This window comes from Anabaena sp. UHCC 0187 (assembly GCF_009712035.1).
GTDB lineage: Bacteria > Cyanobacteriota > Cyanobacteriia > Cyanobacteriales > Nostocaceae > Dolichospermum.
The window spans coordinates 1-54,146 of the sequence record NZ_VILB01000028.1 but is presented as its reverse complement, the minus strand read 5'-3'; the positions used below and the strand labels follow the sequence as shown (position 1 = coordinate 54,146).

The window sequence follows — 54,146 nt, the reverse complement described above, 5'->3', positions numbered from 1 at the left end:
GGGTAACAAAACTACCAGCAATCTTTAATTGTTTGATTTGTTCAGTTATTGGTTTACCATATTGCTGATAAAATTTACTTCCCAAAATACTAACATCAACAGATTTATGATTATCTACTTTGCTTAAATCAGTTAATATATTATTGATAGCTTGCTCTAAATCTGTGGGAGAATTAATAGTAGATAAGACTTTTGATGTCGTGGTTTGGGGTTGTGAATTTTCTTGATTATTTTCTACATTGGGTTGATGCTGTTCAAAGATTGTGACATACAATTCAGATTTTTCGTCAACTTGATGAACTACAAACTCAGATGGATAGTTAATAAATACGTCTCTAGCTTGTTTCCCAGGAAAGTGATGAGCAATAATTTGACTAATAGTTAATTGATGTTTGGTTTTAAATAGTTTAGACAGGATTGAAAGTTTCAGCCAATAACTTGCAGTTTGTTTTTGCTGTAATTTAATTAAAATCTTAATTTGGGCAATAAACTGCTCTATAGATGGTATTTCTGGCAGAGGTTTGAGGGAATAATCAATAGTTTCGCTGGTTAAACTATTGAATAATTTGATATTTTCCCCTTGCTGACTAACTTGATAAACTAATATGCCATTTTGTTGTAATATATTACATAAGTTGGTCATTACTTTATCGGAGGAACAAACAAAAACTTCTTTAACATTGGGATAGCGTTCATGAATAGAAGAACCCACCGCAATCATTTTACCATCAGCATTATCTCTACCAGCGGGAACATGAATTAAATCATAACCACGTTGATGTAATTCAACATCTAATTTTCCCCGATTTGACCAATTTGCAAAGGCAATTTTGACTTGCAGAGGACAATGACAAGTTGTAGTTAAAAACTTTTCTGTATTAGGATTAAGTTGCAGATTTTCTGCATCTAAAAGCAAAATGGCTATACCCAGAGATTGTCTTTGAAGTAAATGTGTAGTATTTAAATCAGGATTTTCTGGATTTAGCTGGTGAATAGAGGAAATTAAATCTGATAGTATTTGTGAATCAAAAGCTGCGGGAACAAGCACTGCTTTGAGTGATGATTGCAGTTTTTGTAATAATTCATCCCAGGTTTGGGTTTGACTGAGTATGTCTCTAAATTTTGTACTTAAAGCGGATTTATTTGTAGATATTTGCCAGTTAATAGTTCGATATTTTGCAATCAATAATTCTGGTTGCTGTTGTTGAATAGCAATTATTGATTGACAAATATGAACACAGATTTTTTGTAATAAGGCAGAATCATGATAGGACATAGCTTACATGGTACAGTAGAGCATCCTGGAAATGAAGTCTGAAGTCTAAAAATTTACTTGTCATAACTTAGCCTTCAGGTAACTTCTATAACTTTAACTGTTACCTTACCTTGTGCCAACTGATTCACTAAATTTTCTCCTATAGTTAATTCTGATACAGAACGAGGCATTACACCATTTTCTGTTATCACTCCGGCACAAGCACGCTGTAATAGGAAAGGGCGGTGTCAGGAAGTTGATTTACAGCAGGTTGCGTAGTTAGGAGGTACAAAATCTACATTGCAACCTATAAACCAAGCCAGTTTTACTTCTGACTCGGTGACTCCTGCTGTAAGTGTCATGAATCAAAGGGGGACCATACAGGGAATTCTGTGCAATTATTTAATATTTCCAATTCTTCTGGGGAAAGTTCTGATGAATAATCATGTATTGGGAGAACTTTCTGTTGATTATCTTCAACATTCTTAACAGTTTCTGATTCTAAGTTATTGACATCTAAATTTTGGGTAAATTGCTGAATATACTCCTGAAGATGTTCTACTACTTGTTTTTGAGTATTTAACGGTAAAGTTTCCATCAATGAAATTAATGCTTTGATATGAGGTAACATCTTGTTAATCTTTGTTTTGTAAAAAACTTGTTGCTTACTCTAATTCTTTCATTGTTTTGATCACTTCCACTAATTTCTGCATATGTCCTAACTCATGGGTAGCCATTACAGATATTCTAATCCGGCTGGTACTAACTGTGGGGGGACGAATGGCTGGGGCAAAAATTCCTGATGTTCGCAAATGCTTTCCTGCTGTTAATGCGGCAGCAGCATTAGGTAATTGAAAACATAATATCGGAGATTCTGTCGGTAATAACTTTAAGTTAGGTAAATTATCTTGAATTAATTGTTTTAAATAATTGACATTTTGCCAGAGTTGCGATCGCCTTTGGGGTTCTTGTTGAATTATCTTAATAGCTGCTAAGGCTGCTGCTGTGTCTGCGGGGGAAAGAGCAGTGGTATAAATCCAACTAGGGGCGCGATTCCGTAAAAAGTCAATGAGGGAGCTACTGCCTGACACATACCCGCCTAAACTCCCCAAAGCTTTACTTAATGTGCCAATTTGAATTAATTCCCTACCTGTACACCCGAAATGTTCCACACACCCAGCCCCAGTTTTCCCCATAACTCCCGTAGCATGAGCTTCATCTAGGAGGAGCATACTACTAAATTCTTCAGCTAAATCTAGGAGTTGGGGTAATGGACATAAATCACCATCCATGCTAAAGACGCTATCGGTAATGATCAAGCAGCGGCGAAAATTTTTCCTGTGTTCTCGTAACTTTTCTTGCAGTACTGCAGTACCACCGTGCGGATATTCCATTACAGTTGCACCGCTGAGAATCGCTCCCTTTTTTAAGCTGGAATGGTTATATTCATCGGAGAAAATTAAGTCTCTTTTGCCAACTATGGCAGCAATTGTCCCTAAATTTGCTAAATAACCAGAACTAAATACTAATGCGTCTTCGGTTTGCTTAGTAGATGCTATGCCCTGTTCTAATTCTCTATGTATTTCTCGATGCCCACTGAGTAATCTAGAACCTGTGCTACCAGTGCCGAACTGTTGAATAGCAGTAATGGCGGCTGTTTGTAAGCGTTCATCTCCTGCTAGTCCTAAGTAATCATTACTGGCAAAATTAATAACCTCTTGCCCAGATAATACCACAGTTGCACCGGGTCGGCTGTGAATCGTTTGCACGGAACGATACCAGTCAGCCCGATGAATAGTGGAAAGAGATTCATTTATCCAAGCATAGGGATTATTATTCATGGTGAATTATTAACACTCTACTTCACTACTGCTAAGATAAGCGATCGCTTGTCTAATCCAATCTTCCACATAGGCATTTTTGGGTAAACCAATATTTTCGCTAACTGTGTGCAAAGCGTGACTGACTTCATGGGCAGTATATCCCAAAGCAAATAGAGTCATTTGCACTTCTTCTAAAATTCCGGGTGCAGGTCCACCTGTAGCCACGAAGAAGCCCGCTGATTTGCGCCATTCGATTAGTTTGCTCTTTAGTTCTAAACAAATGCGTTCAGCGGTTTTCTTGCCCACTCCAGGGGCTTGAATGAGCATTTGGATGTTAGCAGCGACGATAGCTTGGACTAACTCTGGTAATTCCATTGTATCCAAGAGCGCGATCGCTAAGGCAGCACCAATACCGCTAACACTGAGCAAATGACGAAATAAATCCCGTTCGGAAGGAGAAGAAAAACCGTAAAGCATAGGTATTTCTTCCCGAATCTGGTAATGGGTAAAGATTTGGATCACATCCCCAGTTGATGTTAACTGGTTGGACAAACGTTGGGGAATTTGCAAATCATAACCTGTGCCATTGACTTCTAAGGTCAAGATGACGCGATTAGGAGTAATGGTTTGGACACCGGCGACGATACCTTTAAGATAGCTAATCATTCTAAGAACCCGAAATATTTTAAACCTTCCATAATCCCAGCAGCACAACGGTTTTGGGACAGGTAACGGTAGTCCGCAGGATTCTGCTGATACCATTGCAGTAACTCTGGACGAGCATTCCCCACAATGATTCCCCGTTCCTTACCGACAGCGAATAAAGCAATATCATTACCCGAATCGCCACAAACAACAGTCTGCTCGGCTGCAAATTTCCACTTCTGTCGTAAAAACTGCATTGCTTGACCTTTATCGCTGGTATGGGGTAAAATGTCAAGGTCAATTTCACTACTATAGATTAACTTTACATTTAGTTGAGTTTTTTGCAACTCAGCTTCAAGTTGTGGTAGGATTCCGGACGATTCTCCCTTTAGGAAAAAACTGACTTTAAAAGGACGTTGTTCCGTATCTGGTTGTAATACTAATTCGGGGAATTGCTCAGTAATAGATAAGATTTTTTGACTATCCCATCCTTGAGAAAGAATATTTGACCATTCTGGGTCAGGATTGTTGCTACCATCTAAATAGATTTCCGTCCCCACAGAGGCAACGAGAGCATCTGGTGTGAAGAGATTTTTTTCCTGTTGGAGTTGGTGGTAAAGAACAGGCGATCGCCCTGTAGAGTAAACTATCTTTGTCCCATATTGTTGACGATGACTTTGCAAGCGATCGCTCAATGACGATAATCCCTGATCATCACCGACGAAGGTATGATCTAAATCAGTTACGAATAAAAACTTAGTCACAGTCAACTCCTGTTGTGAGGTTAATTCACAAAAAGTGTATGCTGTTTTGGCAGTTAGTGGACAATTCCTAATTTTAAAACAAGCCCTGGCGATTAGAAATTATGGCTATACTAGGAAATTCATGACCCGACAACCCCACGACCAATTGGCCAAGGAATATCTAGAGGAATTATTAGCACCTCTAGGAGAAGTCAAAACCAGCAAAGATGTAAAAAGCGAAGTTCAGGAAATAGATGTTTGGTTTGTTCCGACTACAACATCTGCAAATTCGGAATTAGGATTATTAGGAAAAATGGCAGCTACAAGCTGTCTGTTTGAACCTTACCGTAATGCACCTAATGAGGTGGAAATTAGAAGTTGTTTGTTAAAATTGTATAGTGTTCAGGGTGATTTATTGCGAGAAGCGAAACGAGAAAAATGTTCTATTTCTGAAGCAAAATTACCCCTTCTATGGATTTTAACACCTACTTGTTCTGAAAGAATCCTGGAAGGGTTTGGAGCAAAAACAAAGGAGGGATGGGAAAAAGGAGTTTATTTTCTACCCGAATATCAGAAAACCGCCATTGTTGCTGTTAACCAATTACCCATAACAGAGGATACACTATGGTTAAGAGTAATGGGAAGAGGTAAAACTCAAACGGAAGCTATTACCGAAGTGGTAAAACTTTCGGAAAATAATCATAAATGGGAAAGACTGGTAGAAATTTTCGCATCTTGGCGGAAGAATTTAGAATTAAATAGTAATGTCAGTGATGAAGAGGTAAGAGAGTTAATTATGAGTTTATCACCAGCATATCTTAAACAACGGGAAGAATGGAAGCAAGAGGGACTTGAAGAAGGAAGACAGGAAGGACAACAAAACGGACAGCGTTTGATGGTAGAGAGTTTGTTAGCGGTGCGTTTTGGTAATTTAGATGAGGAGTTATCTACTATTGTGACTCCAATTATGGAACTTTCTCTCACAGAAAGAAATCAGTTATTACTTAATCTTTCTCGTGAGGAATTGTTAGCTAGGTTTAAGGTTGATTAGACATTTTCTAAAAAAGGAGGCATTTTAGGAAATGTCTCTTTAAATCCGAGCATTTGGGCGCATATTGCTCAATATGGTGCAATTGGTGGTTCATTTGAAGCTGCACGTAAAATCCTCATTCTGTGAAGAATCATTTCTATAACTGCTGACTTGATCATTAATAGAGATAACTTATTAATTTTGATACTGTGGATTCCTCAAGATTAGAATATGTTTGTCAATACCAAAATAAATCTCTCCCATTTACCTGCTTTCACTAAGTCGAAGATATATAAAAATATTGCCCCTGTGGTATTCGGTTTGATATTATCAGGATTAATGCCAGGTGTTGCCGGTGCAGAGACAGTGATGGAAAAAGTAGCCCGAACAGGAGTATTAACCGCTGGTACAAGTAAAGATGCTTTGCCCTTTGCCTACGCTGACAGTCAAGGAAAATTGACTGGTTATTCTGTGGATATGTTGACTTTAATCCAGCAGCAATTAGAGAAAGAATTAGGCAAAAAAATTCAACTTAAATTAGTTGCAGTTACCCCAGCAGCAAGGATTCCCAAGATCATTAATGGACAAGTTGATATTGTCTGTGATGCTAGTAGTTTTACCTGGGAACGAGATAAAAAAGTTGATTTTTCCATTAGCTATGGTGTCACAGGTACTCAAATCCTAATTAAGAAGGATAGCAATTTAGGTTCACCAGAATCTCTGATTAACAAGCGTGTAGGTGTGTTAGCTGGAACTACCAACGAACAAGCAATCAAGCAAATACAACCCCAAGCCAAGCTTGTATATTTGAAAACTAGACCAGAAGGATTTGCGGCTTTGGAACAGGGGAAAATTGACGCTTTTGCATCCGACAGCATTCTTTTAGAAGGATGGTTACAAACAGCCAAAAAACCAGATAGTTTTGCAATTGTACCTCCTCGTCCCTATTCACGAGAAGGAATTGCTTGCATGGTTCCTGAGAATAACTCTAAATTCCTCAATTCAGTGAATTATTCCCTCGTCAAATTTATGCAAGGATTTGTGAACAATAACCCCAAATATGTGGCAATTTTTGACCGTTGGTTTGGTTTTCAAGGTGCTGTATATCTAAATCAGGATTTACGTGATTTAGAAGTGGAAACAATGCAATTGATGATCGAGTTTCACGAACCGATTCCTCAGAAAGATTTGTAAACTGTTTAAATCTCCAAATATAAAAATGTGCCAGAAACATCAGTATGGAAAAACCAGACCAGGATTCTAGCACATTTTTAATTAATTTAATAGATGGGAGCGGGGGGGCTCGAACCCCCACGACCGTTTAAGGTCAACGGATTTTAAGTCCGTAGCGTCTACCATTCCGCCACGCTCCCGTAAGGTTATTTACTGTTTTTGAGGCAGTATTCACCCGCTTGTCTGTTATACCACTAATTGCTTTTTTTTGGCAAGTAGATTTTAAAATTTTATTTGCTAAGGCTAATATTTGACATTTAGCACCCAAACAAAATCTTAGGTTAGCTACTTAGCTCACCCTTAATGGCTGGGAACTATTATATCATAAGTTTCGATTTTTGGGCAATTGGTTTTTGGGACTTCTAAGAAATAAATTATCTAGATTAACGAACCGCAGAGGCGCAGAGGACACGGAGGAATAAGGGTTTGAGAGATATTTCGCGTCAGTTCTCATAATTACTGATTTCCTCAACTCAGCCATTCAGCCTATGATAAGAAGTGAATGCACCAAATATAGTTCAAATTGCGGTAAGGAATATGGTTGTAGCACTTCTGTATCTGAGTTTGGCTGGCGCTTATTTGCTGGTAATACCCATTGCTGTCTTTTTCTATTTGAGTTTAAGATGGTACACCTGTGGTTCTGTGGAACGGGTGTTTATGTACTTTTTGGTGTTCTTTTTCTTTCCGGGGTTGCTAGTTCTCTCCCCGTTTGTGAATTTGAACCCCCGTCCGCGAAAAATTGCTTAAATTTAAGATTGGTAGGTCATTATTCTCATGCGACGTATTGACGCGATTGGTATTGGTTTCGGTGTTTTTGTCGCCGGTGGCTTGGCTTATGTGGGTTTGCAGTTGGTGGGTTTAGATGGTCAGAATGCTGGTATCTGGAGTCAAGTTTTCTTGATTGCTGGTTTAATTGGCTGGTTATGTACCTATCTTTTCCGCGCGATGGGGAATAAAATGACCTACCATCAACAACGGGAGGCTTATGAAACGGCTTTTTTGCAAAAGCGGCTTGATGAACTCTCTCCTGAAGAATTAGCCAAACTGCAAGCGAAGATTGAACAGGAAAAAGAATCTCAGGTTTAGGGTTATGATTGTTCAGTTGTCAGTTGTTTGTTGACTACTAACTACTGACCACTGACTACTGACCACTGACTACTGACTAGGCGAAATGACTGCTATTTCTCGTTGCTTTGAAAATTTGAGACGGAATCAAGAGTGCGCTTTGATTCCTTTTATTACGGCTGGTGATCCAGATTTAGAAACTACGGCTAAGGCTTTGCAGGTTCTCGATCATGCTGGGGCTGATATTATTGAGTTGGGTGTACCCTATTCTGATCCTTTGGCTGATGGCCCAGTGATTCAGGCTGCGGCTACTCGCGCTTTGGCACGGGGGACTACTTTAGAGCAGGTGTTAGAGATGCTCAAAGGGATTAGTCCGAGTTTGCGATCGCCGATTATTTTATTTACCTATTACAATCCGATTTTACATCGGGGCGTTGATAAGTTTTTGGGGCAAATTAAAGATGCTGGGGTAGCTGGTTTAGTTGTGCCTGATTTGCCTTTGGAAGAGTCAGCAGGGCTCATTAAACCAGCGGCGGAGATGGGAATAGATTTAACCTTATTGGTAGCTCCTACGAGTTCTCCTGAAAGAATAGAAGCGATCGCTCGCGCTTCCCAAGGATTTATTTATTTGGTCAGTGTTACTGGTGTCACGGGAATGCGAACCGAAATGCAAACGCGAGTTGGTGATTTACTCCAACAAATTCGCAATGTGACAGATAAACCCATCGGTGTGGGGTTTGGAATTTCTGACCCTGAACAAGCGCGACAAGTGAAAGCATGGGGCGCGGACGCAGCAATTGTGGGTAGTGCCATTGTGAAACGACTGGCAGAAGGTACACCAGAGCAGGGATTAGATGCGATCGCCGAATTTTGCCAAAGTCTCAAGACAGCCATCAAAAATCCCTCTTAAGCAAAGAGAGAAATTGGCAAACAGTGTATTTTTTTGTGATGTTCTAGTGGACAATTTGACTGTGATCGTCTTAAATAATAACAGCATATCTTAGGATAGACAAAAAACTAACTGATACACTGTTTTATCTTGACTCTTAATATAATATCGAAGTAGGCAAAAAATTATGCGTGTGAGAGTGCGTCAGTCACAACTGAGTTACTGTTCTGTAGGATTTGAGGGGTAACAGCAATGAGCGAAAGTATGGCATTTATTGGCGGAGTCGCGGTGGCAGGGTTAGCGGCTTTAGTCTTACTCAAAGGAACAAATACTCCTATATCATCAAACTTTGCTATTAGCCCCCAAATGCCAGGAACAGTCATGGCACCCCAGGTGATGCAGTATCCTCCTAATTACGGTCAACCTGTGTATTCTAATCAGCCCCCAACTGCTCCCAATTCTGATCAGCGTCTAGAAATGGAAAAGCTGAAAATGAATATGCAGCTAGAGAAGTTGAAAGCTGATAATGAACAACTCAAGTTACAAAACCAACAATTCCAGGTACAAGCTCAAAGCTTTACCCAACGGGAGTGGCAATTAGCACAACAAGCTAATCAACAAAAAATGGCGACATCATTACAACAACCTGAACAAAATAATTGGTGGTCTTCACCCATGCTTTGGGCTGTGGGTGGTGCTACGTTGACTATTGGTGGGGGTGTTGTGGTGGCTGGTGTTCTTTCTTTGTTTGCACCAAAACAGCGGGCTACTCGGACTGTGCAGGTGATTCATCCCTACAATGGACAAGCACCATCTTTAAATCCGGTGCGTCGGGCTGAATTTTTACCCTCTTCTCGCATGGATTCTAGAAGGGTGGAAACGGCAGAATACGACGAAATGCACTAAGTTGTTGTGATTATATGGTTTTTCTCGTTCCCATACTCTGTGTGGGAATGAATTCTAGAATATTAGAGGCAAAGCCTCTGTGATAGCATTCCCAGTCAGAGACTGGGAACTAGATATTACTCTGGTTATCCAGATTGTCGTCCTGATTATATCCAAGCCATGCAAGATGTTTTTCGCTTGGGGACAAAACAAGGACGTGAGGGACAAGTTATTCAAATTGTTTCCCCGTTAATTAATTTGAAGAAGACGGAAATTATCCAATTGGGTAATGAATTAGGAGTTCCGTGGCATCTTACTTGGTCTTGCTATGCTGGTGGTGAGTCAGCTTGCGGTGTCTGTGATTCTTGTCGGTTGCGGTTAGCGGCTTTTGCTGAATTGGGGTTAGAAGATCCTGTTCCTTATTATGTTGACCTCTCCCCCAACCCCTCTCCTGCAAGGAGAGGGGAGTAAATCTTGCTCCCCCTTCCCTGGTAGGGAAGGGGGCTGGTGGGTTAGGTCTTTTCACAACAAGTTTGATAAATTCGCATCAAAACTTGCTCAATTTTCTCTGTTATTTCTTCATTTTTAAATCTCAATAAACGCAAGCTTCTTGCTGATAAAATTTTATCTCTTTCTGCATCATATTCAATTTGTTGTTCGTGAATTTTTCCATCTACTTCTATGACTAAACTAGCAGCATGACAATAAAAATCTACTATAAAACCATCTATAATTTGTTGACGGCGAAAATGTAACCTATGCAAGCGGTTGGCGCGAAGATGTTCCCAAAGAATTTTTTCTGCTGGTGTCATTTGGCGACGCATTTCTTTGGCGCGTTCGAGTTTTACGGGTTCTATTTTTTGTCCAATGACAATGTTACGAAGTCCGTCTTTTTTCGGTGGTTGGTTGTTCATTTGTGGGGTGTGTTTTTATATCGTGTTTGACCTCTCCCCCAGCCCCTCTCCTACAAGGAGAGGGGAGCAAGATTTCTCCCCCTTCCCTTGCAGGGAAGGGGGTTGGGGGGTTAGGTCGGTTTGGGATGTTGGAGGGATGCGATCGCATTTTTAAGAACCAAATTCACTTGCATTCAAATATGCTCTGCCTGTTTGTGACGCATTTCTTTTTAGGCGATCAATTACATCTCCAAAACTCATGATCCCTGTTAAACACAAGTATAAATGTCCATGATCAAAAAGAAGTAATGGTGTTTTATTACCGGAAGCTGCGTTTATGGCTACAGATGAATACCCAGATATAGATACCATGATTCCCATTGTATTATCTGCTTTGGTCTCTACCTTCCCACGGAAAATATCAATATCAGGTGCGCCAGCTTGTGGTCTCGTAAATTTTAACTCAACAAGATAAGTCGTATCTTTCACTGTAATTGAGCCATCAATTTGTCTACCATCTTGAACATAAGGTTTCCTATGAATGATCTCGCAAAATCTCATAAGGTCGTAAAACCAATCTTGAAATTTATATCCTGCTCCTTGCGTTCCAAGCTCCTTACTGAGATTATTTAGCCCTTCATTAAGCTTTTCCAGGCTTTGTTGTGACTCTGCAATCTTTTTTTGGTATTCTCTCAAAAGTTTCTGAGACTCCTCTTGAGATATCTCTTTTTCGATTTGTTCCTTTTGCTCTCTATAAAAAGCCTTCAATCGCTCAACAGCAGTATAAGCATCTTGGATCATGTTGCTACTGTCTTCCCAGCCTTTGAGGTCTGGGAAAGTTGTCTGCTCCATTAAGTAATAAGCTATTTTTACAACAACTTGCTGACCAGCATCGGATTCATGAAGTTTTGGAAAAAGACGAGATAAAAAATCTCTTTTTGTTTCATCTCCATGCCATGTTGCCAATAATGATTCAGAAACACCACATTGTTGCAAGAAACTCCTTAAAGCTGGTTTCCGCCAGAATGACTTTAAAGCTGCATCTGAAATTAGTTGTGTGAAGTGTGGAGTAAGTCTTATTTGCATCTTGTTAAGGGTAGGAGAGATAAAGAATTGTTCTTGATAACACCATATTTTAAAACACTATACCAAAATTTACTAAACCACTAAATTGCAATCTAAGTTAATTCTGGCACTAAATTGTTACTATACCTCAAAACCAACAATTTAATAACATTAACAACATACTTTTTACATCTTCTAAAGATACAGAAAGACTATCTTATTCTTCTTCTTTAGCATCTCTCAAATCTCTTCAATCTTCCAAATCTTCCAACCATTCTTTAATCTTTAAAAACTCCTCATAAGGTAAAACAGCAAATTGCTTTTGACCATTTTTAGTTAAAAATTCAGGATGTAATTCTATCATGTTTTAACCTCTTTCTATTCATAAGATTTTCTCCACTAATCATCTGCTAAAGTTTCCAACTCATCAGAAATCAAATTTTGCCAATCTTCATCACAATGGGAATGTAAATGAATTGAAGCTACCAGTAATTCTGAAAGTATTTTACCCTTTTGGCGATCGCTTAATTCAGAAAGTTGTAACTGATTAACCAAAGAAATCACATTTTGGCATTCTTCCTGTAATTCCATTAGTAACTGATTAAGAGTTGAGTTTTCACTGCTAATTTTGAATTTTGCGAGTGTCATTAGTTTTTCCCCAATCTTTTTAACGCTTGTTTTATCCCTTGTTCAAAAGCTTTGATTTCCTTTTCCCAATGATTAATCAAACCTGGATCTGGAAAATCCTTCTCTAATTCTAGCCTGATTTTTTCGTTGTGTTCAGCAATACGAGATTCCAAAGATGATATTGCTTTCTTAAAATGACTCTTCCCCATAAAATATAAATGATAACATTCAGGTGAGTCATCAAGACTCACCCCAATTACATTATACCAAAGCTGCCTGTTCCTCCTTACTAATCACCCTTCCCTCATTCTCAAAACCAGCAATTTGATCAAAGTTCAAATAGCGATACAAATCATCAGCAAAAGGATGAATTCTTTCTGCCACAATATCCAAATATTCCTGAACATTAGGAAGCCTTCCCAACAACGCACAAACTGCTGCTAATTCCGCCGAACCTAAATACACTTGAGCGCCCTTCCCCATGCGATTATTGAAGTTACGAGTCGAGGTAGAAAACACAGTTGTATTATCATCAACTCGCGCCTGATTTCCCATACACAAACTGCATCCTGGAATCTCAGTTCTCGCCTTTGCAGCTACGAAAACATCATAAACACCTTCCGCCTTTAATTGGTGTTCATCCATGCGGGTTGGAGGCGCAATCCACAACCGAGCTTTTACCTCACCAGCACCTTCCAAAACCTTCGCAGTTGCTCGATAATGTCCGATATTTGTCATACAAGAACCGACAAATACTTCTTGTACAGGATCATTAGCAACTTCCGATAATAACTTAACATTATCTGGGTCATTGGGAGCAGCAACAATTGGTTCTTTGATTTGGCTTAAATCAATTTCAATTATTTCTGCATATTCCGCATCAGCGTCAGCAGATAATAACACTGGATTGTCTAACCATTCTTGCATTTTTGCTACACGACGCATGATAGTTCTGGCATCACTATAACCTCGTGCTACCATATTAGTTAAAAGCGCAATATTAGAACGTAAATATTCCGCAATTGTTTCTTCACTTAACTTAATTGTGCAACCAGCACAAGAACGTTCTGCGGAAGCGTCGGTTAATTCAAAAGCTTGTTCAACTTTCAAATTTGGTAAACCTTCAATTTCCAAAATCTTGCCAGAGAAAACATTTTTCTTGTTCTGCTTCTCGACAGTTAACAAACCTTTTTGCATAGCCACATAAGGAATTGCATTCACAATATCTCTCAATGTAATTCCTGGTTGCAATTCTCCTGTAAATCTGACCAAAACTGATTCTGGCATATCTAAAGGCATCACACCTAATGCACCAGCAAAGGCTACTAACCCAGAACCAGCAGGAAAGGATATTCCTAACGGGAAGCGAGTATGGGAATCTCCCCCTGTTCCCACTGTGTCGGGTAACAACATTCGGTTTAACCAGGAGTGAATGATACCATCCCCAGGACGCAATGCCACGCCACCACGGGAGGAGATAAAGTCGGGTAATTCTTGGTGGGTTTTAATATCCACAGGTTTGGGATATGCGGCTGTGTGACAGAAACTTTGCATTACTAAGTCTGCACTGAAACCGAGACAAGCGAGTTCTTTCAATTCGTCTCTTGTCATTGGGCCTGTAGTGTCCTGAGAACCCACTGTAGTCATGATTGGTTCGCAAGATGTTCCCGGACGTACTCCCGGTAAACCAGCGGCTTTCCCGACCATTTTCTGCGCCAATGTGTAGCCTTTTCCGCTGTCGGCTGGGGCTTGAGGACGAATAAATAATGTGCTGGGTGCTAAACCTAATGCTAGACGGGTTTTATCGGTGAGGGTACGCCCAATTAGTAGGGGAATGCGTCCACCAGCGCGAACTTCGTCTAAAATGGTGTCAGGTTTGAGGCTGAAGGTGGAAATTACTTCTCCTGCGGCGTTGAGAACCGTGCCTTTGTAGGGATAAATGGTGATCACGTCACCGGTTTCCATTTTGCTGACATCGCATTGAATGGGTAATGCACCGGCATCTTCGGCTGTGTTAAAAAAGATTGGAGCGATCGCACTTCCTAAAATATAACCTCCTGCCCGTTTGTTTGGCACAAAGGGAATATCATTGCCCAAATGCCATAATACAGAATTGATTGCAGACTTGCGCGAAGAACCTGTACCCACGACATCACCGACGTAAGCAACGGGAAATCCTTTTTTCTTTAACTCTGCAATGGTTTCTAAACTTCCTGGTTGACGAGTTTCCAACATCGCCAAAGCGTGTAAAGGAATATCTGGTCTGGTTGTAGCGTGGGTTGCCGGTGATAAGTCGTCGGTGTTAGTTTCTCCGGGAACTTTGAAAACGGTAACAGTGATAAATTCTGGTAATGTGGGACGCAAAGTAAACCATTCTGCTTCTGCCCAAGAGTTTACCACTTGTTTGGCGTAGGGGTTGGTTTTCGACAATTCCAAAACATCATGGAAAGCATCATACACCAACATGATTTTGCTGAGGGCGTTGGCTGCATAAGCGGCGATTTGTTCTCTTCCTTCTCCTCCCATGACCAAGGGTGTTTCTGAAGATTCTGATACAGAACTGCTAGAAACTTGGAGTAAGTCAATTAAGGATTGAACATTGTAACCACCAATCATTGTTCCCAGTAATTCTACTGCGTCAATTGGTGAAACTAAAGGACTGGTAATTTCTTCTTTAGCAATCGCAGTCAGAAACCCAGCTTTTACATAAGCAGCTTGATCTACTCCGGGGGGAATGCGATTCTGTAATAAATTTAATAATAACTCTTCTTCGCCTGTAGGGGGATTTTTCAGTAATTCACACAATGCTGATGTTTGTTGTGCGTCTAATGGTAAGGCAGGAATACCCAGTTGAGTGCGATCGGCAACCTGTTGACGATATTCTTGTAGCATGGTTTAGATTCTGATCCTGTAATGTCTTGCTTTCTTTATTTTATTGTAAGGGAATTGTTACAGGAGTTACTGGTAAACGAATTTGTCAGAAATAGACAATTTATAGATTATAATTTAAGAAGTAAAGTTTACATTAACTAAGTAATAATGTTGATAAGGAGTTCATGATGTCATACAAAAATATTATTACCATAGAACCTGGAAAAAGAAGCGGAAAACCTTGTATTAGAGGTATGAGAATTACTGTTTATGATGTTCTTTCCTATTTAGCATCAGGAATGACTTTTGAAGAAATATTAGCCGATTTTCCTTATTTAACTAAAGAAGATATTTTAGCCTGTCTCAGTTATGCAGCAGATCGTGAACGTCAAACCATTTTAGTTAATTCATGAAACTACTTTTTGATCATAATTTATCACCCAGTTTAGTTAATTCTTTGGCTGATCTTTATCCTGATTCTAATCATCTTTATTTAATGCAATTAGATAAAGAATCAGATTATACAGTGTGGGAGATTGCCAAAAATCAAGACTATATTATTGTTACCAAAGATGCGGATTTTAATGAATTATCAATTCTGAGAGGTTTTCCACCTAAAGTTATTTGGATTCGTTCAGGAAATTGTGCAACTAAAACTATAGAATTAATGCTGAGAAATAACTACGAAATTATTTTATCTTTTTCTGAAGATCAAAATACTGGTATTTTGGCTTTGTATAGGTGAAATATAAGTTAAATTTTGCAGCCTTGAGCAAGTTTTAGCATTTAGTTGTAAAGGAATTGTTACAGGAGTTACTGGTAAACGAATTTGTCAGAAACAAACAATTTATAGATTATGATCTTGAATATAATTTTTATTCTCAGTTATTATAGTTACAAGAGAAATTCCATAGTTGATTGCAAAAAGGAATTTAAACTCATGAATGTTAGACAAGAAGAAATTAAAGCAATGATTCTACAATTTCCTGTAGAAGAAATTAATGAATTAATTGAAGAAATTAGAAAAGCTCTGGAAATAAAAGAGTTTATGAAACTAGCAGAAACAGGATTTGATGAATGGAATGATCCAGAAGAGGATATTTATAATAATGAAACCGAAAATTAATGAAATTTGGTTAGTTTCTTTCCCTTTTAGTGATTTAACTAGTAATAAACTTAGACCTGCTTTAGTTATTGCTATTCATCGAGATGAAGTAATTATTTTAGGAATTTTCTCTAAAATACCAGATGATGATTTACGAGAAACTTGGGTTTTAGTCTCTGATAAAAATAATGAATTTAAGCAAACTGGACTCAAAAAAAGTTCATTAATTAGAGCAGATAAAATAGCAACTGTGAATAAATCTGTTTTTCAGCAAAGATTAGGTATCTTATCATCAGAATTAATGGGAAAAGCCAATTTAGCTTTGAAAATATCTCTTAATTTAGGTGATTAAAGTTTTTGTTTATTAACAACTCCCATCATACCTAAAACAGCTACTATTGGAGCAACCAACCACTTTCCCCAATGAGTTTGCTCAATTTTTTCTGAGAAACCAGCATCTTGAGAATTTTCAATAAAGCTGTTTACGCGATCAGCCAGATTCTCTTTTTCTTCAATAGCTCCATTATAGCTCACTGGAAAGCTCTCATTGTCAGTATCAAGCATTAGTAAGTAAGTAACTGACTTCTGATTCTTATACTTTCTTCTTTCAACACCAGCTTTACGTAAATCAGTAGTAGAAATTAATACTCTTTCTTCTCCTCTCCAACTAAAACGGTCTACTTTACATCCTTTAAATGTCAATGAACTATTACAAGTCAAAATGTCTACATCTTTGTTAGGTAGCTTAACGACCATAACAATGGATAAACCAATACATAATATCCCAAGTATCTGCTGAATCCTCATCTGTTTTTAAATGTATAAAACTTTTTTTAATTATAACCAAGATTGTACCTATCCTGAAAATCCCTAAATCCTGGAAATCCTGATTCAGACAATAGGTGCGTTATATTTCATTAACGCACCCTACTATAAGTTCTTAAATCCTAAATTCTGATATCTTACAACTCTTTTGCGGTTAACTGAATACTCGGATTTGGTAATAACGTATATCTCAGATATAATCCCAACCACACAAATCCAATAATTAACAAAGTCCCAATTCCCAGAAAATTCGGCAACCAAAAAACTACCTCTACATGATTTATATCTCCTGCTTTAAGTCTCCATATCAGTTGATTACCATGCTTTTCTGGTTGGATGGCATTTTCATCATTTTCAATATTCTTAATTCCCCAAGGTGTTTGTAAGCTAAAGTCTAAATTGACAAGAGAACTATCACTTTTAGTAGTCAGCATAGCCAAAGAACGCAAATCTAAATCATAAACTAGATGATTTCTAGATAATAGGAAAAAATTCGTATCTTCAGCCACTAAAGTAGAAGTAATATTAGATAGTTCCGAACCATCACTATCTTCAGAGGTTTGAGTATTGAAAAAGCCAGTAAATTTTTCTTGTAATTCCTTCGCACTGGTAAAGGGAATTTTGACAATAATTTCTGACGCGGAAACTCTTTCTGTCGAACCTGCTAATGTTCGCGCTCGTTGTTCTAAAGTTTTTAACCATTGCGATAGATAATCACTACTAAAAATAGCGATTTTTTCCGATAACTGAATATGTTGTACTAATTCACCATTATTAGTGCTGTTAAAGTTGACTCCTAAATCATACTTTACACAACCAGATAATAGTAATGAAGAAAATATTACCATCAAGACAATAGGTTTGATTTTGGTAAATTTTACAATTTTGCTAATTAAAAAAAACACAGATTTCATTAACTGTGATATAACCTTAATGAAAGTCAATCCATTCATGACTAAATTTCTCCTGATTTACTAAAAACTCAACCACACTAAATAGGAAATTGTTAAACCAACAGCAATTAAAGCTACCCAAACAAAATTATTATCTCTAGTATTGACTGTACTCAAGTCAATATATTCTCGTTCAACAGGTTTTTGTTTAGATGTAGTTTTTTTAGGTTGGGAAGTGACAACTATTTTGGATTTATTATCAGAAGTTATCCCAAAATCGGGAATTTCTGTCATCCACTCTTTTGGTCTGTTAAGTTTGGGTGCTTTTAAAATATAGAGTAGGCGTTTTGCTTGTTGACGAACTTCATAATGGGGATGACGGCCGAGTTGTTGACAAAGATTTATCGCTTCTTCCGAACGTCCCGCAGCTTCATAAGCATTCACCAACCAAATTTCTACTTCCCCAGCAAAACGGGTATTTTTTCCTAATAGGTTGCTGGCTTTTTCTAAATTTTCTACAGCTTCCCGATATTGACCATTTTCAAAAGCAGTTGTCCCAATTTGATAACGAGATTTGGCGAGTTCTAAACTTTCTGTAGTCATTAGTCAGTTGTCAGTTGTCAGTTGTCAGTTGTTACTCAATAGCTTGAATTTTAACTTACAGCAGATTGCAGGTAAATGAAATTTTACCAATGAATCGTGTAGGGGTTTAGCATTGCTAAACCCTTCCGAATTAATTCTGCTGTAATTTTTCCCCAATCCCGATTATTGTCTCGACTGATGAGAACCAAGAATCATTGTCCCAATCCCCACATCTGTAAACACTTCTAACAGTAAAGCATGGGGAATCCGGCCATCAATGATATGTGAAGCTTTGACTCCTTGAGCAAGCGATCGCACACAACAATTCACCTTGGGAATCATTCCTCCACTGACTATACCATCGGTAATTAATTGTCGCGCTTCCCGAATATCTACTTTGGGAATTAAAGTAGAAGGGTCTTTATAATCTTTTAAAATTCCTCTGGTATCAGTCAGCAAAATTAACTTTTCTGCTCCCAAAGCTGCGGCTATTTCTCCCGCTACCGTATCCGCATTAATATTATAAGCCTGTCCAGTTTCATCAGCAGCAACGCTGGAAACAACGGGAATATAGCCATTACTAGCAAGTGTTTCTAAAATTTTGATGTTGACATTACTGACTTCCCCGACAAAACCAATCCCTTCATCACCTTGAGGACGAGCAGTAATTAAGTTCCCATCTTTACCACAAAGCCCTACAGCCATTCCTCCAGCTTGGTTAATCAAAGCGACAATTTCTTTATTCACGCGCCCAACTAACACCATTTCCACTACATCCATTGTAGCTGCATCAGTGACGCGCAAACCATTTTTAAACTGTGCTTCAATTCCTAATTTACCTAACCAACTGTTAATTTCTGGACCACCACCATGCACTAAAATTGGTCGCAAGCCCACACAAGATAAAAAAACCACATCACGAATAACTTTATCTTTGAGGTTGCTATCCTTCATTGCTGCGCCACCGTATTTAACCACAACGGTACGACCAGCGAATTGTTGAATGTAAGGTAGTGCTTCGCTGAGAATTTCTACGCGATTAGCTTCAGCTTGCCTGATATATTCTGTATCATTAATCATGTTATTACCCAAGTTGCTAGTGATCTAGTTTATGAGATAACTAGCAACTAGAGTTAATAAGCTGTTGTGATGATAGCAGAGGGAGTAAGAGGCAGGGGGCAGGGGGCAGGGAGCAGGGGGAAATATTTATTCCCTGTTCCCTGTTTCCTTTTCCCTATTTCTAAGAGAGTTGAAATAAGAAAGTGACTAAATCGCCCTTACCCAAGCTGATGCGATCGCCTGGACGGAGGCGATGTCTGTTTCCAGGTAATAGAGGTAAGTTGTTAATGTAAGTACCATTAGAACTACCTGCATCTTCTATATAACAAGCATCTCCCTCAATCCGAATATCTGCGTGAATCCGGGAAACAATTTCGGAATTAGCGAATCCAGAAACATCAATATCTGGAGGAATTCGATCATTCTGCTTACCAATATGAACAACCGAGAGATTTTGTGGTAATTCTATTTCTTGGTTAGCTTGAACATAGAACAACCGCGCCACTACCTGTTGTAATTGGGTGTTCGCCACCTTGGCTTGTGGTGCTGGGGGAATTGTCAGGGGATCTATCTGGGGTACATAAGCTGGAGGAATATAAGCTTCCTCTTCCTCAACTACAGGTGCGGGTGCAGGTGTCAGTACAGAAGGAATATAGATTTCTGGTTCTGGTGCTACAGGTGCGGGTGGAGGTGTCAGCACAGGGGGAATATAAACTTCCGGTTCTGATGCTACAGGTGCAGGTACGGAAGGAATATAAACGGCTTGTTCCTGAACTACAGCTACAGGTGCAGGTGCAGGTGGAATATAAACTTCCGGTTCTGATGCTACAGGTGCAGGTACGGAAGGAACATAAACGGCTTGTTCCTGAACTACAGCTACAGGTGCAGGTGCAGGGACTACCACTGCTGTTGGCGGTACGTTAGAAGTAACAGGAGGGTTAACAGGGGTCGCAATGCCCAAGGCATCGGGCTGCAACAGTTGTATCATTAGGTCAGGAGTGACCAATGGGGCTGGTTGTACAGGGATATTAGGAGTAACAGTTGGCGCAACTGTGGCAGCGGTGCGAAAATGCAGATTATAACCGCATTGACCACAGAAAGCGGCATCTGACTGTACAGTTGCTCCACAATTAGGACAACTAGCTGTAGCTGGTAACGGCGTATAGCAAGCTTCACATTGAACAGCGCCGTCTGGGTTGGGATGATTGCAGTTAGGACAGACGATCATGGATTTAAGCCTTAGTGAAGGTCGTTGTAAAAATATTACTGACAAGCACATAAGTAACTTTAGCTTTTAATGCTAAAAATTACTTAGAGTGAGAACAAGTTGATCATTGGTGATGATTCTTAATCATCTAAATCTCAAGAATCATAGTTAGTGTTTGAGTTCTAAACCAGCCGCTGCGTCTAGCAACCAGTAAAGTTCTCCTTGAGGTTGAATTAGCCGAGACGGATAGGTAAAATCATCTGCCACAGGTGCGAAAATTTGGGCTAAGGCTGGTCTTTTATTAGCACCAGCAGCCAAAAAAATCACACTGCGAGCCGCGTTAATAAATGGGTAAGTAAAAGTGATGCGAAGATTATCATCTTTATTACCAACAGTAATTAGGCGATCGCATACCTTGAGAGCTTCCGTGTGGGGAAACAAAGATGCAGTATGGGCATCATCACCCATTCCCAGTAAAACTACATCTAATGCCGGGAACTCTCCCGATCCAGAATTAAAAAATGTTTGCAGATGCTGGTTATACTTAGCTGCATCCACTTCTGGGTTAGCAGATAAAGTGGGGATAGCATGAATATTAGCTTGGGGAAGTGCAACCTGATCTAACCATGCCCGTCGCGCCATCAGTTCATTGCTATCAGGATGATCTGCTGGGACATAACGCTCATCTCCCCAGAATACATGAATTTTATCCCAGGGCAACTTTTGATTAGCTATGGCTTCATACAACGGTTTTGGTGTGCTGCCACCTGATAAAGCAATTGTAAATTGCCCCCGTTCGCTAATAGCAGTTTCCACTTTCGACAGGATCAATTCTAGCGCCCGTTGGACGAGTGCCGATACATCTGGTAGGACTTCAACAGTTTTGTTCATGGCATTATCATTACATAGCTTGTTTCTTGGCAATACCATAGCGAACTTCTGACAATTTTCCGATTTAACTCTGGAAATTTTTAATATCGTCAAGTTAAGCCATCAATTATCGTCCTCCACCTTCTTTACCATTATTTTTGGTTGGTTGTCAGTAGTCAGTTGTACTAATCGCTGATCATCACCGCAGCGGATTCTTGAGAGAATAAAGAATACATCGGTAAATAAACAAAACAGACGAGCTTATTCATATTTCCTCAAAAGTTACTAGACAAAAACAATAAATAAAATCTTTAAGAAGAAATAACTGTCGTTTGAACATTGATATCAATATTCAGCTTTTTCCGCAAAACATTCAAAATAGCAGTCAAATTATCCATTGTTGGATTACCTTTTGCCGATAACATCCGGTGTAAACTCTTGCTAGGTTTAGACGTTTCAATTGCCAATTGTTCAAAACCTACCGTTGCATTAACAATATCTCTCAAAATCAATCTTGCTGTTTCTGGTTCACCATTCAGGAAGAGGAAAATAGCTTCATCAAGTAGAGCTATTGTAAACTGAGAATCTTTTTGCACTCGTGCATTAACAGTTTCTTTGAAATCTCTAGTAAGTGCCATAATAACTACCTTTTCTCTCTATTTTTGTTGTCAGTTTCTGGGTCTCTATTAACTTCTTTTTTCCGCTTTTTATACTCTTGGTGCAACTCTTTAGCATGACTAATATCAGATTGCTGATTTTTCTTTGTTCCCCCACCTAATAATACTATAAGTTCCTTACCATCCTGAGCCAGATAAATCCGATATCCTGGACCCCAATCAATTTTATATTCACCAATTCCCTCAAACCATTTAACATTTGATATATTACCTAACTCCAGACGAAACTTAGCAACAGTAACCTTCGCAGCAGCTTGAGCATCCAATCCATCAAACCATTCTTGATAAGGACTTGAACCATCTTCTCTAAGATATTCTTCAACTTTCATAATAGAGGCAAACTTATAGTAACTTATATGTTACCATGCGTCAAGCAGTATTATAAATAAACTTAAAATTACAAGATAGGTTTTTCAAACAATAGCAAAGCCAAGATAAAATCCATAATAAAAATTGCCACCCAAGTAGTAACAACTGCTGTTGTGGCTGACTCTCCCACTTCCTTTGCACCTCCTTGAGTTGTCAGTCCCCAATTACAGCCATTAACAGAAACTATAGCCCCAAAAATTAACCCTTTAAGTAAAATAATAAAAATATCTGATGGTAATAAAAACTCTCTCACTGATTCTAAAAATGTTTCGGGAACAACTTGATAAAATTGTGCAGCCGCAAAAGCCCCACCCATGATACCTGTAACTACCGCAAAAATCATCATTACAGGCATCATTAAACAGCAAGCAATGACTCTAGGTAAAACTAGATAATCAATCGGATCTGTTCTGAGCATATATAAAGCGTCAATCTGCTCCGTCACCCGCATTGCCCCTAATTCCGCAGCAAAAGCTGAACCAACTTGTCCAGCGATAATACTAGCAGTTAAAATCGGCGCTAGTTCTCGACAAAATGCTAAAGCAAATGCACCTCCAACACTATCTACAGCCCCAAATCTCACTAATTCCCTAGCAGTTTGAATAGTGAAAATCATCCCCGCAAAACCGCTAACTAGCAAGACTGGAGAAATAGAAGCCGGGCCTGCCGTCACCATATGTTCTAATATCTTGCGATAGTAGGTTTTTCCGCGCAGGAAATGCAATAGAATTTGACCGAACAACAAAAATGCTGACAAACAGCGAATGATCCAAGATTGTTCTAAATTTCTTTTTGGTTGCAAGTTTACGGCCACTAATTGAATTTTGGTACTTGGGAATTATGACAACTTAACCTTCAATAAACAAAGTATTCCAATCACTAATTGCATTTCTTTGAGCAGTTAATAATTGCTGGATACCTTGTTCAGAAAAATCTAGCATTTGATTCAACTGCTGACGGCTAAAACTACCTGCTTCGGCTGTTCCCTGAACTTCAATAATTCCCATTTTATGATTCATGACTACGTTGAAATCCACATCTGCGGATACATCTTCAACGTAGTTAAGATCCAAAAATGGTTCACCCTCCAACAAGCCTACAGAAACTGCTGCTATTTGTCCACATAAAGGCGATCGCTCTAAAACTCCCTGCTGCAATAATTGGGAAATAGCATGAGCCAAAGCCACAAACCCCCCTGTAATTGCCATTGTTCTCGTTCCTGCGTCCGCTTGTAATACATCTGCATCCACAGTCAGCGTCCGTTCTCCTAAAGCCTCAAAATCCAATGCAGCCCTTAAACTCCGCCCAATTAACCGCTGAATTTCCTGTGTTCTGCCCGACAATTTCATTAATTCCCGTTCATGGCGTTTCTGGGTAGCAGAGGGCAACATTCTATATTCAGCCGTCAACCAACCCTTACCACTGCCAGTGAGAAATTTAGGTACTCCTTCAGCCACACTCACAGTACACAGAACTTGAGTATCACCACATTTAGCTAAAACAGAACCAGGTGCAAAGCGGGTGAAATTAGGATAAAAACTATGGGGACGGAGTTCACAGGGGGTTCTCCCGTCAGGACGTTGCCAAGTCATTGAAGTTGCCTTTTGAATTTTGCTTACTGCCTTATAGAATAACTGAGTAATAGCAATAAAACTATTTATTACCAATTACCAATTACCAATCACCCATTATCAATTAACCTAATAAAGTCAAAATATTTTGCTGTACTTGTTCTGGAGATTGATCACCATTAATAGTTAATAACCGCCGCCGCCGATCATAATATTCTAAAATGGGGATAGTGCGGTCATAAAATAACTCTACCCGCCGCTGGACAATTTCCGGTTGATCATCAGGAAGTAACCGCCCTAAAGAACGATTAACCATGACTGCTGCGGAAACTTGTAAATAAATTGCCCAATTAAGATTTTGTCCTAAATCTTCTAACAAAAAATCTAATTCTTCACATTGAAAAGCCGTTCGGGGATAACCTTCTAAAATCCAACCATCATTGACATCAGCTTGCTTAAGACGGACCTTAATAAATTCAATCATCATTTCATCTGGAACTAATTCCCCTTGTTCCAAATAAGGTTTAGCTTCCATAACTAAATCATTTAATTCACTATAGGCACTATTCTGACTATTTCCATATATGGCTTCTCGTAAAGTTTCACCGGTAGAAACCAAAGGAACATCAAAAAACTTACCAAGCCTGTGGGCTTGAGTGCTTTTTCCTGCCCCAGAACCCCCTAAAATCACTAATCTCACCACAACTTAACCCTCATATATAAAATTCCCTATTTTTGAATATATTTTGCTATAGCAATCCTAAATCATTTGGGGAAAAAAATATCTCCAAATCAGTTAGAAACTTAAAGCTAAACATCAAGGCGGTTTTACTTGCAAATACTGCTGTATGATAACTATATGTTTTGCTATCAGCAAAGAGTTGCATTTAATTGTAAGTCATTAAATTTATAGTGAGTTTTTAAACTTTGCCTTATGGTTGCCCAACTAGAAACCCCAGGTCTAAATTCGACTCTCAGCTTACCATATTCTGTAGAAGGACTAGTGCAAGTTTTTACTAGTCCTGAGCGTAGCTTTTTTACGAGCGTCATGGCACAAGCGCTGAGAATTGCTGGACAAGGTACACCAGTATTAATAGTCCAGTTCCTTAAAGGTGGTATTCGTCAAGGACATGAACGACCTACCCAAATGGGACAACATTTAGATTGGATTCGTTGTGATTTGCCCCGTTGTATTAATAATTCAGACTTGGACGCAGCGGAAAACCAAGCTTTGCAACAACTTTGGCAACATACCCAAAAGGTAGTGAATGAAGGTAAGTATTCTTTACTGGTATTAGATGAGTTGAGTTTAGCGATTAATTTCGGTTTAATTCCGGAAACTGAGGTTTTAGAGTTTCTTTCTCAGCGTCCCCCTCATGTTGATATTATTCTCACAGGTTCTCAAATGCCCAAGTCTCTTTTAGATGTGGCAGATCAAATTACAGAAATTCGTCGCAGTCATCAACCTTAAGTATTCCATTTCTTTAAAGCAATTTCAAGTTGAACTAAGGCATCCTGATAGTCTTGAAAATCAATTTCCGCTAAGACAGTAGGAATACCACGAGGAAATCTTGATATTGTTTTTCCTGTTTCATATATGAGAATAATAGGTATAGAGTTTGTTTCAGCATAGGCAAGTTCCATACCTACTCCTATTGAAGCATAGCCAATATAACCAATAACTAAGTCAGCTTGAGAAACTTGAGATTTATCAGTTTGAAAAACTTGGCTAGGAGTGATATTAGGATGTTTAAGAGGGTCAGTATTGAGGTGGGGAACATAAGCTTGAAATCCCACTTTTTCACAAAGTAACCCAATAGCAACATAAAAATCTTTGATTACTGTTGGGTTTTCAATACCTGTTAATGCGCCAGAAATGTATATACGCAGTTTTTTCTTATTCATAGTTGTCAAGGGTAAACAAGCTCTATTATTAGTTTTTAAGAATACTATTCATTTTCGTTTTAATAGCTCAATTATACTAGGACTGACAACGGCTAGAAAAGCAGCTAGAGATGCACCTAATGCAGGATCTTTAAAAGAAATTTGAAGACCGAAAAAAGAAGCAATTAAGATAAAACCTACTATCAAGCCAATACGATTTCTGTTCTCAATTTTTTCTTTTGCTTTCTTTATTTCACCTTCTCTTGTCTGTCTATCTTTTTCTTCTTGAGCTATGATTAGCAGTCTTTCCCATATATCATCTCTATCGGGACGATTAAAACCAGGTACTTTTGCTTCAGATTCAACTTTGTAAAAGCAAACTGTACAAAAAGAATCTTGAAATCGAATCACTACAGAACTATCTCGATAATTGCTAACTGAAATTAATAGTTTTCCTGTCCAACCTGGATCTATAGTGGTGGAAATATGAGATAAACCGTACAGAACAGATTTTGATACCATTGCGTGTATAGTAGCTCCGACTTCTTTAGACAAACTAATTTTCTCTAATGTCTCAATCACTACTGTATCATTAGCTTGAATTTCAATAATTCCCTCCTGTTGAATATTAATTTCACATTTACTCTTCCAAGAAAATCCTTTTCTACCTACTCTCAAATCATATCCAACAGGAGTCAAAGACTTTTCTTCAAAAGGATCTATCGCAATTCCTTTATCTGGGGTGTTCTTTCTTTCTTCCAGTTGGTTTCTAATATCGGCATCACTTAACATAATCAATATGGTAAATAGAACTCTTTCTGTAAGTTTATGATTTCTGTACTATGTCAACATCACTCATAGAGGTAGAACAAAGTAGAGATGATGATGCTTTTTTTGCTATGGACTCAGAAAGCTGAACTTGATGAATGTTAACTAAACCTTCGTTAACAAAGGAATCTCTAACTAAAGCTTTTTCTCCACTGTTAAAGGAAGTTTCATAAAATACTTCTTTGATTCCAGCGGAGATAATTAACTTTAAACAAGATAAACAAGGTTCTAACGTTACGTATATACTTGATCCATCTGTAGATATACCATACTTTGCCGCCTGAGCAATCGCATTTGCTTCCGCGTGTACAGCCCTTGATGGTAGTGTTTTACTAGCATCACAGCTATTTAAACCTGGATAGCAGTATCCTTGAGTTGTACAATGAGCCGAACCTGACGGTGAACCATTATAACCTGTGGCTACGACTTGCTTATTTTTAACAATTACAGCGCCCACTGGAAAAGCAAGACAAGTTGAGCGAGTTGCTGCTAATTTAGCCAACATGAGGAAATATTCATCCCATGTTGGTCTTTGATGGTATTCGTCAGATAAGGAAATATCTTGCATTATGTTTCAATTGTAAAGTTTACTATACTGCTTTGCTGAGAACAAAAATCTTAAATGCTATTGTTTCCACTTTAATCAAACGTTTTTTAACTAATTTAAAGCATCTTCATAGTCATTAAATTGAATTTCAGCAATTACATCAGGAATACCGAGAATAAATCTTGATATCCGCTTACCTGTTTCGTAAAAAAGAATGACCATAATTTTCTACAACCATTTCTAAAATGGTTGTTTGTTGGTGGTTATTGATCCTGAGTGTATGGCTTGTCAATTTTAAGACAATTTGCTGCTTTTTGCAATTCTATACCTAAATATCCTGCATGATCTGGACGTATTGCTGGTATTACAGCACAAATTTCTTTGATTAATTTCAAAGGATTTTTCCCAGAATAACAACCAACAATTTCTCCACTACCAGGAGTTGTATGTGTAACAACTATCTTTTCTTCTGCTATTTCTATTAAGAAATTACCTGCGGGATCATAGTAATCTAATTTTTTGCAAATTGCAGAATATTGTTCTTTAATCAGTTGTTCGGCGTTACTCCAAGTATCATCATAAATATGAGCAGACTGACTCAGAGTTATCAATGGTCCTAGCTTCAAGTCATATTGAGAACGTTGACAAATCTCATTTCTAATATGTTTTTGCAAAGACCTTAATCCCATTGCATTAGCTGGCCAAGCTGCAAACATATCATTACTTCTGAAAATAGCAGTTAATGATAATTCGTTATCTACTACTCTCAACCAAATATGATTCAAACAAGGACTACCACCTTTTTCATGATCTTTCACATCCCATAAAGTCATGACTGCACTAGCAGCATCAATTTCTCCAATTAGTTTTTCAATGACCTGCTCAATTTGATCACGTCCAAACCAAGAACGTAAACGTTGCCCATAGGTGTATTTTACTCCTTCTCGATTTGGTGCATCATCTAAAATTTGAGAAATATATTCTTCTAAAAAACTTCTATCAATTGGTAAATAATTGGGTTCAGGAAAATAGAAATCTTCCGGTTCGTCGGTGACAACTGCCATTAAATCTATCAATTCTTGCCATTTGCCATCATAACCAGTTGGTCTAATTGTGCCAGTGGTTTTAATTCTATGAATGATTTTTACCCAAGTTTCCGCGATGGTTTTGCCTTCAATTCTATGTCCATAGCGTGTTCCAGGTAAAACCGTTGGTTCAACTGTAGTCATGGGAAATTCTACAGGTGTTCCCCAAGGTGCAATTGTTTCTTTTTGGGCGTAAGATTGAATTTTTTCGACAGCATCAGAAATTGATATAGCGTCTTGAATTTCTACAGAATGCCGTAGTTTTTCCAAAGCATTGATATCAATATCAATATCAATATAACCAGGAATTTGAGAACGAATTACCCAAGATTTTCGCCCAGCATCACTAATATTTTCTTCCACACCATGACGGAAAAAATCGCCTAAGCATTGACAAGCACCAGCATTTTTATCTTCTTTGGTGGCGTTGAGAATGACTAAATAGCGAACATGAGGATTTAACAACAAATTGCGAATTAGTAAGTTTATACCCCTGGTAGGTGAGTATAACTGTCCAATTACAGCATATTCATTTGATTGTAGATGTTTAGCTACAGATTGCTTCACCATCCACCCTGTAATCACGGCGGTTTGCCCACTTCCGTAAATTAACTGATTGGGCTTGTGCTGTGCGGTGTAATTAAATTGGGTAAGTTGACCCATTTCTGTTATTGTTGTTGGTTAAAAATAAAACTTAATTATTTTAGCATCCAGCTTGTGGTTCTAGGGAACTGCTAACTCATATAATTGCTGTTTTCCTAGAGGTGTCACCACAACAGCTTTGACTCTGCGGTTAGGGGGTAAAGGAACAGTAATATCAAATTTGCCATTGGGATCAATGTTTTGACGTTGTTGAGAAATGATCAAGAGATTGACTGCATCAACAGTACCAATAATTTGCACCTGATTACCATTAGCTGCGAGTTTACTGATATTCAAACGGGTATCTTCCTGTAGCGGTATGGGCGCTGAAGGTGGCTCTCCGGGAATGGTGAGATTTTGGAAACCACCATTTACTAACACTGTCTGTCCTTGAGCAGTGGTAGCCACACTCCCCTTTTGAGTGGCTACACCCGTTATGCCATTATCCTGAACGCTGACACCAAATGTAGTCCCCCGCACCCCGGCTATTCCCGCAGGAGTGTGAATCTCCACACGAGAAGCGGGATTATTTAATGGCCGCAGTTGCAACCGAACTTGTCCAGTTGTTACCTGAAGTTCTGTAACCCGTCCACCTTGAGTTCCTGTTTGCAGTTTGCTGATCTTGATCTTGGTGTTTTCAGAAACTTTAATTGAACCGGTTCCTATATCAATTGCTAGTTCAGCGCTAGAACCAGATCCTGTACTGATTGTATCCCCAACTGATTGCAGTCGGATGCCTTTACGGGCTGGTTGCAATGTTTGTCCACGGGAGTAGGTAACTTGACCAGTAGTACGACGTACTTCTATCCAGCGATTGATTTTAACCTGTAATTGATCATTTGCCACTGAGGCATTAATGGTACTAATTAGCCCCAGTAATACCAATATTAAATTACCAGTCCACCCTATTTTCATTTTCTATTTTTCCTATTTACGAAAGTAGACAACCCTGGCATCTAGCCCGTAGGATCTCAACACATAGGACAAGCATTCCGCTTCCCCTCTTTTGGTTGATCCTCCCGCATATATATAAGAACCAAGCCTATGGCGTGTGAGAAATGCGTCAGCAGCATAACTTCTCACAGTGTTTAATAATTTTTCTGATTCTCCAGGAACAATAACCACATATCGCCGATTGGGAACTTTACCAATCACAATAATATTACTTTCTCGGACACTATTTAGGGAGTTGCTGACTTCTGGGAGAGTCTTGGGAATACAGCGAGGTGCTTGTGTCCAACCCTTATCGGGTAAAGCAGCTTGCCACAAACACAAAATAGTTGTGACTATTCCTGCAATTAGATAACTATGCACTTAAATTTACCAAGTTTTTTTATATAGCAATTCTAAATTATTTAGGATATAATAGTTAACCTTGATTTATCACATATTATCAAAAAAAGGTTTAGTACCTAAATTGTGTGATGATAATAACCTAAAGTTATGAATTGATAACGGTGTAGTTAGGCATGGATTATCGGGATGCAGGCGTTGATGTTGAAGCTGGTAGAGCTTTTGTAGACCAAATTCGCAATTTGGTTCACAGCACCTTCAGAAAAGAGGTTTTGGGGGGATTGGGTGGCTTTGGTGGTTGCTTTCAACTACCCACAGGTTACAAAGAGCCAGTTTTGGTTTCGGGAACAGATGGTGTGGGAACAAAGCTGAAAATAGCCCAAATTCTCAACCGTCATGACACTGTTGGCATAGACTTGGTGGGGATGTGCGTTAATGATGTGTTGACATCTGGTGCAGAACCGCTGTTTTTTCTAGATTATGTGGCTACAGGTAAATTAGATAAAGAACAATTAACCCAGGTGGTAGCGGGGATAGCTACGGGTTGTAAATTAGCAGGTTCGGCTTTACTGGGGGGAGAAACAGCAGAAATGCCTGGTTTTTACCAAGTTGGTGAATATGACTTGGCTGGTTTTTGTGTGGGAATTGTGGAAAAAAGCCGAATGCTGGATGGCTCTCAGGTGCAAGTGGGTGATGTAGCTATAGGTTTAGCTAGTGCAGGTGTCCATAGTAATGGTTTGAGCTTAGTCCGCAAAATTGTGAGTGATGGTGGTTTTGCTTGGACTGATACCCCAGAGTTATTAAATGGAGCATCTATTGGGGAGACTTGCCTCACGCCTACACGCATTTATGTAAAATCTGTTTTAGCAGCGTTGCAATCAGGTTTAGAAATTCATGGTATGGCTCACATTACTGGTGGGGGTTTACCAGAAAATTTACCTAGATGTTTAAGTAAGAGTCAATCAATTAAAATGATCCCTGACAGTTGGACTATTCCCCCTGTATTCCATTGGTTAGCTGGGGCTGGTTCTGTCGGTGCTGAAGCTATGTATAATACATTTAACATGGGTATTGGTTTTGTGTTATTAGTTCCACCCCAGCAAGTAGAACAGGTAATTACTCATTTTCAATCTCAGGATATCCCTGCTCATGTGATTGGTGAAGTGATAGAGGGTACGGGTGAATTAGTCGGTTTGTTGTGATCATAGGGGTAAAAGGTAGGCTGGGTAGGGAAAATATGGGGAGATGAGAACAACCTATACACAAATTTCAAATTCTCTTGATGAAAGTAATCAAAAATACTCATCGCCGTCAGCGTAGATATTTGCTAACGTAGTCTTAACATATTGCAAAAATCAATTGGTGCAGTTGAGGAAGTATCTGTATTTACTAGTTAGCGGTATTGGTTATATCTCATTTATAAATGTGGCGTGTTGGTGTTTTGAGAAGAATGTAATTTTTGTGTAGAGGGGTTATGGTTGTAAATTTTGCCCGGACTACTGTTGCAAAGGAACTACTAAAGCAAGTATTCCAACGCATTGATGCACAAAGTTGTCCCAATTTATTTAATTTTCATATGCACACGGTTCACTCGGATGGCAAACTAGAACCGAGTGAGTTAATGAATCAAGCGATCGCAATTGGTTTGAAAGGTCTAGCAATTACTGATCATCACAGTATCTGTGGCTACCAGGCTGCTCATGCTTGGTTAGAAGATTGGAAGTGGAGTAATCCTGATACCCATACTCCATACCTGTGGAGTGGTGTCGAAATTAATGCCAATCTGCTAGATATTGAAGTCCACATTCTGGCTTATGCTTTTGAGTCAGAACATCCCAGCATGAAGCCTTATTTACAAAGAATGCCCAGTGTAGGTAAGGCTTATCAAGCGATTAACGTGATTGCAGCGATTCACCAAGCGGGAGGACTAGCGGTACTGGCTCACCCAGCCCGGTACAGGCGATCGCATTTTGACCTCATTCCTGCGGCTGCGGCTAATGGGATTGATGGTGTTGAGGCTTTCTACGCTTACAGTAACCCCAAACCCTGGAAACCCAGTCTTGTGGAAACTGAGGAAGTTCAACAGTTAGCGAAGGAATTCGATTTATTTAATACTTGTGGTACTGATACACATGGTGTAAATTTGCTGCAAAGGTTGTAAATCTGTATTTACCTATTTTTAAACTCCTGGTTTACACAGCCAGGGGGTTAATATTTTCACTTATAATTTATAGTCTTAAAGACTGAAGCAACTTCCCAGGACGTGCAGCTTTCACAGCAGGATAAAGATCGGGATATTTAACAAATATATAATGTTCATATTCATACCAGTGCATATCACTTTTTTCCAGATTACAAATCCGGCAAATGACCCATAAATTTTTAAATTCTATTGATAACCAAGGATATTGTGATCGAGGTAACTTGTGATCAATATTCTTGCCATCCCTTTCAGAGTATTTGTCACCGCAAATCGGACAGTACCAATCTGAATTATCTCTTACCCATTCTTTACTTTCCTCAGTTGTTCCACACTCTGCATCACCATTAACATATCTCCAATAATCAAATTTTCTATAATTCTCAAAATCTTGAGAAGTAAGTTTGTGATATCGCTTTTTACCAATTTTATCAGCAAGCTTAAATAATTCGCTCAGTTCTTTATTTTCAAGATTCATATATATAATCTCTCACTAGAATTTAATAGTTCTGTATAATTTTTGATTATTTTTATTCTTTGTATATTTATGCTTAGTTTTCCGACTAAAATCAATAATTTCAATTTCTGTATCAGGAAACTGCTTATCTATTTCTTCTGCAATCTCATTAACTTCTTTAGCTAACTTTTGATTGAATTGTTGTATCTCCTGATGACTAAGATATTTATTTCCAATGTGGTCAGCTTCTAAAAACAATTCTTCAAGCGTTAAATCTTGTAACTGATATTTATCTAAAAAATCCTTAATTTCTTGGTAAAGTTTAATAACATTATCCCAACCAACATTTTTATATCCATTATCTTTCAACCGTTTTTGATCTTCTTTATGGAGATTCTTTCTATTATTTGAGTTAGTCCGTTGAACCTCACGATAAATCATTCCTTTAAAATTTATCTGGTTACTTTTTTTATTAGTCATATACTTATTTTTTTAACCTAGTGTTGATTTGAATAACTTAACTAATCCTTTACGAATTTCACTATCTTCTAATCTCAGCATACCTTTTATCTCAATAGCTAGTTTAAGCTTGATTTCATCAACTATGTTTTTTAAAGCCTTGTTCTCTTTCTTGAGTTGATCATTTACTCCAATTAGCTGTTCATTATCAGAGTTTAATTCTTGAACTTTAGCTTTTAAATTTTCATTGTCAGATGAGAAACTTTTAATTTCAATTTCGAGTTTTTTTCTTTCTTCTTCTAATTGCTTTTTTCTATTATCAAGTATTATCTTCGATTCTTCTAGGGTATTAACAGACCCTTCTAATTCAAGATATTCTGCTTGTAAAGATATTAGTTTCTTTTCTGCTTGAGAACGCAGCGTGCCATAATTTCGATTATTTTTACTTAGACTAGAATTCTTTTCAGCAAAAGATTCAACTAATTTGACTGCACTAGGTTCATTATTGAGAACATTAAGCAATATTTCACATTCTTCTTTATCCAGTGGTTGACTGATATTCTTGTTAATACCATACTTTTCTTTGAGAGTCGTTTGTATTTGATCCTTTGATGCCATAAGTTATCCCCAAAAATTAATCAACGTGATAAGTCCCAGAATTGACCCCATTTTAGGATGTACTCTGTTTCCTTTTTATCTCAATAAACAATATGTTATAAAATTTATACAGGTATAATATATACAAAGTAATTGTTCTTGCAAGAATATTGCAACTGTATTAATACTGATTCATAAATTACTAAATAAGACTTTGTAATTAAAAAACCATACTTCAGCCTCAGAACCGAGAAAACTCAATATGGTAACAGTCTGGTTCTGGATTTTGGGGTGTCTTATGGAAATAGATTTGGATTCTTGTCTGTAACAGCTAAACAGAAATTGTTACAATCTAATTTAGAAAGTGCCTGATATCTGAAATAGATGGTACAAAATATGGTACAAAAGATAAAGTTATAAAATTAAGCACGCTGATATTCTAAAATCATGAAAGCATCTGCTAAGTTCGACTTTGAAGACGAAAAATTTAACGCCCCACCGTCCCAAGTCCTCCCTTGGGGTTTAATGATCAATCCTCGCTATGGTGAGGATGGTTTACAAAGCTATGGTTTAGCAATTAGTCGGGATAATGCCCAAGCTGTTGGTTTTCAACCAGATGATAATTGGCAACAGGTAGACCATGAATTTAGTTCGGGAACAGAAACTGTATTTATTAGCACAACTCCTAGACTAGTAATTGTGCGTCGTGGGCCATTATCTGTAAAAGATCGGGAAACGGGGATTAAGTTAGGGACATTTAAGGATAATTATGATGCTTTTTTAGCTGATAAAGTTAAATTTAAAACCTTTACTCGGCATCTGATCTTTTTAGTAGGTGAAGATAAAAAGTTTTTACACCAATCACCTCTGCAATTAACTCTGAGTGGTTCAGCCGGTGCTAGTTTTGGGAAAAATTACGCTGAATATCAACAAGGGAGAATTACTGGCGGTTTTGCTGGAGAATTAGAAAAAGCCTATGCTGGTTTTCAAAAGAAACCAGTAACGCCCAAAGGGCCTTTATTCCATGCTCATGGGATTTTTTGCCCCATGATTGAAGCTGAAGAAAGAGGTATAGAACCAAATATTGCCTTGGTAGCTTCAACTGTAGATTATAAACATCCCACAATCTCAACTTTAATAGATTATATGATCGCCTCAGATTCCCCTGAGTCGGAAATGATTTGTAAGACTTTTGAAGAATATAAAGAATTTGGTAAGGAAGTTATTAAACCAGAAGCTTCTAAAGTAGAAACACCTGGTGTTACCAATTCTTATGTCTATGCAGATGATGATGAATTTGGTTATCCACCATATTAGGTAGTAGGGTAGCAGGGGAGTAGGGGAGAAATTTTCTTCTTTCTCCTGACTCCTGACTCCTGACTCCTGACTCCTGACTCCTGACTCCTAACTCCTATTATTTCAGTAATAAATAGAATAGCGAACCGTTACCGCCGGAAATACCAGCGCGATCGCCTGCTAGTTGACCAGATCCCATGAAATAATCCACTCTTCCTGGTCCTTTAATTGCACTACCTGTATCCTGATCTAAGACAAAACGATTAACTAGACGAGATTCCAGTTTGCCACGACCATTAGGATAGGGAAATGAATTGATAATTAGTGCCAGTGCGCCCGGTGGCATGAGAGATTTATCTGTAGCAATGGAACGTTCTGCGGTTACAGGAACAAGAATACTGCCTGTAGCTGCTGTACCGTTAGTTTCTGCAAAGAAAATAAACCTTTCCCAACGGGGTAAATAATTACTTAGCTCTCTAGGATTTTGGCGAAAATAACTAATTAACTTGGGCATGGTTAAACCGCTAAGGGGCAGTTTGCCATCCTTTGCCAGTTCTTTGCCGATACTCGTCCAAGGATAATCAGTTCCCCCAGCATAACCAACGGATGTTTTTTGGCCATTGGTTAGTTTAATTTGGGCAGAACCTTGAATATGAACCATGTATGCGTCTAGACGATTACGAAACCAGAGAATTTCTAAGCCCCGTAACTTGCTTTTATTCCCTAGCAATCCATTTTTGCCTTCCAAATCAACCCGTTTGGGATGGGGTTTTGGCCATTTCTGAAAGTCCGTGGGGAGACGGTAGAGGGGATACTTGTATACAGAAGTTCTGACTCTGCTGGCAGTATACACAGGCTCATAATAAGCTGTGAACTTAACAGTCCCCTTACCATCGTTGCCTACCGACTGGTAAAAGACAAACTCCCGACGGACAGCAGCTTGTAGTTCTGCCGCTGACTGGGAACTAACAACTATTTGCCGGAAGCGGACTAAACTCCGACGCACCCGATCTAAGGTAATTTCCTTAATTGGGTAACTTTGATAAATAGCGATCGCTCTATTAGTTGTCAAATAGCGCAAACTGTTATCTATGGAAGTTAACAGTGCTTGTTTATCCCCCTGTTTACCCCAAAGTTGTTCATCCCAACCTAAGCAATTTTGAGGAGTACAAACATTGTCCAAGTTGATGGGTTGAAGAGGTGGTAATACCTCTGGTGATAGTTGAGGGGTAACTGGTACTGTTATTGGCTGCGAAGTCGGAACTTGAGCTACAACTGCCGAAAGTGGATGTATAAAGGCAATTCCCAGGCTTAAGGCAAGCAAAGTCAGGTTTTTTCTCATCTTTTATCTTTCAATACTGGAATTAAAAACTGGTTCTACCCGGATTCCCGCAATCTTAGCTGGACGTACCACTAGATATTCACCTTGAATATTCTTAATCGGTACGTTAATAAACTCATTTGAATCATGCTTCGGAGTTAATACGCTAGTGTACCATTTCTGAAAGTCTGGAAAGGTAGAAAAACGCACTTCTTCCCGATGTCCACTGTCTAAAAGCAGGAAGACAGCATATTCGCTTGGAGTTCTAGGCATAAATTTACACCACTAAAAAAACACTCACTCCATTGTTAACCACGTTACACCAGTTTGAAAAGAGGAATCATAAAATTAAAAATTCAGATAATATTTTGTTTAAAGTTTTAACATACTAATTTCTAAGCTAAAAAGACGGAAATTCCTGGTTCAATAAGTCCAATTAGACTAGATTCCTGGGATAATCTAGCACAGAGGTGGTTTTCTTCTGTTATTAAATTTTAGTAAAATATTACAAACAACAACACCCAGACATCTACTAGCTTGTTGATTCCCTCTTATTGTTTCTTCTAGCCAGGGATGTACTACCTTTCACCATCTTGATAAACAAGCGATGGAAACTAGTTACAGCGCCCCCTGATCTTCATTCATTTGAGGGAATATCAGCTTTCGCGTTGGGTGTTGTAGTTTGTTGACGAGACAGATTTGAATTAAACAGCGATTTGACCTCTTACTCAACTTACGTTTCTTCTTTTCTTCTTTGCTTGTTTCTCTTAAGCTGTTGCATCTGCCAGGGAAGCTCTAGTGGCTTCATCTATTAGAATAACAACTTTAAATTAGATTGGATATTTTTGCAATTAAACTTTACTGATTCAAGAAGATGAATCTGATAAAACTCCATATTCTTAGGGATTACAAACTATTTTTGGAAGTGATTTTATTTTTACTTAATTGAGTAATGACTCAGCATTTTTTAAGTTTTGAAACAAATAGGGACAATGGAAAATTGATCACTCTCACTCTTACTAATCCCGATTTTCAACTTGACTGAATTTCAGAGGAATTTCAATCCAAAATTCTGTTCCCTTACCTGGTTCTGAGATACATTCCATTAATCCACCATGCTTTTCAACTACTATTTGATAGCTAATTGCTAGTCCTAATCCTGTACCTTTCCCAACTGGCTTGGTTGTAAAAAATGGGTCAAAAATCCGCTGTTTTACTTCTTTACTCATGCCTAGTCCATTATCGGCAATACTAATTAGTATATGAGTATTATTTGTAGAAACTCGGCTAGAAATGCGGATAGTGGGTGAATATGTGATCTCTTGTCCTGACTCATGGGTGAGGACATCAATGGCATTACTAATCACATTCATAAATACCTGATTCATTTGTCCGGCATAACATTCTATTTTTGGTAATTCGCCAAAGTCTTTAGTAATCTGAATCCCAGGAAAACTCCCATGTGGTTTCAGGCGATGTTGGAGAATTAGTAAGGTGTTATTAATGCCTTCATGTAAGTCAACACTTTTGTTTTCTGCTTCATCAAGGCGGGAAAAATTTCGTAATGATAGAACTATGGAGCGAATACGATTTGTCCCTACCTGCATGGATGACATGATTTTTGGTAAGTCTTCTACCACAAAATCAAAATCTATGGATTCTAAAGCAGCTTTGATTTTCCCTTCGGGTTGAGGGTATTGGGACTGATAAAGTTGCAGAATTTCTAGAAGTTGTTCAGTGTGGTCATTGGCATGACTTAAGTTACCGTAGATAAAATTAACGGGATTATTGATTTCGTGGGCTATCCCTGCCACTAGCTGTCCTAAACCCGACATTTTTTCACTATGAATTAATTTTGTTTGGGTTTCTTGGAGTTGATGTAGGGTTTGTTCTAATTGTGCTGCTTTCGTAGTAGCCTTTGCTTCTGCCACACAGCTTTGTTCATAGAGTTGTGCTTGTTGAATAGCAACTGCGGCTTGGTCTGCTAATTGTTGTAGTAAGTTGATTTCTGTTGCTTGCCAGATTCTGGGCGCTGAACATTGGTGGGCAATAAGTAACCCCCATAGTTGGGTATCAATTTTGATAGGAACGATGAGGTTAGCTTGGATTTGTAAACTTTGTAAAAATTCTCGATGACAAGGAGTTAATGCTTCTGTAGATACATTATTAATGGTTCTGGTTCTACCCTGCAAGTAAAGATTGGCAGATTCGTCAGGAAAGCATTCTGATGGTAGTTGAATTTCCAGGGTTGATAGCCAATTACTATTAATATCTTCAACCATCACACTACCTTCAAGTTGATTCAAAAATCTATAAATCAGCACTCGGTCAGAATTGAGGAGAGAACGCACTTCCCTGACGATGGTTTGCAGGGTGATATTCAAATCTAATGTGCCACGCATTTGATCTGTAACTTGTTTTAGGGCTTTAGTCACAGATAATGATTTTTCTAATTCAGCGGTTTTTTCTTGAACTCTTTGTTCTAGCTGATTATTAAAAATATGTAGTTGTTGGTATGTTTGCTGTTGTTGAATAGCGATGGAGAAGTTATGACATAAACCTGTAGCTAGAGATATATCTTCTCGTTTCCATTCTGGCGCTTGTCCTTTTTTTGTTTCTTGCCATAACTCAAAGGAAAGCTGGGGTAGTTGTTGGTATTGATTTTGTTCCCTGTTACCTGCCCAAAGAATTTCTGTGTCAAATTCTGGACGAAAAATGCTGAATACTCCCAAGAAAGTTTCTCGATAATGAAGGGGTATTAGCATCATGCCCCGAATTGATGTGGGTTTAAAGGCTGGGGCTAATATTTGCCAAGATGGTTCTTGATAAATGTCAGAAATTGCCTGAATTTGCCCTAGTTTGGATGCTGTTATCCATTGCTTCCAGATGGGATGCTGTTCAATATTGGTGTTTTCTGTGTTGTCGGGAAGTTGGGGTTGTTGCCCCCATGTATATAGTTCTTGGGTAGATTCTATATAAAGTCTGCCCCCAATGCCATTAAAAGCAGCTATGGTTTCTTCTACTGCTTTTTGCATTTGCATTGTGGGTAGTTGATGCAGAAGAGTGCTAATCCGGTTAATTATGGCTTCTCGCTTTTGCTGGGTACGGCTTTCGCACAAAAGGTTACTTTGAGAGATGGCGATCGCTACTTGATCGGCAATTTGCTGGACTAATTTAAGTTCTTTCCGGAAAATTGTTCTGGGTTGACTGTGGTGAGATGCTAACAATCCCCATAGTTTTGGTTGTGAAGCTTCTTCCGTGAGGTCATAGTTTAAAATTGGTACTACCAAGGAAGACTGTACACCCATAGCCTGTAAATATTGGATGTGACATGGATCAACTTGGCGATAGTGAATATTTTGAGATAGTAAGTTTTCACCAGTTTCTGTGGATTTGAGAGGTGATAATCCGATTTTGCCCCCAGCTACATCAACAATTGAACGTTGTCGTGCTGACAAGAACATCTCTCTGGATTCTAGGGGAATATCACTTTCCGGGAAATGTAAGCCCAATAAGGATGGTAGCTGTTGTTCATGGATAGATTCGGCAATGACTTCACCACTACCATCAGGATCAAACTTATAGACTTTCACCCGATCCGTATTCAAGAATGAACGAACCTCATTAACAGTCGTTGTTAATATTTCTTGAAGATCGAGCGATCGCCTGATCTGTTTGATCATTCGGTGCAGTAAACTGTCTTGGTCTAAATTTTGCTGCAAACCGTTTGGTTTATCGGTAAATGTCATTGCTTATCTTCACCCAATCGCAAATAGAAATTTTTACTAAATAGCCTCTAATTTACAGTTTATAGCCTATAGATTGGTAAATCTACGATTTTTACTTTTAATAAAATTTTTACTAACTTTTATACAAGTCTAGCATATTTATTTATGTAGATATATTTCTTATGCAAGTTAAGTAATTACACTAAAGTCATAAAGTAAATTTTCACATGGCAGGTAATAGGAAAAGAGTAGCTAGATGAGTAAGTCATTTCTCAGCGTCCAGTAGAGGTTTCATCAAATATAAGTTCTATTTGTCTCTATTCTTCTACCGATAAATATTCTGATCAAGGCAATAAGCCGCGTATTTCTGCACGGACACTCATGAGGATTTTACCTAAGTGATTCTCCCCTGTCCGATCTGCACCACAGCCCCAGAAATAATCTGTAGGTGAATCTTCTACTAAAATTTCATTATCCGTAATTAATAATACTTCTCTTATTTCAGGATGAGTCATAAACTTTTTCAGAACAGCAACCCGCATGACTTGAGTTTTGACTAATTCCCAATCTAGACGAAGACGGCGAGTATGACAACGACCTAAAGCAGCCGCTTGTTCAGGAGTAGCAGCAGCGTGGATTAAAGGTATAATTGGGGCATCTGAACTACCAACAAACTTTTGTCCTTGATAATAATGCTCAACAGTTGGCCAGTAAGTACCTGCAATGTCAATACCGTGGGGAGAAAAATTAGAAAAACAGCCATAGGGCTGGGAAACCTTATAAAAGTAAATAGTCATGCTGTTGCAGGAGTCAGGAGTCAGGAAGAAGGAAGAAGGAAGAAGAAGAAGGAAGAGTGCTGTATGGCTTTTGACCTAATTTTTGTACTTGATTCCAGTGCATACCGCTATAAAATTAGCAAAATCAGTAATGATGTAAATAAATAATAGGTTAAGCCATTCTGTTTTATGTCTACAGATGCTTTTGAAAAAACAAATTGGGTGTGGCAGTTTTCTTTATTCCAAAAACAAGTGGGAGAATGGGTAGAATACCAATTTTCCCGGTTTCAAAAAACTTTACCAGAATTACCCCCTGGTTGGTCAATCAGTCCCTGGTTAGGTGAATTACTAAAAATCCTGTTTTGGTTAGGATTGGGTTTATGCGTGGTGTGGATAGGTTGGCGATTATGGCAAGTATTTAAGCCCTATATCTATGCTTGGCTAAATGCAATTAGTAATTCTCCGAATTCTAGAACCAAAGCTGATTCTAGGGAAACATCAATTGCCTTATTATTAAACCAAGCCCAGGAATTTCACCGACAGTATAATTACAGAGAGGGTTGCCGTTGTGTCTATTTAGCCATGTTACAGCAATTGCATGAACAAGCGATCGCTCTGCAACAACCGAACCGTACAGATGGAGAATATCTACAATTACTCAAATCCTCCGTCACTCTCATCCAACCATATCAAACATTAATTACTACCCATGAGCAATTGTGCTTTAGTGATCATGAGATATTAGCAGAAAATTATCAACAATGTTGGCAAGCTTATAAGAGCATTCAGGAGTCAGGAGTCAGGAGTCAGGAGTAAAAGTCTCTTTCTGTACTGTATAATTTTTTGTAAATTTTGTCCCTCATTCAATCCTATTTCAGCAAATATTGCCATCACAATGATCAAAAATATCAATAATTTCAATAATTTCCATATTAATACGGATAAATCATGAAACGCAATCAGCGCCTTGTTTGGTTGGGTGCTATTGTCTTAACTGTAATTATCTTACTGTCCACTATTGCAGCCCCCAGCACCCAAATAACTAGTGGTTCTACTTATAATCGCGCCCCCAATGGTTATGGTGCGTGGTATGCTTTTATGCAAGATAAAAATATCAGTATTCAGCGTTGGCAAAAACCATTTAGTGATTTACCAATAACCAAAAACCCTGTTACCTTATTACAAGTTCATAGCACCATCACAAACATAGAAACAGATCCACAACAAGAAGAATGGGTAAACAAAGGGAATAACCTAGTAATTTTAGGAATTAAAAAACCAGTAACAGCAGCAGCATTTAGTACACAGCAGCAATCAACCTTTGGAAAAATAAAGATTGATACCCGTCGCCGATATAATACTTCAAAAGGAGAACAAATCATATTAGGAGACGAATCTGGAGCAATAATTTGGCAGAGAAAATATGGAAAAGGAAAAGTAATTTTAGTAACAACACCATATTTAGCAGCTAATGCCTATCAAGATCATGAAGGCAATTTTAAATTATTAGCAGATTTAGTCAGCAAAAATAGTCAGAAAGTCTTTGTAGACGAATATATACATGGCTATCAAGACAAAGATACTCAAAAAGAAGCGGGAGAAGACAGTTTATTTAATTACTTTGCAAAAACTCCCCTATTACCAGCCTTTATCCAGTTAATTGTCCTATTATTGGCATTGATTTGGGGGGAAAATCGCCGCTTTGGTAAACCAGTAACATTAGAAACACCTGTCATAGATAACAGCCAAGCTTATATTCAAGCTTTAGCGGGAGTTCTCCAAAAAGCAGAATCTAGTGATTTTGTTGTTGAAATGTTGGGGAAAGAAGAACAAATACAACTTCAGAAAACTTTGGGTTTGAGTCAAATTCCTTTAGACAATCAGGTTTTACTGAAAATCTGGGAAAAACAAACAGGAACTAAAGCAGAAATACTTAATACAGTATTACAACTACCATTACAAAAACGCCGAATAAGTGAACGAGAACTGATAAGCTGGTTAGGGAAATGGCGTAATTTACGAGAAACTAAAAATTAAATTTTTTAACATCTCTTTCGATTCCTTTTATTTTGTGTGTGAGTGATTTATAAATATGAGTGAAACTAATAATTCCATTTTAATCAACCTGGGGAAAGCAATTAATCAAATAGTTGTCGGCCAACCCGCTTTGATTAAACAGACATTAATCGCCTTATTAGCAGGTGGACATATTATTTTAGAAGGAGTTCCCGGTACAGGAAAAACTCTCTTAGTTAAAGTATTGGCACAGTTAATTCAATCCGATTTTCGCCGAATTCAACTAACTCCAGATGTTCTCCCGTCAGATATTACAGGGACAAATATCTTTGACTTAAATACCCGCGATTTCACATTAAAAAAAGGCCCCGTCTTTACAGAAATTCTTTTAGCTGATGAAATTAACCGCACTCCTCCAAAAACCCAAGCAGCACTCTTGGAAGCAATGGAAGAAATGCAAGTTACCCTAGACGGAGAAAGTTTACCATTACCTGATTTATTTTGGGTAATTGCCACACAAAACCCTTTAGAATTTGAAGGAACTTATCCCTTACCAGAAGCGCAATTAGATCGGTTTTTATTTAAGTTAATTGTTGATTACCCAGAACAAGCAGCCGAAAAACAAATGTTATTAAATCGTCAATCTGGTTTTGCAGCAAAACGTTCAGATATTGTCAAATTAAAACCTATCACCACAGTAGCTGATATTTTGCAAGCCAGACAAGCTGTAAAACAAGTTCAAGTATCAGAAACAATTGTTGATTATTTATTAGAAATTGTCAGAAAATCCCGCCAATATCCTGATTTAGCTTTAGGTGCATCTCCTCGCGCTGCGGGTGCTTGGTTGCAAACTTCTCAAGCCGCAGCTTGGTTATCAGGCAGGAATTTTGTCACTCCAGATGATGTAAAATCAGTAGCTTCACCCTTATTACGTCACCGCTTATTATTAAAACCGGAAGCAATGCTAGATGGTTTACAAATTGATGCAGTAGTTGCTGCGGTAATTAATCAAGTTCCTGTTCCTAGATAATAGATTGATTTAAGTTCTTTGATTTGTAAACAATTTTTTAAACGAACCGCAGAGGCGCAGAGAGCGCAGAGGTAGATAGAAGAGAGATGGTTACATTGTATTTGGGTGATTCAGATAGATTTACTTGATTTTGTAAATCTTCATTAGTGTATTTCTTCCTTTGCGACTTTGCTCCTTTGCCTCTTTGCTCAAAATAAAAATCATGATTCCATCTAAAAAAGTTTATTTTCTATTAATTGCGGGAATATTTATTGCCCCAATTCTATCTATAATTTTGGGAATTTCTAGCACCATAATCGTAATTTGTTTATTTGATATTACCGTTTTGATTTTAATGGTAGTTGACGGTTTGGGAATGAAAACAAAGCGCGTAGAAATTACCCGCGAATTACCTTCACGTTTATCTATTGGTAGAGATAATCCAGTCATATTCAAAGTTCAAGCTGGGAAAATTGATGCAGTTATTAAAATCCGCGATTATTATCCATCAGAATTTACTGTTTCCACAACCACAGTTACAGCTAATATTAATGCTAATCAAAACCAAGAATTAACTTACACAGTTTACCCAAATCAAAGAGGAGAATTTGCTTGGGGAAATATCCAAGTACGACAGTTGGGAAGTTGGGGTTTAGTATGGCATGATTGGCAAATTCCCCAAAGTACACAGGTAAAAGTATATCCTGATTTAGTGGGATTGCGATCGCTCTCCATTCGTCTCACATTGCAATCTTCAGGTTCAATTCGTAAAACTCGACAAATGGGAATAGGTACAGAATTTGCAGAATTGCGGAACTATCGCAGCGGTGACGACTTACGCTTTATTGATTGGAAAGCTACCGCTAGACGTAGTTACGGAAACACAGGTCCCTTAGTCAGAGTTTTAGAACCAGAACAAGAACAAACATTATTAATATTATTAGATCGTGGCAGATTGATGACGGCAAAAGTTCAAGGTTTGCAACGATTTGACTGGGGTTTAAATACCACATTATCCCTAGCATTAGCAGGATTACACAGAGGCGATCGCGTTGGCATTGGTGTATTTGACAACAAATTACATACGTGGATACCTCCAGAACGGGGACAAAATCACCTCAATCAACTAATTGATAAACTCACCCCCATTCAACCAGAATTACTGGAATCTGATTATTTAGGTGCAGTTACCCACGTCGTCAAACAACAAACCCGCAGGGCGTTAGTAGTCATCATTACAGACTTAGTTGATATCACCGCTTCCTCCGAACTTCTGGCTGCCCTTACCAGACTCGCACCCCGCTACTTACCCTTTTGCGTCACTCTCCGAGATCCTCAAGTTGACAAATTAGCACATACTTTTACTGAAGATACCACACAATCTTATATTCGCGCAGTTGCCCTAGATTTATTAGCACAAAGACAACTGGCATTTGCCCAATTAAAACAAAAAGGAGTATTAGTTCTTGACGCACCAGCAAATCAAATTTCCGAACAATTAGTTGATAGATATTTATAACTTAAAGCGAGAAATCAACTGTAAATTATTTCTCTCTGTGCCTCTGCGTCTCTGCGTGAGAAAAAATGTAGTTCATATTTTCTTTTTCCGACTACAATACCGCACCAAAACCACAAACAAACCCATCCCAACCAAATATTTAATTGGCTCTGGAATCATCGGATTTGGCGAGAAAAAACCCTCAATTAAACCAGCCACAATCAACATCGGCACAATCCCAAAAACCAATTGTACCGCCAAAGAACCATAAAACTTCAAAGCATCCCGACGGCGATATTTACCAGGAAATAAAATTGCTTTTGCAAGTAACAAACCTGAACCACCTGCAAAAAATATTGCAGGTAATTCCAAAGCCCCATGAGGAAACACAAATGCCCAAAACGGATAAGCTAGATTATTTTGTCCTACCAAAGCACCAACAGCACCAATTAACAAGCCATTAAATATCATTAAATAGCTAGTATATAATCCTGCTGTAATTCCTCCAGCTACAGCCCCAAAAGACACAGAAATATTATTCATCATAATATTACTAGAAGCTAAAGGTTCAATTCCCACTATCGAACCCATCCATAATTCACCCTTATCTCGCACCAGAGAAATCAATCTTTCCGGTACTACCAACGACATAAAACTCGGATCTTGCCAAGCATACCACCAAGCAATTAAGCCTCCTAAAATAAACATAGCGGTGGCTGTGGCAATGTATAAGAAGGTTTGCTGCACCACTTGAGGAAATCCCCACAGGTAAAATTCCTTCGCTGCAAGCCATTCCTGTCGCCGCGAACCCTGGTAAATTTGTGTATAGGCGCGAGTTGTCAAAGATTGTAAACTTTGAATTAAAGTTTTACCTACTTGCTGAGTCCGCGCCCTAGCTAAATCCGCTGCTACAGAACGATATAAACTCGCTAATTCCCTAATTTCCCCAGAACGCAGGGACTTTAAACGTTTTTGTTCTACTTTCTTCAATAAAGCATCTAAACGCTGCCAATTGGCCTCTCGTCTTCCTATCCAACGTTGAATATTCATAAACTTTCTAAATACTGAGTACAGATTAGCTTAAGATAACTTCAAAGTAAGCACCGTATTTTAGGAAAAAATTAACACCATGTCTAAAAACTTTGATTCTCCTAATCCTATTCAAACTTTAACTGTAGGTAGTGTTGTGAGTGCGGGAATGCGATTGTATCGTTCTCATTTTAAAAACTATTTTTTTATCGCCCTTAAAGCTTATGCGTGGTTATTGATTCCTGTTTATGGTTGGGTGAAATTTTACGCCCTGTCAGCCCTGATTTCTCGGTTAGCTTTTGGTGAATTGGTTAACCAACCTGAAAGTGTTTCATCAGGTGAGCGGTTTGTCAATTCTCGGTTGTGGGAATTTTTTATTACCATGTTACTTATGCTGGCGATTAGTATAGGAATTAGTCTTGGTTTTGTAGTCATTGCCGGTTTACTAATAGGTATACCAGCGGCATTAATAGGAGGATTACAGAATATAAATCCAGCTAATATAGGTATTATCATTTTAATAAGTTTGCTGGTAATGATCATTGCCATTACAGGTATTTTGTGGATAGGAACTAGATTTTACTTAGTAGATGTTCCCCTAGCAATTGAGGAGAATGTTAATGGTAGTTCCACGATTAATCGGAGTTGGGAATTAACTAAAGGAAATATTGGCAGAATTCTTACAATCTCTTTTGTGAGTGTTTTAATTACCATTCCTATCCAATTTGTAATTCAAATCATCACTACTATTATTCAACTAATATTCACACCTTTAGTAAATCAAGGTAATATTGCTTTTTCAATAATTTATTTCGTCTTAATAGTTGGATTAAGTTTTGCAGGTGGGGCATTAATTGTACCTTTCTTGCAAGCAGTTAAAGCTGTAATTTACTATGATCTCAGAAGTCGCCGTGAAGGTTTGGGTTTACAATTACGTGACCACGATATTTAATTCAATTCAAATATAATGCACCTTTTTAATCGCATTAAATTCAGCACACCCGAAAGTGTGGAAATAGAATTTACCCTAGCTGGAATTGGTAGTCGGGCTTTAGCATTAATGATTGACTATCTGATTTTAGCTTTTACTTTAGTTGTAATAGCGTTAATATGGTCAGTTATTTTTGAGCGAGTAACTGATATTGGAGTTAGTCTTTTTGGCTCTAATTTTGGCTTGTGGTTGATAGCCATTTCTCTATTAAGTCTGTTCTTTATTTACACAGGTTATTTCGTATTTTTTGAAACTCTTTGGCAAGGACAAACACCAGGTAAACGTATTGCTAAAATTCGCGTTGTGCGCGATGATGGTAGACCTGTGGGTTTACAACAAGCAGCATTACGAGCTTTACTCCGTCCCCTTGATGAATTTTTATTTATTGGTGCTTTTTTAATTACTTTTAGTAACCGAGAAAAACGTCTTGGTGATTTAGTTGCGGGGACAATTGTTATTCAAGTGGAAACAGTTGCAAAATCATCCAGTTTAGAAATTTCCGAAGAGGCTAAATCTTTTCATATCCAGTTACGAGAAATAGCAGATTTATCACCTTTATTACCCGATGATTTTGCCATTATTCGAGAATATTTACTGAGACGAAATGGAATGTCCACAAAAGCCAGGATAGCACTTTCTTTAAAACTTACTCAACAAGTTCAATCTATTATTAATTTAGAAATTCTCCCAGCAAATATTGCCTCAGATGTATTTTTAGAAGCTGTTTATCTTGCCTATCAACAACCTGAATTTTAGAGTCAATTTTCATCCATAATGGGCTATTTACGTGATAATTCGTCTGAATCACGATTTATGGCGAATCCCACACTTTTGAAGTTAAAGTGGCTATTTATGTTACAGCAGGAGTCAGGAGTAAAACTGGCTTTGTGTATAGGTTTCAATTTAGATTCTGTACCTCGTTGATATACAATCTGCTGGAGGTAACTGTCTGATAGGGAAGCGTGGCGCAAGCCATATCAGGATGTCCACTGATTAAAGGATTAACAGGATGAAAACAGAAATTTACTCACCAATTACCCATTACCAAGCTCAAGCAGATAACTAGCAACTTGAGTTATTAACGAAAATTCTCCTACATCTTGTCTTCCTTTCAAGAAACCGCTGCTATAGGCAACCAAGTCACAGAAGGGGAAGAAGGTGGATGAGCAAACACAGTATGGGGTAGAACTCTCAGCACCTCCTCTATCGTCGTCACTCCAGTTGTTATCTTTTGCACAGCAGACACCCGAAAAGAAACAAAATTGATTTCTTGGAGATAACGATTTAACTGAGTCATAGTTCCTTCATAAATTAATTCTCGCACCCGATCATCAATATCCAACAACTCCACAATGGCTTCCCGTCCCAAATAGCCAGAATTAAAACACTGCGGACATCCTTTACCTTTTTTCCATCCCTTAGTTGTTGCTGCTGTGGGTTCTAAACCAAGTTTACGCAAATCAGCCATAGTGGGAGTATAAGACTCGGCACAGTGGGGACATACCCGCCGCTTCATTGACTTGGGTTTGGGTAATTCCTGGTAATACATATTCTACGGGGTCTTCCACTGTCACCACATTAACTGACTCTTGGGCTACGCATTGCAAGCTGGTGTAGATTGATGCTCCTTTACATCCAGATCCATTATATGCAGCTATATGTATATGAGCATAACCATTTGATGTTGTATATTTTTTGACTGTACCTATCACTGTATCCTGATTTACCCGCCCTATAACTCTAGTTGATGGGGTCATATGACCAATCATAAAACTCTTAGTTCGAGAATCATTTGTCAGACAGACAAGATCATCTGCCCAACTCACTCTTTCAGTATTTCCAGCCACTGGAGCCAAGATTTGATTACCCGCAGATTTATTAACATCATTAAGGCTATAACATCCTTTTGAACCCCAAGAATTATTCTCAACTGTCAAGTCAAGGGAGTAAATATTGTGATAATTATTAGGATTTTCATAGTTATGGGTAACTCCACCACGATAACCTTGACAAACATACCAGGTTTGACCATTTTTAAATGGTAAGTTTATTTGCCCATTTGTAGGAGTTACGCCTCCTCCATTACTGCTCTTCCAACGTTGGTTTCCATTATTGCGATCGCAATCCCATAAATGCACTCTTCCTGAATTATTTCTTGTGGGAGTATCAACACAGCGATTTGTACCCACTCGTTGGATTAAGTTATAACCATCACCGACTGGAATTATATTCCAGTTTTGGTCTAAATCGGCAGGATTACACGGCCACACATTCATTTCTGAACCGTTGCTAGTGCGATAGGCATTCAAACACTTACCAGTAGAACGGTGCTTTAACAAAACACCACCACGACTACCTGACGATACTTGAAACTGTTGGTCTGATATTGAACAGTGTTAACGGATGCAGATTTTAAACCTGTGGATTTGTGATTGTTGTTAGACATGATGTTTTGATTCCTGTTAATTTGCTGTTATGGACAAAGGTATTAATAGCAGGGAAACTTATTTGCGTTTAGCTGTTGGGGAAGGTATGGGTTTTTTAGGTGAATAAATATGCGCTCCCACTTTTTTAGCCATATCTGTAGATAAACAAATAGATAAACAAACTACATCACCATTTTTATATCTGCATAAATCGCCTCCTGATACATAAGGTTTTTCCCATTTTTCCCAACTCAAGACCGCCGGAAGCGTTCGCAATCTTGACATTTGTTCTTCGGCTGTTAATGAATCAAAATCATCATAACCACCTGCATGAGCTTGATTTATGGGCATAAATAAGCCAGCTAATATCAACAAGCAGGATGGAATAACCCACTTCGTAAAGACCTGAGTTGGTTTCATATTTGTTATTTTCCTGGTAGAAATAAATCTTGGTAATGATAATTGATTACTAAACTTTATGATTTATACAGGGTGTGTTAGACTCGATAAGTCGGTCGCTCTACAGTTAGATAATTGAATCTAGTTAAGTAGTGACAAGTCATTTGTCTATAATCACTATTCCTTATTTGTAAAAAAAACACCCGCATTTCCACTGAATTTTTCTCAGCCCAAAATTATCTCATCTTCATGAAAACGGCATATTTATGAAATTACGGTGAAATTAAACAGATATTCTAAATTCGATACAAGTGTAAAATTAGTTACAAATAAACACAAGCTATATCACTATCAGAAAGCTGTGAATAAGCTCTGAAGATTAGCATTGAAAAGAATTTAGTCAAAATACTATTTTGTGTAAATATAACTATTGTTTTTGATATTAATTTATCATAATTGGAGAGTAATTACTTAAAAAGCCGCGCTCAAACGATTATCCGTTTAAATACTGATAAAGACTGCGTGTGAATCAGTATGTCTCTAATTTATATGGGATTTAGCAATGCTTTACCCCTACCCATTATTGAATATTGATCAATCAATCGTTTCAGCGATAGGTTATCACCCAAATCCTGCGCCGACTTAGGAAAAATCAAAGATTTAAAACCCACCAGCGTGGGTTTTACCTGTATAGCCGTGATTTCCAATCACCTTTTGAACTTAAAAATCCAAACTCGGCCAGTCTGGTTGACGATAATAGTGGATCATATTATCAAATTTTCGTAATTCCACCTTATTAATGAGAAAATCTGGGGTATCTAACGGCAATGATTGATTAAACTCACAAAACATTGTATTGAGGTTTACCCGGTCTAATTCTGGGGGAATTTCGCCAAAATAACCCAATGTTACATGAGCCGTAAAATGATAATGCTGCTCAATACCCAAGCCCATTAACTTGCGATTTTGATAAATTATTCGCCGGAACTGAATAATTTCCTCATAGGAACGTTGATCTTTAGGGACTAAACACACACCGACAGCCCTGGGCATGACAATCAATCCCAACATTTGCCAAGATATAGGAGATCCCTTTGTCATCAATTTTTGATATTCTTGAAACCTCTCAGTTAACTGAGAATTCAAGTCTTCAGCAAATTGGGGATTTTTCGTACAAGCATGATGAAAAGCACTGTCCCAAATTAAATCTGCCACTGTCACATGAAAACTAGCAGGAGGAACAGGTACAATTAAATCACTACAAATGGGTAGCTCTAATAATTGCTGTTGATAAGCCTGTATTTGGCTGTAGAAGGCAGCATTATTTAAATCTTCTGCTGCTGGTGGGGTAATCAGCGTATAGCCTGGAAAAGGAGCAGCCTCTCTCACTCCAGCCTGAACCTGGAATTTAGAAGATTCCTGAATATGCTGAATCTGGGTTTTGTAAGCTTCTGGTAGCGTCATGCGTGCTACCCGATTTAAATAGATTTGGTAGTTGTCGTCCAATCTTGATCACCTTTTGCTCTTTTGATAGATTGTAGGGAAAATTACTCAATTTGACTAAATTAATTTTCAATTTAAAATTGCTATGCCAATATATGTTTACTGGGGTGAAGATGATTTTGCTATGGAAAAAGCTGTAGTAATTTTGCGCGATCGCATTCTTGATCCCCTGTGGACAAGTTTTAATTATACCTCATTTTCCCCAGATCAACCCGATGCTATTGTCCAAGCTTTAAATCAGGCAATGACACCGCCATTTGGTGCTGGTGGGCGGTTGGTGTGGCTCATTAACACTACTGTTTGCCAAAATTGTCCAGATCACATCTTAGCAGAATTACAACGCACTCTCAAGGTCATTCCGGCAGATTCTACTTTACTATTGACCAGTCGGAATAAACCAGATGAACGCCTTAAAAGTACAAAACTCCTGAAACAGTTTGCTACAGTTTCCGAATTTCCCCTGATTCCTCCTTGGAAAACCGAACTATTAGTCCTATCAGTTCAACAAGCTGCTCAAACTGTGGGGATAAAAATAAGTCCCCTGATAGCCGAAATATTAGCCGAATCAGTCGGTAATGATACCCGTCTTCTCTACAATGAATTAGAGAAATTACGTCTCTATACTGAAGGCAGTGGCAAACCTTTAGACGTAAATACAGTATCTGAGTTAGTCAGAAATACTACCCAAAATACCTTACAACTAGCAACAGCCATCAGAACTGGAGATACCCCCAAAGCTTTAGGGATATTAGGTGATCTCAGCAATGCAGCCGAACCGGGTTTACGGATAGTTGCCACACTCATTGGTCAATTTCGCACCTGGTTATTAGTAAAAATGATGATGGAAAGTGGTGAACGGAATCCCCAAGCCATCGCTCAAGGGGCGGAAATCTCTAACCCTAAACGCATCTATTTCCTACAGCAGGAAGTCAAATCTCTCTCCCTACAGCAACTCATCTCTGCGTTACCTCTGCTATTGGAGTTAGAAGTCAGCCTTAAGCAAGGTGCAGCGGAAACTTCAACCCTACAAACTAAAGTTATTGAACTTAGTCAAATATGTCGCCGCAGTTGATATCCCCATCAATATATATATTCCATCTTGACTGGAACTTCTAATTCAGAAAATAATTCAGACTCATTATGGTATTCCCTATTTTCCCTCTGTGTCACCTGTTTTATGCTCAAAATTTACAATGTTCATTTAACCAAACGATTGCAGCAAATTTTCTCTCAACCCTTGATTTTGGCAAGTATTGCCACTGTAAGTCTTATTTCTGGTAGTTTTGGCGGCAATTCTCAAGTAGTCGCTCAAACCTTAAACGTAAATAATACAGAAGTAACTAACTATGCAAAAGCTGTACTAGGAATGGAGCCAGTCCGTCAGCAAGCCTTTGAGGAAATTAAAAAACTTATCGGTAGTAAAGACATTCCCCAAGTGATCTGTAATGATTCTACAAGTGTCAATGCACTACCAGGCAAAGCAAAAGATATTGCCGTAAATTACTGCAACCATTCTCAAAAAATAGTTGAGGATAGTGGTCTCAGCGTGGAAAGATTCAATAAAATCACCTTAGAAATCCAAAACAATAATAATTTAAAACGACAACTATATAATACGCTACTGCGCTTACAAAAGGCTTCTCCCTCAAAAACCTCCAAATAAATAATGTCAAATTCCATGATCAGGATGGCAAAAATCCATGAGTAACACCAAAATTCATAAATACGGAGTTTAAACCCCTTATTGCCGATTGATTCTTTCGCTAACCTGCATTAGATATAGAAGACGACTCTTAGTTTTTCACCTAACACACTATATTATTGCTGACCTGATCACTTAAAAATAGGCTGGTTCCCTACTCTCACAAAGCTTTCAGCCATTATTTTCCCGTCCCAAAAAAATATTTTCCAAAACCCTTGACAGGAAAAGGAAGGATTGCTATATTGATTAAGTGCCGAAGAGAGGAAACGACTCACGGC

At 38.3% G+C, this 54,146-nt stretch carries 61 protein-coding genes, 1 tRNA gene and 1 pseudogene; 23 read left to right on the top strand and 40 right to left on the bottom strand.

What is annotated here, in order from left to right:
* The 5 genes from FJR11_RS21415 to FJR11_RS21390 all read right to left on the bottom strand — a co-directional run.
* A partial coding sequence (locus FJR11_RS21415; protein WP_168507394.1) for an NYN domain-containing protein occupies positions 1–1,276 on the bottom strand: 1,276 nt, incomplete at its 3' end.
* 337 nt (positions 1,277–1,613) lie between these two features.
* A complete protein-coding gene (locus FJR11_RS21405) occupies positions 1,614–1,886 on the bottom strand; it encodes a hypothetical protein (protein ID WP_168507391.1) in 273 nt (90 codons plus the stop codon).
* Positions 1,887–1,920: 34 nt separating this feature from the next.
* Positions 1,921–3,096: an 8-amino-7-oxononanoate synthase gene (gene bioF / locus FJR11_RS21400; protein WP_168507389.1), complete on the bottom strand. Its 1,176-nt coding sequence runs from the start codon at positions 3,094–3,096 to the stop codon at positions 1,921–1,923.
* Between the two features lie 9 nt (positions 3,097–3,105).
* Positions 3,106–3,744 carry a Holliday junction branch migration protein RuvA gene (ruvA, locus tag FJR11_RS21395; RefSeq protein WP_168507387.1) on the bottom strand — a complete coding sequence of 213 codons (639 nt, stop codon included), beginning with the start codon at positions 3,742–3,744 and terminating at the stop codon, positions 3,106–3,108.
* Positions 3,741–4,487 (bottom strand): sucrose-phosphate phosphatase, encoded by a 747-nt coding sequence (locus FJR11_RS21390; protein WP_168507385.1) that lies wholly within the window; start codon positions 4,485–4,487, stop codon positions 3,741–3,743. Before FJR11_RS21390 ends, ruvA begins: the two co-directional genes overlap by 4 nt.
* A 121-nt stretch (positions 4,488–4,608) precedes the next feature.
* Here FJR11_RS21390 and FJR11_RS21385 point away from each other — a divergent pair, with 121 nt between their 5' ends.
* Entirely contained in the window at positions 4,609–5,517 is a 909-nt protein-coding gene (locus tag FJR11_RS21385) for a hypothetical protein (protein ID WP_168507383.1), read from the top strand.
* Positions 5,518–5,727: 210 nt separating this feature from the next.
* Positions 5,728–6,690 carry an amino acid ABC transporter substrate-binding protein gene (locus FJR11_RS21380; protein WP_174763159.1) on the top strand — a complete coding sequence of 321 codons (963 nt, stop codon included), beginning with the start codon at positions 5,728–5,730 and terminating at the stop codon, positions 6,688–6,690.
* 94 nt (positions 6,691–6,784) lie between these two features.
* Here FJR11_RS21380 and FJR11_RS21375 read toward each other — a convergent pair.
* A tRNA-Leu gene (locus tag FJR11_RS21375) sits at positions 6,785–6,869 on the bottom strand.
* A 397-nt stretch (positions 6,870–7,266) separates the two neighbouring features.
* Between FJR11_RS21375 and ndhL the strand changes: the two genes are divergently transcribed.
* The 5 genes and pseudogenes from ndhL to FJR11_RS21350 all read left to right on the top strand — a co-directional run.
* A complete protein-coding gene (ndhL, locus tag FJR11_RS21370; protein WP_080683924.1) occupies positions 7,267–7,476 on the top strand; it encodes an NAD(P)H-quinone oxidoreductase subunit L in 210 nt (69 codons plus the stop codon).
* Positions 7,477–7,503: 27 nt separating this feature from the next.
* Complete coding sequence (locus tag FJR11_RS21365) at positions 7,504–7,815, top strand: DUF3007 family protein (protein WP_168507381.1); 312 nt, start codon at positions 7,504–7,506, stop codon at positions 7,813–7,815.
* An 85-nt stretch (positions 7,816–7,900) separates the two neighbouring features.
* Positions 7,901–8,704: a tryptophan synthase subunit alpha gene (gene trpA / locus FJR11_RS21360; RefSeq protein ID WP_168507379.1), complete on the top strand. Its 804-nt coding sequence runs from the start codon at positions 7,901–7,903 to the stop codon at positions 8,702–8,704.
* Between the two features lie 231 nt (positions 8,705–8,935).
* Positions 8,936–9,589 (top strand): heterocyst differentiation related protein, encoded by a 654-nt coding sequence (locus tag FJR11_RS21355; RefSeq protein ID WP_168507377.1) that lies wholly within the window; start codon positions 8,936–8,938, stop codon positions 9,587–9,589.
* A 117-nt stretch (positions 9,590–9,706) separates the two neighbouring features.
* Positions 9,707–10,039: pseudogene (locus FJR11_RS21350) on the top strand (7-cyano-7-deazaguanine synthase); the annotation flags it as partial.
* Between the two features lie 41 nt (positions 10,040–10,080).
* On the opposite strand, the gene FJR11_RS21345 reads toward FJR11_RS21350, so the two are convergent.
* The 5 genes from FJR11_RS21345 to acnB form a co-directional block, all read right to left on the bottom strand.
* The gene (locus tag FJR11_RS21345; protein ID WP_168507375.1) at positions 10,081–10,482 is read right to left on the bottom strand and encodes an endonuclease domain-containing protein; all 402 of its coding nucleotides are present in this window, start codon (positions 10,480–10,482) and stop codon (positions 10,081–10,083) included.
* A 150-nt stretch (positions 10,483–10,632) separates the two neighbouring features.
* Entirely contained in the window at positions 10,633–11,457 is an 825-nt protein-coding gene (locus tag FJR11_RS21340) for a restriction endonuclease (RefSeq protein ID WP_217358256.1), read from the bottom strand.
* A 468-nt stretch (positions 11,458–11,925) separates the two neighbouring features.
* Positions 11,926–12,174, bottom strand: a complete 249-nt coding sequence (locus FJR11_RS21330; RefSeq protein ID WP_168507370.1) for a hypothetical protein — start codon at positions 12,172–12,174, stop codon at positions 11,926–11,928.
* A complete protein-coding gene (locus FJR11_RS21325) occupies positions 12,174–12,326 on the bottom strand; it encodes a hypothetical protein (protein WP_254444815.1) in 153 nt (50 codons plus the stop codon). The genes FJR11_RS21330 and FJR11_RS21325 overlap by 1 nt, the downstream gene beginning before the upstream one ends.
* An 88-nt stretch (positions 12,327–12,414) precedes the next feature.
* Positions 12,415–15,045 (bottom strand): bifunctional aconitate hydratase 2/2-methylisocitrate dehydratase, encoded by a 2,631-nt coding sequence (gene acnB / locus FJR11_RS21320; RefSeq protein ID WP_168507366.1) that lies wholly within the window; start codon positions 15,043–15,045, stop codon positions 12,415–12,417.
* Between the two features lie 167 nt (positions 15,046–15,212).
* On the opposite strand from acnB, the gene FJR11_RS21315 reads away from it, so the two are divergent.
* From FJR11_RS21315 to FJR11_RS21300, 4 genes are all read left to right on the top strand, one after another.
* Positions 15,213–15,437 (top strand): DUF433 domain-containing protein, encoded by a 225-nt coding sequence (locus FJR11_RS21315; RefSeq protein ID WP_168507364.1) that lies wholly within the window; start codon positions 15,213–15,215, stop codon positions 15,435–15,437.
* Positions 15,434–15,769: a DUF5615 family PIN-like protein gene (locus FJR11_RS21310; protein ID WP_168507362.1), complete on the top strand. Its 336-nt coding sequence runs from the start codon at positions 15,434–15,436 to the stop codon at positions 15,767–15,769. Before FJR11_RS21315 ends, FJR11_RS21310 begins: the two co-directional genes overlap by 4 nt.
* Positions 15,770–15,964: 195 nt before the next feature.
* Positions 15,965–16,150, top strand: a complete 186-nt coding sequence (locus FJR11_RS21305) for a hypothetical protein (protein WP_168507360.1) — start codon at positions 15,965–15,967, stop codon at positions 16,148–16,150.
* Entirely contained in the window at positions 16,134–16,481 is a 348-nt protein-coding gene (locus tag FJR11_RS21300) for a type II toxin-antitoxin system PemK/MazF family toxin (RefSeq protein WP_168507358.1), read from the top strand. The genes FJR11_RS21305 and FJR11_RS21300 overlap by 17 nt, the downstream gene beginning before the upstream one ends.
* Here FJR11_RS21300 and FJR11_RS21295 read toward each other — a convergent pair.
* From FJR11_RS21295 to FJR11_RS21245, 11 genes are all read right to left on the bottom strand, one after another.
* Positions 16,478–16,885: a hypothetical protein gene (locus tag FJR11_RS21295; RefSeq protein ID WP_217358255.1), complete on the bottom strand. Its 408-nt coding sequence runs from the start codon at positions 16,883–16,885 to the stop codon at positions 16,478–16,480. The genes FJR11_RS21300 and FJR11_RS21295 overlap by 4 nt on opposite strands.
* 206 nt (positions 16,886–17,091) lie before the next feature.
* Positions 17,092–17,907: a DUF3153 domain-containing protein gene (locus FJR11_RS21290; protein WP_168507354.1), complete on the bottom strand. Its 816-nt coding sequence runs from the start codon at positions 17,905–17,907 to the stop codon at positions 17,092–17,094.
* A 21-nt stretch (positions 17,908–17,928) separates the two neighbouring features.
* A complete protein-coding gene (locus FJR11_RS21285; protein WP_168507352.1) occupies positions 17,929–18,450 on the bottom strand; it encodes a tetratricopeptide repeat protein in 522 nt (173 codons plus the stop codon).
* A 162-nt stretch (positions 18,451–18,612) separates the two neighbouring features.
* Positions 18,613–19,509: an acetylglutamate kinase gene (argB, locus tag FJR11_RS21280; protein ID WP_168507350.1), complete on the bottom strand. Its 897-nt coding sequence runs from the start codon at positions 19,507–19,509 to the stop codon at positions 18,613–18,615.
* Between the two features lie 160 nt (positions 19,510–19,669).
* The gene (locus FJR11_RS21275) at positions 19,670–20,716 is read right to left on the bottom strand and encodes an FHA domain-containing protein (RefSeq protein WP_168507348.1); all 1,047 of its coding nucleotides are present in this window, start codon (positions 20,714–20,716) and stop codon (positions 19,670–19,672) included.
* 147 nt (positions 20,717–20,863) lie between these two features.
* Positions 20,864–21,586 (bottom strand): 6-phosphogluconolactonase, encoded by a 723-nt coding sequence (pgl, locus tag FJR11_RS21270; RefSeq protein WP_168507346.1) that lies wholly within the window; start codon positions 21,584–21,586, stop codon positions 20,864–20,866.
* Positions 21,587–21,876: 290 nt separating this feature from the next.
* Positions 21,877–22,203: a DNA-binding protein gene (locus FJR11_RS21265; protein ID WP_168507344.1), complete on the bottom strand. Its 327-nt coding sequence runs from the start codon at positions 22,201–22,203 to the stop codon at positions 21,877–21,879.
* 5 nt (positions 22,204–22,208) lie between these two features.
* Complete coding sequence (locus FJR11_RS21260; RefSeq protein ID WP_168507342.1) at positions 22,209–22,571, bottom strand: type II toxin-antitoxin system RelE/ParE family toxin; 363 nt, start codon at positions 22,569–22,571, stop codon at positions 22,209–22,211.
* Between the two features lie 68 nt (positions 22,572–22,639).
* Positions 22,640–23,413 carry an MlaE family lipid ABC transporter permease subunit gene (locus FJR11_RS21255; protein WP_168507340.1) on the bottom strand — a complete coding sequence of 258 codons (774 nt, stop codon included), beginning with the start codon at positions 23,411–23,413 and terminating at the stop codon, positions 22,640–22,642.
* 46 nt (positions 23,414–23,459) lie between these two features.
* Positions 23,460–24,203 carry a ribonuclease PH gene (gene rph, locus FJR11_RS21250; RefSeq protein WP_168507338.1) on the bottom strand — a complete coding sequence of 248 codons (744 nt, stop codon included), beginning with the start codon at positions 24,201–24,203 and terminating at the stop codon, positions 23,460–23,462.
* A 103-nt stretch (positions 24,204–24,306) separates the two neighbouring features.
* On the bottom strand, positions 24,307–24,882 hold the full coding sequence (locus FJR11_RS21245) for a nucleoside monophosphate kinase (RefSeq protein ID WP_168507397.1): 576 nt from the start codon (positions 24,880–24,882) through the stop codon (positions 24,307–24,309).
* Between the two features lie 234 nt (positions 24,883–25,116).
* Between FJR11_RS21245 and FJR11_RS21240 the strand changes: the two genes are divergently transcribed.
* Positions 25,117–25,653 carry a P-loop NTPase family protein gene (locus tag FJR11_RS21240; RefSeq protein ID WP_168507336.1) on the top strand — a complete coding sequence of 179 codons (537 nt, stop codon included), beginning with the start codon at positions 25,117–25,119 and terminating at the stop codon, positions 25,651–25,653.
* Here FJR11_RS21240 and FJR11_RS21235 read toward each other — a convergent pair.
* From FJR11_RS21235 to FJR11_RS21210, 6 genes are all read right to left on the bottom strand, one after another.
* A complete protein-coding gene (locus tag FJR11_RS21235) occupies positions 25,650–26,087 on the bottom strand; it encodes an XRE family transcriptional regulator (RefSeq protein ID WP_168507334.1) in 438 nt (145 codons plus the stop codon). The two genes, FJR11_RS21240 and FJR11_RS21235, sit on opposite strands and share 4 nt — an antisense overlap.
* A 48-nt stretch (positions 26,088–26,135) precedes the next feature.
* The gene (locus tag FJR11_RS21230; RefSeq protein WP_168507332.1) at positions 26,136–26,858 is read right to left on the bottom strand and encodes a deoxycytidine deaminase; all 723 of its coding nucleotides are present in this window, start codon (positions 26,856–26,858) and stop codon (positions 26,136–26,138) included.
* Between the two features lie 34 nt (positions 26,859–26,892).
* Complete coding sequence (locus tag FJR11_RS21225; RefSeq protein WP_168507330.1) at positions 26,893–27,462, bottom strand: dCMP deaminase family protein; 570 nt, start codon at positions 27,460–27,462, stop codon at positions 26,893–26,895.
* Positions 27,463–27,704: 242 nt separating this feature from the next.
* Positions 27,705–29,189, bottom strand: a complete 1,485-nt coding sequence (locus FJR11_RS21220; protein WP_168507328.1) for a thymidylate synthase — start codon at positions 29,187–29,189, stop codon at positions 27,705–27,707.
* A 60-nt stretch (positions 29,190–29,249) separates the two neighbouring features.
* Positions 29,250–30,083: a FecR domain-containing protein gene (locus FJR11_RS21215; protein ID WP_168507326.1), complete on the bottom strand. Its 834-nt coding sequence runs from the start codon at positions 30,081–30,083 to the stop codon at positions 29,250–29,252.
* A gap of 12 nt (positions 30,084–30,095) precedes the next feature.
* On the bottom strand, positions 30,096–30,482 hold the full coding sequence (locus tag FJR11_RS21210; protein ID WP_168507324.1) for a hypothetical protein: 387 nt from the start codon (positions 30,480–30,482) through the stop codon (positions 30,096–30,098).
* Between the two features lie 155 nt (positions 30,483–30,637).
* On the opposite strand from FJR11_RS21210, the gene purM reads away from it, so the two are divergent.
* Positions 30,638–31,663, top strand: a complete 1,026-nt coding sequence (purM, locus tag FJR11_RS21205; protein WP_168507321.1) for a phosphoribosylformylglycinamidine cyclo-ligase — start codon at positions 30,638–30,640, stop codon at positions 31,661–31,663.
* Positions 31,664–31,935: 272 nt separating this feature from the next.
* Positions 31,936–32,622, top strand: a complete 687-nt coding sequence (locus FJR11_RS21200) for a PHP domain-containing protein (protein WP_168507319.1) — start codon at positions 31,936–31,938, stop codon at positions 32,620–32,622.
* 67 nt (positions 32,623–32,689) lie between these two features.
* On the opposite strand, the gene FJR11_RS21195 is transcribed toward FJR11_RS21200, so the two are convergent.
* Genes FJR11_RS21195 through FJR11_RS21185 form a run of 3 tightly spaced genes read right to left on the bottom strand, consistent with a single transcriptional unit; the run spans position 32,690 to position 34,195 of the window.
* The gene (locus FJR11_RS21195; protein ID WP_168507317.1) at positions 32,690–33,139 is read right to left on the bottom strand and encodes an HNH endonuclease; all 450 of its coding nucleotides are present in this window, start codon (positions 33,137–33,139) and stop codon (positions 32,690–32,692) included.
* Between the two features lie 15 nt (positions 33,140–33,154).
* Complete coding sequence (locus tag FJR11_RS21190) at positions 33,155–33,598, bottom strand: hypothetical protein (RefSeq protein WP_174763158.1); 444 nt, start codon at positions 33,596–33,598, stop codon at positions 33,155–33,157.
* A gap of 12 nt (positions 33,599–33,610) precedes the next feature.
* Positions 33,611–34,195 (bottom strand): hypothetical protein, encoded by a 585-nt coding sequence (locus FJR11_RS21185; protein ID WP_168507315.1) that lies wholly within the window; start codon positions 34,193–34,195, stop codon positions 33,611–33,613.
* Positions 34,196–34,621: 426 nt separating this feature from the next.
* On the opposite strand from FJR11_RS21185, the gene FJR11_RS21180 reads away from it, so the two are divergent.
* Positions 34,622–35,491, top strand: a complete 870-nt coding sequence (locus tag FJR11_RS21180) for a DUF5895 domain-containing protein (RefSeq protein WP_168507313.1) — start codon at positions 34,622–34,624, stop codon at positions 35,489–35,491.
* Positions 35,492–35,588: 97 nt separating this feature from the next.
* Here FJR11_RS21180 and FJR11_RS21175 read toward each other — a convergent pair whose 3' ends face one another.
* From FJR11_RS21175 to FJR11_RS21160, 4 genes are all read right to left on the bottom strand, one after another.
* Positions 35,589–36,812, bottom strand: a complete 1,224-nt coding sequence (locus tag FJR11_RS21175) for a murein transglycosylase A (RefSeq protein WP_168507311.1) — start codon at positions 36,810–36,812, stop codon at positions 35,589–35,591.
* Positions 36,813–36,815: 3 nt separating this feature from the next.
* Entirely contained in the window at positions 36,816–37,064 is a 249-nt protein-coding gene (locus FJR11_RS21170) for a hypothetical protein (RefSeq protein ID WP_168507309.1), read from the bottom strand.
* Positions 37,065–37,810: 746 nt separating this feature from the next.
* A complete protein-coding gene (locus FJR11_RS21165; protein WP_168507307.1) occupies positions 37,811–40,540 on the bottom strand; it encodes a GAF domain-containing protein in 2,730 nt (909 codons plus the stop codon).
* Positions 40,541–40,863: 323 nt separating this feature from the next.
* On the bottom strand, positions 40,864–41,316 hold the full coding sequence (locus FJR11_RS21160) for an NADAR family protein (RefSeq protein WP_168507305.1): 453 nt from the start codon (positions 41,314–41,316) through the stop codon (positions 40,864–40,866).
* Positions 41,317–41,484: 168 nt separating this feature from the next.
* On the opposite strand from FJR11_RS21160, the gene FJR11_RS21155 reads away from it, so the two are divergent.
* The 4 genes from FJR11_RS21155 to FJR11_RS21140 all read left to right on the top strand — a co-directional run bounded on the left by FJR11_RS21155 (position 41,485) and on the right by FJR11_RS21140 (position 45,839).
* On the top strand, positions 41,485–42,111 hold the full coding sequence (locus FJR11_RS21155; protein WP_168507303.1) for a DUF4129 domain-containing protein: 627 nt from the start codon (positions 41,485–41,487) through the stop codon (positions 42,109–42,111).
* A 132-nt stretch (positions 42,112–42,243) separates the two neighbouring features.
* Positions 42,244–43,332 carry a DUF4350 domain-containing protein gene (locus FJR11_RS21150; RefSeq protein WP_168507301.1) on the top strand — a complete coding sequence of 363 codons (1,089 nt, stop codon included), beginning with the start codon at positions 42,244–42,246 and terminating at the stop codon, positions 43,330–43,332.
* Positions 43,333–43,387: 55 nt separating this feature from the next.
* Positions 43,388–44,341 carry a MoxR family ATPase gene (locus FJR11_RS21145; RefSeq protein ID WP_168507299.1) on the top strand — a complete coding sequence of 318 codons (954 nt, stop codon included), beginning with the start codon at positions 43,388–43,390 and terminating at the stop codon, positions 44,339–44,341.
* 202 nt (positions 44,342–44,543) lie between these two features.
* Positions 44,544–45,839: a DUF58 domain-containing protein gene (locus FJR11_RS21140; protein WP_168507297.1), complete on the top strand. Its 1,296-nt coding sequence runs from the start codon at positions 44,544–44,546 to the stop codon at positions 45,837–45,839.
* Between the two features lie 72 nt (positions 45,840–45,911).
* On the opposite strand, the gene FJR11_RS21135 is transcribed toward FJR11_RS21140, so the two are convergent.
* Positions 45,912–46,868 (bottom strand): stage II sporulation protein M, encoded by a 957-nt coding sequence (locus FJR11_RS21135; RefSeq protein WP_168507295.1) that lies wholly within the window; start codon positions 46,866–46,868, stop codon positions 45,912–45,914.
* 79 nt (positions 46,869–46,947) lie between these two features.
* Between FJR11_RS21135 and FJR11_RS21130 the strand changes: the two genes are divergently transcribed.
* The gene (locus tag FJR11_RS21130; RefSeq protein WP_168507293.1) at positions 46,948–47,799 is read left to right on the top strand and encodes a DUF975 domain-containing protein; all 852 of its coding nucleotides are present in this window, start codon (positions 46,948–46,950) and stop codon (positions 47,797–47,799) included.
* 15 nt (positions 47,800–47,814) lie between these two features.
* Positions 47,815–48,594, top strand: a complete 780-nt coding sequence (locus tag FJR11_RS21125; protein ID WP_168507291.1) for an RDD family protein — start codon at positions 47,815–47,817, stop codon at positions 48,592–48,594.
* Positions 48,595–48,949: 355 nt separating this feature from the next.
* Here the strand turns inward: FJR11_RS21125 and FJR11_RS21120 are convergent, their stop codons facing one another.
* The 4 genes from FJR11_RS21120 to FJR11_RS21105 all read right to left on the bottom strand — a co-directional run bounded on the left by FJR11_RS21120 (position 48,950) and on the right by FJR11_RS21105 (position 52,169).
* On the bottom strand, positions 48,950–49,306 hold the full coding sequence (locus tag FJR11_RS21120; protein ID WP_254444814.1) for a hypothetical protein: 357 nt from the start codon (positions 49,304–49,306) through the stop codon (positions 48,950–48,952).
* Positions 49,299–50,225 (bottom strand): ATPase, T2SS/T4P/T4SS family, encoded by a 927-nt coding sequence (locus FJR11_RS23940; protein WP_371417602.1) that lies wholly within the window; start codon positions 50,223–50,225, stop codon positions 49,299–49,301. The genes FJR11_RS21120 and FJR11_RS23940 overlap by 8 nt, the downstream gene beginning before the upstream one ends.
* A 117-nt stretch (positions 50,226–50,342) precedes the next feature.
* Positions 50,343–50,684, bottom strand: a complete 342-nt coding sequence (locus tag FJR11_RS21110; RefSeq protein ID WP_168507289.1) for a hypothetical protein — start codon at positions 50,682–50,684, stop codon at positions 50,343–50,345.
* Positions 50,685–51,383: 699 nt separating this feature from the next.
* Positions 51,384–52,169, bottom strand: a complete 786-nt coding sequence (locus tag FJR11_RS21105; RefSeq protein WP_168507287.1) for a DUF1868 domain-containing protein — start codon at positions 52,167–52,169, stop codon at positions 51,384–51,386.
* 82 nt (positions 52,170–52,251) lie between these two features.
* On the opposite strand from FJR11_RS21105, the gene holA reads away from it, so the two are divergent.
* Both holA and FJR11_RS21095 read left to right on the top strand, forming a co-directional pair.
* The gene (holA, locus tag FJR11_RS21100) at positions 52,252–53,238 is read left to right on the top strand and encodes a DNA polymerase III subunit delta (RefSeq protein ID WP_168507285.1); all 987 of its coding nucleotides are present in this window, start codon (positions 52,252–52,254) and stop codon (positions 53,236–53,238) included.
* A 105-nt stretch (positions 53,239–53,343) separates the two neighbouring features.
* The gene (locus FJR11_RS21095; RefSeq protein WP_168507283.1) at positions 53,344–53,829 is read left to right on the top strand and encodes a DUF4168 domain-containing protein; all 486 of its coding nucleotides are present in this window, start codon (positions 53,344–53,346) and stop codon (positions 53,827–53,829) included.
* Positions 53,830–54,146 lie beyond the last annotated feature (317 nt).

Bases quoted from the DNA above. Each gene is read 5' to 3' on its own strand.
- FJR11_RS21405 (WP_168507391.1), bottom strand. From the start codon at position 1,886: ATGTTACCTCATATCAAAGCATTAATTTCATTGATGGAAACTTTACCG.
- bioF (WP_168507389.1), bottom strand. From the start codon at position 3,096: ATGAATAATAATCCCTATGCTTGGATAAATGAATCTCTTTCCACTATT.
- ruvA (WP_168507387.1), bottom strand. From the start codon at position 3,744: ATGATTAGCTATCTTAAAGGTATCGTCGCCGGTGTCCAAACCATTACT.
- FJR11_RS21385 (WP_168507383.1), top strand. From the start codon at position 4,609: ATGACCCGACAACCCCACGACCAATTGGCCAAGGAATATCTAGAGGAA.
- FJR11_RS21380 (WP_174763159.1), top strand. From the start codon at position 5,728: ATGTTTGTCAATACCAAAATAAATCTCTCCCATTTACCTGCTTTCACT.
- ndhL (WP_080683924.1), top strand. From the start codon at position 7,267: ATGGTTGTAGCACTTCTGTATCTGAGTTTGGCTGGCGCTTATTTGCTG.
- FJR11_RS21365 (WP_168507381.1), top strand. From the start codon at position 7,504: ATGCGACGTATTGACGCGATTGGTATTGGTTTCGGTGTTTTTGTCGCC.
- trpA (WP_168507379.1), top strand. From the start codon at position 7,901: ATGACTGCTATTTCTCGTTGCTTTGAAAATTTGAGACGGAATCAAGAG.
- FJR11_RS21355 (WP_168507377.1), top strand. From the start codon at position 8,936: ATGAGCGAAAGTATGGCATTTATTGGCGGAGTCGCGGTGGCAGGGTTA.
- FJR11_RS21345 (WP_168507375.1), bottom strand. From the start codon at position 10,482: ATGAACAACCAACCACCGAAAAAAGACGGACTTCGTAACATTGTCATT.
- FJR11_RS21330 (WP_168507370.1), bottom strand. From the start codon at position 12,174: ATGACACTCGCAAAATTCAAAATTAGCAGTGAAAACTCAACTCTTAAT.
- acnB (WP_168507366.1), bottom strand. From the start codon at position 15,045: ATGCTACAAGAATATCGTCAACAGGTTGCCGATCGCACTCAACTGGGT.
- FJR11_RS21315 (WP_168507364.1), top strand. From the start codon at position 15,213: ATGTCATACAAAAATATTATTACCATAGAACCTGGAAAAAGAAGCGGA.
- FJR11_RS21310 (WP_168507362.1), top strand. From the start codon at position 15,434: ATGAAACTACTTTTTGATCATAATTTATCACCCAGTTTAGTTAATTCT.
- FJR11_RS21305 (WP_168507360.1), top strand. From the start codon at position 15,965: ATGAATGTTAGACAAGAAGAAATTAAAGCAATGATTCTACAATTTCCT.
- FJR11_RS21300 (WP_168507358.1), top strand. From the start codon at position 16,134: ATGAAACCGAAAATTAATGAAATTTGGTTAGTTTCTTTCCCTTTTAGT.
- FJR11_RS21295 (WP_217358255.1), bottom strand. From the start codon at position 16,885: ATGGTCGTTAAGCTACCTAACAAAGATGTAGACATTTTGACTTGTAAT.
- FJR11_RS21290 (WP_168507354.1), bottom strand. From the start codon at position 17,907: ATGAATGGATTGACTTTCATTAAGGTTATATCACAGTTAATGAAATCT.
- FJR11_RS21285 (WP_168507352.1), bottom strand. From the start codon at position 18,450: ATGACTACAGAAAGTTTAGAACTCGCCAAATCTCGTTATCAAATTGGG.
- argB (WP_168507350.1), bottom strand. From the start codon at position 19,509: ATGATTAATGATACAGAATATATCAGGCAAGCTGAAGCTAATCGCGTA.
- FJR11_RS21275 (WP_168507348.1), bottom strand. From the start codon at position 20,716: ATGATCGTCTGTCCTAACTGCAATCATCCCAACCCAGACGGCGCTGTT.
- pgl (WP_168507346.1), bottom strand. From the start codon at position 21,586: ATGAACAAAACTGTTGAAGTCCTACCAGATGTATCGGCACTCGTCCAA.
- FJR11_RS21265 (WP_168507344.1), bottom strand. From the start codon at position 22,203: ATGGCACTTACTAGAGATTTCAAAGAAACTGTTAATGCACGAGTGCAA.
- FJR11_RS21260 (WP_168507342.1), bottom strand. From the start codon at position 22,571: ATGAAAGTTGAAGAATATCTTAGAGAAGATGGTTCAAGTCCTTATCAA.
- rph (WP_168507338.1), bottom strand. From the start codon at position 24,203: ATGACTTGGCAACGTCCTGACGGGAGAACCCCCTGTGAACTCCGTCCC.
- FJR11_RS21240 (WP_168507336.1), top strand. From the start codon at position 25,117: ATGGTTGCCCAACTAGAAACCCCAGGTCTAAATTCGACTCTCAGCTTA.
- FJR11_RS21235 (WP_168507334.1), bottom strand. From the start codon at position 26,087: ATGAATAAGAAAAAACTGCGTATATACATTTCTGGCGCATTAACAGGT.
- FJR11_RS21230 (WP_168507332.1), bottom strand. From the start codon at position 26,858: ATGTTAAGTGATGCCGATATTAGAAACCAACTGGAAGAAAGAAAGAAC.
- FJR11_RS21225 (WP_168507330.1), bottom strand. From the start codon at position 27,462: ATGCAAGATATTTCCTTATCTGACGAATACCATCAAAGACCAACATGG.
- FJR11_RS21220 (WP_168507328.1), bottom strand. From the start codon at position 29,189: ATGGGTCAACTTACCCAATTTAATTACACCGCACAGCACAAGCCCAAT.
- FJR11_RS21215 (WP_168507326.1), bottom strand. From the start codon at position 30,083: ATGAAAATAGGGTGGACTGGTAATTTAATATTGGTATTACTGGGGCTA.
- purM (WP_168507321.1), top strand. From the start codon at position 30,638: ATGGATTATCGGGATGCAGGCGTTGATGTTGAAGCTGGTAGAGCTTTT.
- FJR11_RS21200 (WP_168507319.1), top strand. From the start codon at position 31,936: ATGGTTGTAAATTTTGCCCGGACTACTGTTGCAAAGGAACTACTAAAG.
- FJR11_RS21195 (WP_168507317.1), bottom strand. From the start codon at position 33,139: ATGAATCTTGAAAATAAAGAACTGAGCGAATTATTTAAGCTTGCTGAT.
- FJR11_RS21190 (WP_174763158.1), bottom strand. From the start codon at position 33,598: ATGACTAATAAAAAAAGTAACCAGATAAATTTTAAAGGAATGATTTAT.
- FJR11_RS21185 (WP_168507315.1), bottom strand. From the start codon at position 34,195: ATGGCATCAAAGGATCAAATACAAACGACTCTCAAAGAAAAGTATGGT.
- FJR11_RS21180 (WP_168507313.1), top strand. From the start codon at position 34,622: ATGAAAGCATCTGCTAAGTTCGACTTTGAAGACGAAAAATTTAACGCC.
- FJR11_RS21175 (WP_168507311.1), bottom strand. From the start codon at position 36,812: ATGAGAAAAAACCTGACTTTGCTTGCCTTAAGCCTGGGAATTGCCTTT.
- FJR11_RS21170 (WP_168507309.1), bottom strand. From the start codon at position 37,064: ATGCCTAGAACTCCAAGCGAATATGCTGTCTTCCTGCTTTTAGACAGT.
- FJR11_RS21165 (WP_168507307.1), bottom strand. From the start codon at position 40,540: ATGACATTTACCGATAAACCAAACGGTTTGCAGCAAAATTTAGACCAA.
- FJR11_RS21160 (WP_168507305.1), bottom strand. From the start codon at position 41,316: ATGACTATTTACTTTTATAAGGTTTCCCAGCCCTATGGCTGTTTTTCT.
- FJR11_RS21155 (WP_168507303.1), top strand. From the start codon at position 41,485: ATGTCTACAGATGCTTTTGAAAAAACAAATTGGGTGTGGCAGTTTTCT.
- FJR11_RS21150 (WP_168507301.1), top strand. From the start codon at position 42,244: ATGAAACGCAATCAGCGCCTTGTTTGGTTGGGTGCTATTGTCTTAACT.
- FJR11_RS21145 (WP_168507299.1), top strand. From the start codon at position 43,388: ATGAGTGAAACTAATAATTCCATTTTAATCAACCTGGGGAAAGCAATT.
- FJR11_RS21140 (WP_168507297.1), top strand. From the start codon at position 44,544: ATGATTCCATCTAAAAAAGTTTATTTTCTATTAATTGCGGGAATATTT.
- FJR11_RS21135 (WP_168507295.1), bottom strand. From the start codon at position 46,868: ATGAATATTCAACGTTGGATAGGAAGACGAGAGGCCAATTGGCAGCGT.
- FJR11_RS21130 (WP_168507293.1), top strand. From the start codon at position 46,948: ATGTCTAAAAACTTTGATTCTCCTAATCCTATTCAAACTTTAACTGTA.
- FJR11_RS21125 (WP_168507291.1), top strand. From the start codon at position 47,815: ATGCACCTTTTTAATCGCATTAAATTCAGCACACCCGAAAGTGTGGAA.
- FJR11_RS21120 (WP_254444814.1), bottom strand. From the start codon at position 49,306: ATGGCTGATTTGCGTAAACTTGGTTTAGAACCCACAGCAGCAACAACT.
- FJR11_RS21110 (WP_168507289.1), bottom strand. From the start codon at position 50,684: ATGAAACCAACTCAGGTCTTTACGAAGTGGGTTATTCCATCCTGCTTG.
- holA (WP_168507285.1), top strand. From the start codon at position 52,252: ATGCCAATATATGTTTACTGGGGTGAAGATGATTTTGCTATGGAAAAA.
- FJR11_RS21095 (WP_168507283.1), top strand. From the start codon at position 53,344: ATGCTCAAAATTTACAATGTTCATTTAACCAAACGATTGCAGCAAATT.